General features: G+C 72.9%; 53 protein-coding genes and 1 pseudogene (1 of these 54 cut by a window edge). 16 read left to right on the forward strand and 38 right to left on the reverse strand.

Annotated features, from left to right (window positions below; genetic code table 11):
- From nuoI to mqnC, 12 genes are all read right to left on the reverse strand, one after another.
- Positions 1-351 carry the 5' portion of an NADH-quinone oxidoreductase subunit NuoI gene (nuoI, locus tag ACLQ2V_RS07195; protein WP_425717561.1) on the reverse strand. Its footprint begins 291 nt before the window's first position, so only the first 351 of its 642 coding nucleotides appear in the window; the start codon lies at positions 349-351; its stop codon lies off the left edge, out of view.
- A 1-nt stretch (position 352) separates the two neighbouring features.
- Entirely contained in the window at positions 353-1,705 is a 1,353-nt protein-coding gene (nuoH, locus tag ACLQ2V_RS07200) for an NADH-quinone oxidoreductase subunit NuoH (RefSeq protein ID WP_425717562.1), read from the reverse strand.
- Positions 1,702-4,218 (reverse strand): NADH-quinone oxidoreductase subunit G, encoded by a 2,517-nt coding sequence (locus tag ACLQ2V_RS07205; RefSeq protein ID WP_425717563.1) that lies wholly within the window; start codon positions 4,216-4,218, stop codon positions 1,702-1,704. The genes nuoH and ACLQ2V_RS07205 overlap by 4 nt, the downstream gene beginning before the upstream one ends.
- A gap of 58 nt (positions 4,219-4,276) precedes the next feature.
- A complete protein-coding gene (nuoF, locus tag ACLQ2V_RS07210) occupies positions 4,277-5,593 on the reverse strand; it encodes an NADH-quinone oxidoreductase subunit NuoF (protein WP_425717564.1) in 1,317 nt (438 codons plus the stop codon).
- A complete protein-coding gene (gene nuoE / locus ACLQ2V_RS07215) occupies positions 5,590-6,675 on the reverse strand; it encodes an NADH-quinone oxidoreductase subunit NuoE (RefSeq protein ID WP_425717565.1) in 1,086 nt (361 codons plus the stop codon). The genes nuoF and nuoE overlap by 4 nt, the downstream gene beginning before the upstream one ends.
- Entirely contained in the window at positions 6,672-7,997 is a 1,326-nt protein-coding gene (locus ACLQ2V_RS07220) for an NADH-quinone oxidoreductase subunit D (RefSeq protein ID WP_425717566.1), read from the reverse strand. The genes nuoE and ACLQ2V_RS07220 overlap by 4 nt, the downstream gene beginning before the upstream one ends.
- Positions 7,998-8,049: 52 nt before the next feature.
- Positions 8,050-8,787 carry an NADH-quinone oxidoreductase subunit C gene (locus ACLQ2V_RS07225; RefSeq protein ID WP_425717567.1) on the reverse strand — a complete coding sequence of 246 codons (738 nt, stop codon included), beginning with the start codon at positions 8,785-8,787 and terminating at the stop codon, positions 8,050-8,052.
- 115 nt (positions 8,788-8,902) lie between these two features.
- Positions 8,903-9,580 (reverse strand): NuoB/complex I 20 kDa subunit family protein, encoded by a 678-nt coding sequence (locus ACLQ2V_RS07230; protein ID WP_425717568.1) that lies wholly within the window; start codon positions 9,578-9,580, stop codon positions 8,903-8,905.
- A 14-nt stretch (positions 9,581-9,594) separates the two neighbouring features.
- Positions 9,595-9,960 (reverse strand): NADH-quinone oxidoreductase subunit A, encoded by a 366-nt coding sequence (locus tag ACLQ2V_RS07235; RefSeq protein ID WP_425717569.1) that lies wholly within the window; start codon positions 9,958-9,960, stop codon positions 9,595-9,597.
- Positions 9,961-10,098: 138 nt separating this feature from the next.
- Positions 10,099-11,376 (reverse strand): geranylgeranyl reductase family protein, encoded by a 1,278-nt coding sequence (locus ACLQ2V_RS07240; RefSeq protein ID WP_425717570.1) that lies wholly within the window; start codon positions 11,374-11,376, stop codon positions 10,099-10,101.
- A gap of 210 nt (positions 11,377-11,586) precedes the next feature.
- Positions 11,587-12,297, reverse strand: coding sequence for a demethylmenaquinone methyltransferase (locus ACLQ2V_RS07245; RefSeq protein ID WP_425717571.1), 711 nt, complete (start codon positions 12,295-12,297; stop codon positions 11,587-11,589).
- Positions 12,298-12,651: 354 nt separating this feature from the next.
- Complete coding sequence (gene mqnC / locus ACLQ2V_RS07250; protein WP_425717572.1) at positions 12,652-13,842, reverse strand: cyclic dehypoxanthinyl futalosine synthase; 1,191 nt, start codon at positions 13,840-13,842, stop codon at positions 12,652-12,654.
- Positions 13,843-13,971: 129 nt separating this feature from the next.
- Between mqnC and ACLQ2V_RS07255 the strand changes: the two genes are divergently transcribed.
- The 4 genes from ACLQ2V_RS07255 to ACLQ2V_RS07270 all read left to right on the forward strand — a co-directional run bounded on the left by ACLQ2V_RS07255 (position 13,972) and on the right by ACLQ2V_RS07270 (position 16,663).
- Positions 13,972-14,145: a hypothetical protein gene (locus ACLQ2V_RS07255; RefSeq protein ID WP_425717573.1), complete on the forward strand. Its 174-nt coding sequence runs from the start codon at positions 13,972-13,974 to the stop codon at positions 14,143-14,145.
- Positions 14,145-14,912 (forward strand): peptidoglycan recognition protein family protein, encoded by a 768-nt coding sequence (locus ACLQ2V_RS07260; RefSeq protein ID WP_425717574.1) that lies wholly within the window; start codon positions 14,145-14,147, stop codon positions 14,910-14,912. The genes ACLQ2V_RS07255 and ACLQ2V_RS07260 overlap by 1 nt, the downstream gene beginning before the upstream one ends.
- Entirely contained in the window at positions 14,909-15,640 is a 732-nt protein-coding gene (locus tag ACLQ2V_RS07265) for a hypothetical protein (protein WP_425717575.1), read from the forward strand. The genes ACLQ2V_RS07260 and ACLQ2V_RS07265 overlap by 4 nt, the downstream gene beginning before the upstream one ends.
- Positions 15,641-15,796: 156 nt before the next feature.
- Complete coding sequence (locus ACLQ2V_RS07270; protein WP_425717576.1) at positions 15,797-16,663, forward strand: ATP-grasp domain-containing protein; 867 nt, start codon at positions 15,797-15,799, stop codon at positions 16,661-16,663.
- Between the two features lie 63 nt (positions 16,664-16,726).
- Here the strand turns inward: ACLQ2V_RS07270 and ACLQ2V_RS07275 are convergent, their stop codons facing one another.
- Together ACLQ2V_RS07275 and ACLQ2V_RS07280 are read right to left on the reverse strand one after the other, a co-directional pair.
- Positions 16,727-16,927: a DUF397 domain-containing protein gene (locus ACLQ2V_RS07275; RefSeq protein WP_425717577.1), complete on the reverse strand. Its 201-nt coding sequence runs from the start codon at positions 16,925-16,927 to the stop codon at positions 16,727-16,729.
- A gap of 7 nt (positions 16,928-16,934) precedes the next feature.
- Positions 16,935-17,783 carry a helix-turn-helix domain-containing protein gene (locus ACLQ2V_RS07280; RefSeq protein ID WP_425717578.1) on the reverse strand — a complete coding sequence of 283 codons (849 nt, stop codon included), beginning with the start codon at positions 17,781-17,783 and terminating at the stop codon, positions 16,935-16,937.
- A 139-nt stretch (positions 17,784-17,922) separates the two neighbouring features.
- On the opposite strand from ACLQ2V_RS07280, the gene ACLQ2V_RS07285 reads away from it, so the two are divergent.
- Complete coding sequence (locus tag ACLQ2V_RS07285) at positions 17,923-18,291, forward strand: hypothetical protein (protein WP_425717579.1); 369 nt, start codon at positions 17,923-17,925, stop codon at positions 18,289-18,291.
- A 60-nt stretch (positions 18,292-18,351) separates the two neighbouring features.
- Positions 18,352-19,485: a Fic family protein gene (locus tag ACLQ2V_RS07290; RefSeq protein WP_425717580.1), complete on the forward strand. Its 1,134-nt coding sequence runs from the start codon at positions 18,352-18,354 to the stop codon at positions 19,483-19,485.
- Between the two features lie 27 nt (positions 19,486-19,512).
- On the opposite strand, the gene paaE is transcribed toward ACLQ2V_RS07290, so the two are convergent.
- Genes paaE through paaA form a run of 5 tightly spaced genes read right to left on the reverse strand, consistent with a single transcriptional unit; the run spans position 19,513 to position 23,222 of the window.
- Positions 19,513-20,655, reverse strand: coding sequence for a 1,2-phenylacetyl-CoA epoxidase subunit PaaE (gene paaE / locus ACLQ2V_RS07295; RefSeq protein ID WP_425717581.1), 1,143 nt, complete (start codon positions 20,653-20,655; stop codon positions 19,513-19,515).
- Entirely contained in the window at positions 20,652-21,143 is a 492-nt protein-coding gene (paaD, locus tag ACLQ2V_RS07300) for a 1,2-phenylacetyl-CoA epoxidase subunit PaaD (protein WP_425717582.1), read from the reverse strand. The genes paaE and paaD overlap by 4 nt, the downstream gene beginning before the upstream one ends.
- A complete protein-coding gene (gene paaC, locus ACLQ2V_RS07305) occupies positions 21,137-21,862 on the reverse strand; it encodes a 1,2-phenylacetyl-CoA epoxidase subunit PaaC (protein ID WP_425717583.1) in 726 nt (241 codons plus the stop codon). Before paaC ends, paaD begins: the two co-directional genes overlap by 7 nt.
- Positions 21,859-22,146: a 1,2-phenylacetyl-CoA epoxidase subunit PaaB gene (gene paaB / locus ACLQ2V_RS07310; RefSeq protein ID WP_425717584.1), complete on the reverse strand. Its 288-nt coding sequence runs from the start codon at positions 22,144-22,146 to the stop codon at positions 21,859-21,861. The genes paaC and paaB overlap by 4 nt, the downstream gene beginning before the upstream one ends.
- Positions 22,143-23,222 carry a 1,2-phenylacetyl-CoA epoxidase subunit PaaA gene (gene paaA, locus ACLQ2V_RS07315; protein ID WP_425717585.1) on the reverse strand — a complete coding sequence of 360 codons (1,080 nt, stop codon included), beginning with the start codon at positions 23,220-23,222 and terminating at the stop codon, positions 22,143-22,145. Before paaA ends, paaB begins: the two co-directional genes overlap by 4 nt.
- A 394-nt stretch (positions 23,223-23,616) precedes the next feature.
- On the opposite strand from paaA, the gene ACLQ2V_RS07320 reads away from it, so the two are divergent.
- The 3 genes from ACLQ2V_RS07320 (at position 23,617) to ACLQ2V_RS07330 (ending at position 25,980) form a co-directional block, all read left to right on the forward strand.
- Positions 23,617-24,597, forward strand: coding sequence for a hypothetical protein (locus tag ACLQ2V_RS07320; RefSeq protein WP_425717586.1), 981 nt, complete (start codon positions 23,617-23,619; stop codon positions 24,595-24,597).
- The gene (locus ACLQ2V_RS07325) at positions 24,597-25,541 is read left to right on the forward strand and encodes a hypothetical protein (protein ID WP_425717587.1); all 945 of its coding nucleotides are present in this window, start codon (positions 24,597-24,599) and stop codon (positions 25,539-25,541) included. Before ACLQ2V_RS07320 ends, ACLQ2V_RS07325 begins: the two co-directional genes overlap by 1 nt.
- Positions 25,542-25,638: 97 nt before the next feature.
- On the forward strand, positions 25,639-25,980 hold the full coding sequence (locus ACLQ2V_RS07330; RefSeq protein WP_425717588.1) for a hypothetical protein: 342 nt from the start codon (positions 25,639-25,641) through the stop codon (positions 25,978-25,980).
- Between the two features lie 63 nt (positions 25,981-26,043).
- Here ACLQ2V_RS07330 and ACLQ2V_RS07335 read toward each other — a convergent pair whose 3' ends face one another.
- From ACLQ2V_RS07335 to ACLQ2V_RS07355, 5 genes are all read right to left on the reverse strand, one after another.
- The gene (locus ACLQ2V_RS07335; protein ID WP_425717589.1) at positions 26,044-26,895 is read right to left on the reverse strand and encodes a menaquinone biosynthetic enzyme MqnA/MqnD family protein; all 852 of its coding nucleotides are present in this window, start codon (positions 26,893-26,895) and stop codon (positions 26,044-26,046) included.
- A 186-nt stretch (positions 26,896-27,081) separates the two neighbouring features.
- Entirely contained in the window at positions 27,082-27,402 is a 321-nt protein-coding gene (locus ACLQ2V_RS07340; protein WP_425717590.1) for a helix-turn-helix domain-containing protein, read from the reverse strand.
- The gene (locus ACLQ2V_RS07345) at positions 27,399-27,755 is read right to left on the reverse strand and encodes a type II toxin-antitoxin system RelE/ParE family toxin (RefSeq protein WP_425717757.1); all 357 of its coding nucleotides are present in this window, start codon (positions 27,753-27,755) and stop codon (positions 27,399-27,401) included. Before ACLQ2V_RS07345 ends, ACLQ2V_RS07340 begins: the two co-directional genes overlap by 4 nt.
- A 193-nt stretch (positions 27,756-27,948) precedes the next feature.
- On the reverse strand, positions 27,949-29,250 hold the full coding sequence (locus ACLQ2V_RS07350) for an MFS transporter (RefSeq protein ID WP_425717591.1): 1,302 nt from the start codon (positions 29,248-29,250) through the stop codon (positions 27,949-27,951).
- 77 nt (positions 29,251-29,327) lie between these two features.
- The gene (locus ACLQ2V_RS07355; protein WP_425717592.1) at positions 29,328-29,909 is read right to left on the reverse strand and encodes an ArsR/SmtB family transcription factor; all 582 of its coding nucleotides are present in this window, start codon (positions 29,907-29,909) and stop codon (positions 29,328-29,330) included.
- A gap of 863 nt (positions 29,910-30,772) precedes the next feature.
- Between ACLQ2V_RS07355 and ACLQ2V_RS07360 the strand changes: the two genes are divergently transcribed.
- Complete coding sequence (locus ACLQ2V_RS07360) at positions 30,773-32,785, forward strand: HelD family protein (protein ID WP_425717593.1); 2,013 nt, start codon at positions 30,773-30,775, stop codon at positions 32,783-32,785.
- Between the two features lie 21 nt (positions 32,786-32,806).
- On the opposite strand, the gene ACLQ2V_RS07365 is transcribed toward ACLQ2V_RS07360, so the two are convergent.
- Together ACLQ2V_RS07365 and ACLQ2V_RS07370 are read right to left on the reverse strand one after the other, a co-directional pair.
- A complete protein-coding gene (locus ACLQ2V_RS07365) occupies positions 32,807-34,339 on the reverse strand; it encodes a DUF6297 family protein (RefSeq protein WP_425717758.1) in 1,533 nt (510 codons plus the stop codon).
- Complete coding sequence (locus ACLQ2V_RS07370; RefSeq protein WP_425717594.1) at positions 34,336-34,992, reverse strand: ABC transporter ATP-binding protein; 657 nt, start codon at positions 34,990-34,992, stop codon at positions 34,336-34,338. The genes ACLQ2V_RS07365 and ACLQ2V_RS07370 overlap by 4 nt, the downstream gene beginning before the upstream one ends.
- Before the next feature lie 365 nt (positions 34,993-35,357).
- Here ACLQ2V_RS07370 and ACLQ2V_RS07375 point away from each other — a divergent pair, with 365 nt between their 5' ends.
- Complete coding sequence (locus tag ACLQ2V_RS07375; protein WP_425717759.1) at positions 35,358-36,440, forward strand: serine hydrolase domain-containing protein; 1,083 nt, start codon at positions 35,358-35,360, stop codon at positions 36,438-36,440.
- Between the two features lie 172 nt (positions 36,441-36,612).
- Here ACLQ2V_RS07375 and ACLQ2V_RS07380 read toward each other — a convergent pair whose 3' ends face one another.
- The 4 genes from ACLQ2V_RS07380 to ACLQ2V_RS07395 are packed head-to-tail and all read right to left on the reverse strand — an operon-like array spanning position 36,613 to position 38,921.
- Positions 36,613-37,209, reverse strand: coding sequence for a hypothetical protein (locus tag ACLQ2V_RS07380; protein ID WP_425717595.1), 597 nt, complete (start codon positions 37,207-37,209; stop codon positions 36,613-36,615).
- Between the two features lie 2 nt (positions 37,210-37,211).
- On the reverse strand, positions 37,212-37,595 hold the full coding sequence (locus tag ACLQ2V_RS07385; RefSeq protein ID WP_425717596.1) for a YbaB/EbfC family nucleoid-associated protein: 384 nt from the start codon (positions 37,593-37,595) through the stop codon (positions 37,212-37,214).
- A 13-nt stretch (positions 37,596-37,608) separates the two neighbouring features.
- Positions 37,609-38,532 carry a WXG100 family type VII secretion target gene (locus ACLQ2V_RS07390; RefSeq protein WP_425717597.1) on the reverse strand — a complete coding sequence of 308 codons (924 nt, stop codon included), beginning with the start codon at positions 38,530-38,532 and terminating at the stop codon, positions 37,609-37,611.
- An 8-nt stretch (positions 38,533-38,540) separates the two neighbouring features.
- Positions 38,541-38,921 (reverse strand): WXG100 family type VII secretion target, encoded by a 381-nt coding sequence (locus tag ACLQ2V_RS07395; RefSeq protein WP_425717598.1) that lies wholly within the window; start codon positions 38,919-38,921, stop codon positions 38,541-38,543.
- A gap of 260 nt (positions 38,922-39,181) precedes the next feature.
- On the opposite strand from ACLQ2V_RS07395, the gene ACLQ2V_RS07400 reads away from it, so the two are divergent.
- The gene (locus ACLQ2V_RS07400) at positions 39,182-39,946 is read left to right on the forward strand and encodes a VOC family protein (protein WP_425717599.1); all 765 of its coding nucleotides are present in this window, start codon (positions 39,182-39,184) and stop codon (positions 39,944-39,946) included.
- 156 nt (positions 39,947-40,102) lie between these two features.
- On the opposite strand, the gene ACLQ2V_RS07405 is transcribed toward ACLQ2V_RS07400, so the two are convergent.
- From ACLQ2V_RS07405 to ACLQ2V_RS07420, 4 genes and pseudogenes are all read right to left on the reverse strand, one after another.
- The gene (locus tag ACLQ2V_RS07405) at positions 40,103-41,041 is read right to left on the reverse strand and encodes an ABC transporter ATP-binding protein (protein ID WP_425717600.1); all 939 of its coding nucleotides are present in this window, start codon (positions 41,039-41,041) and stop codon (positions 40,103-40,105) included.
- Complete coding sequence (locus tag ACLQ2V_RS07410; protein WP_425717601.1) at positions 41,038-42,129, reverse strand: FecCD family ABC transporter permease; 1,092 nt, start codon at positions 42,127-42,129, stop codon at positions 41,038-41,040. Before ACLQ2V_RS07410 ends, ACLQ2V_RS07405 begins: the two co-directional genes overlap by 4 nt.
- 37 nt (positions 42,130-42,166) lie before the next feature.
- Positions 42,167-43,102, reverse strand: a complete 936-nt coding sequence (locus tag ACLQ2V_RS07415) for an ABC transporter substrate-binding protein (protein WP_425717602.1) — start codon at positions 43,100-43,102, stop codon at positions 42,167-42,169.
- A 435-nt stretch (positions 43,103-43,537) separates the two neighbouring features.
- Positions 43,538-44,848, reverse strand: a pseudogene (locus ACLQ2V_RS07420) (M14 family metallopeptidase); the annotation flags it as partial.
- A gap of 217 nt (positions 44,849-45,065) precedes the next feature.
- Between ACLQ2V_RS07420 and ACLQ2V_RS07425 the strand changes: the two are divergent.
- Positions 45,066-46,409: a C39 family peptidase gene (locus ACLQ2V_RS07425; RefSeq protein WP_425717603.1), complete on the forward strand. Its 1,344-nt coding sequence runs from the start codon at positions 45,066-45,068 to the stop codon at positions 46,407-46,409.
- Positions 46,410-46,525: 116 nt separating this feature from the next.
- Here ACLQ2V_RS07425 and ACLQ2V_RS07430 read toward each other — a convergent pair whose 3' ends face one another.
- From ACLQ2V_RS07430 to mqnE, 3 genes are read right to left on the reverse strand one after another with little or no spacing between them, the layout of a single operon-like run.
- A complete protein-coding gene (locus tag ACLQ2V_RS07430; protein ID WP_425717604.1) occupies positions 46,526-46,789 on the reverse strand; it encodes a DUF4229 domain-containing protein in 264 nt (87 codons plus the stop codon).
- Positions 46,790-46,812: 23 nt separating this feature from the next.
- Entirely contained in the window at positions 46,813-47,247 is a 435-nt protein-coding gene (locus ACLQ2V_RS07435) for a hypothetical protein (RefSeq protein WP_425717605.1), read from the reverse strand.
- Between the two features lie 22 nt (positions 47,248-47,269).
- Positions 47,270-48,439, reverse strand: coding sequence for an aminofutalosine synthase MqnE (gene mqnE, locus ACLQ2V_RS07440; protein WP_425717606.1), 1,170 nt, complete (start codon positions 48,437-48,439; stop codon positions 47,270-47,272).
- Between the two features lie 248 nt (positions 48,440-48,687).
- Here mqnE and ACLQ2V_RS07445 point away from each other — a divergent pair, with 248 nt between their 5' ends.
- Positions 48,688-50,280: an NlpC/P60 family protein gene (locus ACLQ2V_RS07445; RefSeq protein WP_425717607.1), complete on the forward strand. Its 1,593-nt coding sequence runs from the start codon at positions 48,688-48,690 to the stop codon at positions 50,278-50,280.
- Positions 50,281-51,856: 1,576 nt separating this feature from the next.
- Here the strand turns inward: ACLQ2V_RS07445 and ACLQ2V_RS07450 are convergent.
- Positions 51,857-52,090, reverse strand: coding sequence for a hypothetical protein (locus ACLQ2V_RS07450; protein ID WP_425717608.1), 234 nt, complete (start codon positions 52,088-52,090; stop codon positions 51,857-51,859).
- 362 nt (positions 52,091-52,452) lie between these two features.
- Here ACLQ2V_RS07450 and ACLQ2V_RS07455 point away from each other — a divergent pair, with 362 nt between their 5' ends.
- Positions 52,453-54,573, forward strand: coding sequence for a DEAD/DEAH box helicase (locus tag ACLQ2V_RS07455; RefSeq protein WP_425717609.1), 2,121 nt, complete (start codon positions 52,453-52,455; stop codon positions 54,571-54,573).
- A 99-nt stretch (positions 54,574-54,672) separates the two neighbouring features.
- Positions 54,673-55,302 carry a putative glycolipid-binding domain-containing protein gene (locus ACLQ2V_RS07460; protein WP_425717610.1) on the forward strand — a complete coding sequence of 210 codons (630 nt, stop codon included), beginning with the start codon at positions 54,673-54,675 and terminating at the stop codon, positions 55,300-55,302.
- Positions 55,303-55,341 lie beyond the last annotated feature (39 nt).

Genomic DNA, 55,341 nt, shown 5'->3' on the forward strand with positions numbered 1-55,341 from the left:
GCTCATGGTGAGCGACCGGGTCGGGCATGCCTCGATGCAGAGCCCGCAGAAGATGCAGCGGGCGTAGTTGATCTGGTAGACGGAGGCGTGCCGCTCACCCGGGGAGAGTCGGTTCTCCTCCGTGTTGTCGCCGCCCTCGACGTAGATCGCGTCGGCGGGGCAGGCCCAGGCGCACAGCTCGCAGCCGATGCACTTCTCCAGGCCGTCCGGGTGCCGGTTCAGGATGTGCCGCCCGTGGTATCGCGGCGCCGGGGTCGGCGGCTTGAACGGGTAGTCGGTCGTGACGACCTTCCTGAACAAGTGCGAGAAGGTGACCCCGAACCCCTTGAACGTTCCGGTGATCGCGCTCACGTCACACCTCCCTGGATTCCGGGCCGGCGGTGACGTTGGCCGGTTCCCGCTCGGCGACCACGCGCTTGGTGCGCGGGCTCGGTGGCACTTGCAGGTCCATCGGTGGCAGCGGGAAGCTGCCGTGCGGTCGGCTGTTGGCCTCTTCCTGCAACGACGGCTTCACCTTCGGCTTGCGGCTCGGCCAGAGCAGCGTCGCCAGCAGCAGGACGCCCGCCCCGACGCCGGTGGCCAGCAGCCGGTCCTGGGTCTGCCAGTCCTCGATCGACCGCAGGCCGGCCAGGACCAGGATCCAGACCAGGTTGATCGGCAGGAGCACCTTCCAGCCGAAGCGCATGAACTGGTCGTAGCGGAGCCGGGGCAGGGTGCCGCGCAGCCAGATGAAGACGAAGACCAGGGCGATGACCTTGCCGAAGAACCAGAGCATCGGCCACCAACCGGAGTTGGCACCCTCCCAGAGGGTGATCGGCCACGGTGCCCGCCAACCGCCGAGGAAGAGCGTGGTGGTGACTGCGGACATCGTCACCATCGCGACGTACTCGCTGAGCATGTAGAGCGCGAACTTCAGCGAGCTGTATTCCGTCATGTAGCCGGCGACCAGCTCCGACTCGGCCTCGGGCAGGTCGAACGGCGCCCGGTTGGTCTCCGCGACCATGGAGATGAAGAAGATGATGAAGCTCGGCAGCAGCAGGATCGCGTACCAGCCGGGGGCCGGGACCTCCAAGCCTGCGATCGTCAGCCGGGTGGCGTCGCCCTGTGCGGCGACGATGCCGCTGGTGGACATCGTGCCGGCGGTCATGAAGACCGCCACGATGCTCAGCCCCATCGCGACCTCGTACGAGATCATCTGGGCGGTGGAGCGCAGGCCGCCCAGCAGCGGGTACGTCGAGCCGGAGGCCCACCCGCCGAGCACGATGCCGTAGATGCCCATCGACGAGCAGGCCAGCAGCACCAGCACCGCCACCGGCACGTCGGTGACCTGCAACGGCGTCTGGTGACCGAAGATGCTCACCATCGGGCCGAACGGCACCACCGACAGGGCGGTGACCGCGCAGATCACCGAGATCGTCGGCGCGAAGAAGAAGACGACCTTGTCCGCCGCCTTCGGCAGGATGTCCTCCTTGAAGGCCATCTTCAGGCCGTCGGCGAGGGTCTGCAGCAGGCCGAACGGGCCGGCCTGGTTGGGGCCGGGCCGCACGGCCATCCGGGCGACGACCCGCCGCTCGAACCAGACGCCGAGCAGCGTGGCCAGCACGGCGACGACGAAGGCGAAGAGGACCTTGATCAGGACCAGCCACCACGGGTCCTTGCCGAAGTCGGCCAGCGTCGGGTCCTGGGCCAGGTAGACGACGTTCACTGGGTGGCACCCCCGGAGTTGAGGAGCGGACCCGGACGGCCGGCCGCGTCCGCGGCGACCGGGCCGGTCGCGCCGGCCTCCGTCGCCCGGGAGGCGGAGATCCGTACCACCGTGCCGGACGTCGCGCCGAGGCCACGCCGCACGGTGGAGCCGGGTGAGTTGGTCGGCAGCCAGACGACGCCGTCCGGCATCTCGGTGATCGCCGCCGGCAGGGTGATCGCCCCCCGGTCGGTGCCCACCGTCACCGGGTCACCGTCGGCGACGCCGAGCGCCTCCGCGGTGCCCTTGCCCAGCCGGGCCACCGGCGGACGGGCGGTCCCGCCCAGGTGCTCGTCACCGTCGGTGAGGCTGCCCAGGTCGAGCAGCTGGTGCCAGGTGGACAGGACGGCCTCGCCGGCGCCGGGCTCGGGCACCGTGGCCGGCTCCACCGAGGGCGGGGACGGCCGGTCGGCCCGGGTCGGCGTCAGGCTGCCCAGCTCGCGGCGGATGCTGAGCACGTCGCCGGTGCCGAGCCGCACGTCGAGCAGCGCGGCGATCGCGTCCAGCACCCGGGCGTCGCTCATCGCGGCGGTGTGCAGCACGGCCTCGAAGGGGCGCAGCCGCCCCTCCCAGTCCAGGAAGCTGCCGGCCTTCTCGACCACCGGGGCCACCGGGAGGACCACGTCCGCCCGGCGGGTCACCGCGCTGTTGCGCAGCTCCAGGCTGACCAGGAACGGCACCGCGTCGAGGGCCCGCTCGGCCAGCCGGGGGTCGCCCAGGTCGGCCGGGTCGACCCCGGCCACCACCAGCGCGCCGACCTGGCCGTTCGCGGTCGCGGCGAGGATGCCGTCGGTGTCCCGACCGGCCTGGCTCGGGATCACCCCGGCCGCGATGTCCCACGCCTCGCCCAGCTCGGCCCGCGCGGCCGGCTCGGTGACCGGACGACCGCCGGGGAGCAGGTTCGGCAGGCAGCCCGCGTCGACCGCGCCCCGATCGCCCGCGCGCCGCGGCACCCAGGCCAGCTTCGCGCCGGTACGCCGGGCGATGTCCGCCGCCGCCGACAGGCCGCCGGGCACCTCGCCCAACCGCTCGCCGACGATCAGGATGGCACCGGGCGCGCTGAGCGCCTCGGCCACCGTGGCGTGCTCGGCGAGGACGCTCGCCTCCTCGCCCGGCACCACCCGGGCCAGCTTGGCCCCGAGCTTCTCCAGGCCCCGGGTGGCGAACGGCGCGAGGGCGTACACCGTGAGCTTCTTCTTCAGGTACGCCTTGCGCAGCCGCAGGAAGAGGATCGGGCACTCCTCCTCCGGCTCCAGGCCGACCAGCACCACGGCGGGCGCGTTCTCCACGTCCGCGTAGGTGACGTCGGTGCGCCCGGCGACCGTGCTGGCCAGGAAGTCGGACTCCTCGCGGGAGACCGGCCGGGCCCGGAAGTCGATGTCGTTGGTGTTCAGGGCGACCCGCGCGAACTTCGCGTACGCGTAGGCGTCCTCGACGGTCAGCCGGCCGCCGGTGAGCACCGCCGTGCCCTGGCCGGCGTCGCGGGCCGCGCGCAGCCCGTCGGCGGCGGCGGTCAGCGCCTCGCTCCACGACGCCTCGCGCAGCTCGCCGCTCTCGGCGTCGCGCACCAGCGGGGTGGTGAGCCGGTCGAAGGCGCGGGCGTACTGGAAGCCCCAGCGCCCCTTGTCGCAGTTCCACTCCTCGTTGACCTGCGGGTCGTCGCCGGCCAGCCGGCGGGTGACCTTGCCGCGCCGCCAGTCGGTGCGCTGCGCGCAGCCGGCCGAGCAGTGCTCGCAGACGCTCGGGCTGGAGACCAGGTCGAACGGGCGGGCCCGGAACCGGTACTGGGCGCCCGTCAGCGCCCCCACCGGGCAGATCTGCACGGTGTTGCCCGAGAAGTACGAGTTGAACGGCACGTCGCCGCTGTCGTCGCCGGGCTCCGCGCCGTACGCGTCGTCCCGGTAGATGTTGATCTCCTCGGCGGACGACCGGCCCATCAGGTCGATGAACTTGTCGCCGGCGATCTCCTCGGAGAACCGGGTGCAGCGCTGGCAGAGCACGCACCGCTCCCGGTCGAGCAGCACCTGGGTGCTGATCGCCATCGGCTTCTCGTACTCCCGCTTGTGCTCGTGGAAGCGCGAGTCGGTGCGGCCGGTGGACATCGCCTGGTTCTGCAGCGGGCACTCGCCGCCCTTGTCGCACATCGGGCAGTCGAGCGGGTGGTTGAGCAGCAGCAGCTCCATGACCCCCTCCTGCGCCTTCTTGGCGACCGGGGAGGAGAGCTGGGTGCGGACCACCATGCCCTCGGCGACGGTCTGGGTGCAGGAGGCCACCGGCTTGCGCTGGCCCTCCACCTCGACCAGGCACTGCCGGCACGCGCCGGCCGGGGCCAGCAGCGGGTGGTCGCAGAACCGGGGGATCTCCGTGCCCATCTGCTCGGCGACCCGGATCAGCAGCGCGCCCTTGGGTGCGGTGACCTCGACGCCGTCGATGGTGAGCGTGACGGTCTCGGTCTTCTTGGCTACGTCGGTCACAGTGCTCGCCTTTCGCTCGCGACTGCGGGGCTCGCTTCGCTCACTCCTCGCGCTCGCATCAGTGCGCTCCCACCAGCTGCTTGTCCGACAGCTTCGGCGCGGTACGTCCCTCGATGTAGTCGAGGTAGTCCTGCTTGAAGTACTTCAGAGAGGAGGTCACCGAGCTGGTCGCACCGTCGCCCAGGCCGCAGAACGAGCGGCCGAGGATGTTGTCGCAGGTGTCGAGCAGGGTGTCCAGGTCCTCGTGGGTGCCCTGGCCGGCGAGGATCCGCCGGTAGACCCGGACCATCCAGTAGTTGCCCTCCCGGCACGGGGTGCACTTGCCGCACGACTCGTGGTGGTAGAACTCCAGCCACCGGTAGGTCGCGTAGACCGGGCAGTCCTGGTCGGAGAAGATCTGCGTGGCCGTGGTGCCCAGGATCGAGCCGGCCGCCGCCACCCCCTCGAAGTCCAGCGGCACGTCCAGGTGCTCGGCCGTCAGCAGCGGGGTGGAGGAGCCACCGGGCGTCCAGAACCGCAGCTCGTGCCCCGGCTGCATCCCCCCGGCCAGCTCCAGCAGCTCGCGCAGGGTGACGCCCATCGTGCACTCGTACTGGCCGGGGTTGGCGACCCGGCCGGAGAGCGAGTAGATCATCGGCCCGGAGGACTTCTCCGTGCCCATGGTCTTCCACCAGTCGGCCCCGCCCAGCACGATGTAGGGCACGCTGGCGATGGTGCCGACGTTGTTGACCACCGTGGGGCTGGCGTACAGGCCGTGGGTCGCCGGGAACGGCGGGCGCAGCCGGGGCTGACCCCGGAAGCCCTCCAGCGAGTCCAGCAGCGCCGTCTCCTCACCGCAGATGTACGCCCCGGCGCCCGAGTGCACCACCAGCTCCAGGTCGTACCCGGAGCCGAGGATGTTGCGGCCCAGATAACCCTTGGCGTACGCCTCGCGAACCGCGCTGCGCAGCCGGCGGGCGGCGTGCACGGCCTCGCCCCGGATGTAGATGTACGCCCGGCTGGCCCGGATCGCGTACGACCCGATGATCACGCCCTCGACCAGCGAGTGTGGGTCGTGGGTCATCAGCGGCAGGTCCTTGCAGGTGCCCGGCTCGCCCTCGTCGGCGTTGACCACCAGGTAGTGCGGCTTGCCGTCGCCCTGCGGGATGAACCCCCACTTCAGGCCGGTCGGGAAGCCCGCGCCGCCACGGCCCCGCAGCCCGGCGTCCTTGATCAACTGGATCAGGTCGTCCGGGTGGGCCTTGAGCGCCTTGCGCAGGGCGGCGTAGCCGTCCAGCCGCTCGTACGTGCCGATCCGCCAGGCGTCCGGCGACAGCCAGCGCTTGGTCAGCACCGGGGTGAGCTTGGCCAGGGTCTCCGGCCGGGGAGTGGTCACTTCTGGGCCTCCTTGAGGGAGCGCTCCTGGGCGTCGGCGGAGTCGCCGGCGGGCTTGCCGTCACCGGCCGGGGCGTTCGCCGCGGCACCGGCGGCCTGCGCCGCCCGGGCGTCGCGCGGGGCCGGGGCCGCCGCGTCGACGGGTGCCTTCGTGCCCGGCGCGTCCGGGGCGGCGGTCGCCGCGTCCGGCTGCCGGGTCTCGGCGGCCCGCACCTCGGGCGACTTGTCGTCCGGCGCCTTCACGTCGCGGGTGGTGCTGCCGGTCGCCTCGGCGGCCGGTGCCGACTCGACGGCCGGGGTGCCCTTCGCGGGTGCCGGCTTCGCGGGCTCCGCCTGCGGAGCCGGGGCGGCCTTCGCGGCCTCGGCCTTCGCCTTCGCCTCGGCGGCGGCCCGGTCGGCCTCCGCCTTGCTCCGGATCGGCGTGCTCGGGTCGAAGCCCGGCACCGAGATGCCGTTCTGCTCGGCCAACCGCAGGCCGCGCAGGGTGGGCTCACCCGGGCCGCCGTCGGCGACCGCGCCCTCGCGCTCGTCGGCGAAGCCGGCGAGCTGCACCGCCATCTCCTTGAGCGTGCAGAGCCGGGCCCCCCGGGTCGGCATCGGCCGACCGCCGGAGCGCAGCTCCTCGACCACCCCGAGGGCGGACTGCGGGTTCACCCCGTCGAAGAAGTCGTAGTTGACGGTCATCACCGGGCCGTAGTCGCAGGCCGCCAGGCACTCGGCGTGCTCCAGGGTGACCTTGCCGTCGGCGGTGGTCTCGTCGTGCCCGACGCCCAGGTGCTCGGCCAGGGTGTCGTAGACCTCCTGGCCACCGAGCACGTTGCACATGGTGTTGGTGCAGACGCTGACCAGGTAGTCGCCGGTCGGCTTGCGCTTGTACATCGTGTAGAAGGTGGCGACCGCGCCGACCTGCGCCTTGTTCAGACCGAGGACCTCGGCGCAGAACTCGACGCCGGCCGGGGAGACGTACCCCTCCTCGGACTGCACGAGGTGCAGCAGCGGCAGCAGCGCGGACCGGGCCCGGTCGGCCGGGTACCGGGAGATGATCTCCCGCGCCCGCTCACGCGTCGTTTCGGTGAAGCTCATCGGTCACAACCACCCATCACGGGGTCCAGCGAGGCGCCGCCGGCGATCACGTCGGCGATCAGGCCGCCCTCGGCCATCGCCGGGAGGGCCTGGAGGTTGACGAAGCTCGGCTCCCGATAGTGCACCCGGTAGGGCCGGGTGCCGCCGTCGGAGACCGCGTGCACGCCCAACTCGCCCCGGGGCGACTCGACGCCGACGTACACCTGGCCCGGCGGGACCCGGAAGCCCTCGGTGACCAGCTTGAAGTGGTGGATCAGGGACTCCATCGACTGGCCCATGATCTTCGCCACGTGCTCCAGCGAGTTGCCCATGCCGTCGACGCCGATGGCGAGCTGCGCCGGCCAGGCGATCTTCCGGTCGGCCACCATCACCGGGCCCGGCTTGAGCCGGTCGAGCGCCTGCTCCACCAGCTTCATCGACTCCCGGATCTCGGCGAGCCGGACCTGGTAGCGGCCCCAGACGTCGCCGTCGGTGTGCGTCGGCACGTCGAACTCGTACGTCTCGTAGCCGCAGTACGGCATGGTCTTGCGCAGGTCCCAGGCCAGGCCGGCGGAGCGCAGCACCGGGCCGGTGACGCCCAGCGCCAGGCAGCCGGTCGCGTCGAGCACCGCGACGTTGGTCGTGCGCTCGATCCAGATCGGCTGGCCGGAGAGGAGGTCCTCGTACTCCTTGAGCCGCTTCGGCAGCAGCTTGAGGAGCCGGTGGATCTTCGGGAACGCCTCGTCCGGAATGTCCTGCGCCACGCCGCCCGGCCGGACGTACGCGTGGTTCATCCGCAGGCCGGTGATGCTCTCGAAGATGTCGAGGATGTACTCCCGCTCGCGGAAGCCGTACAGCATCATGTTGATCGCGCCGAGCTCCATGGCCGTGGTGGCGACCCAGACCAGGTGCGACGAGATCCGGTTCAGCTCCATCATCAGGACCCGGATCGTGGTGGCCCGCTCGGTGATGTCGTCGGTGATGCCGAGCAGCTTCTCCACCGCCAGGCTGTACGCCGTCTCGTTGAACAGCGGGGCCAGGTAGTCCATCCGGGTCACGAAGGTGGAGCCCTGCACCCAGTTGCGGTATTCGAGGTTCTTCTCGATGCCGGTGTGCAGGTAGCCGACGACCGACCGGGCCTCCCGGACGGTCTCGCCCTCCAGCTCCAGGATGAGCCGGAGCACACCATGGGTGGACGGGTGCTGCGGGCCCATGTTGACGACGATCCGCTCGTCGTTGATCGGGTCCGTGCTGGAGACGATCTGGTCCCAGTCCCCACCGGTGACGGTGAAGACCCTGCCCTCGGTGGTCTCACGCTCGGTGGCGTAGTTGGGCGTGGTCACCGTGCCGACCCTCCGTTCACGACTGCGGGGCTCGCAAGCTCACTCCTCGCGCTCACTGGTAGGACCTCCTCCGGTCCGGCGGCGGGATCTCGGCGCCCTTGTACTCCACCGGCACGCCACCCAGCGGGTAGTCCTTGCGCTGGGGGTGGCCCTCCCAGTCGTCGGGCATGAGGATCCGGGTCAGGTTGGGGTGGCCGTCGAAGACGATGCCGAACATGTCGTACGCCTCCCGCTCCTGCCAGTCGGCGGTCGGGTAGACGGCGGTGACGCTCGGCAGGTGCGGGGCCTCGGCGGAGACCGCGGCCTCCAGCCGCACCCGGCGACGGTACGTCATCGAGGTGAGCTGGTAGACCACGTGCAGCCGGCGGGCGTCCGCGCCCAGGTAGTCCACCCCGGAGACCGACGAGCAGAGCTCGAAGCGGAGCGCGAGGTCGTCGCGCATCACCTGGCAGACCTCGGCGATCCGCTCGGGGCGCACGTGCAGGGTCAGCTCGCCCCGGTCCACCACGACCTTCTCGATCGCGTCGGCGAAGTCCGGGTACGCCTCCTCCAGCGCGTCGCGGACCTCGTCGAAGTAGCCCCCGTACGGGCGGGCGGCCTCCTCGATCGGCTGGCGCTGGCGGACCAGGCCGCCGAAGCCGGAGACGTCGCCGGTGCCCTGGTTGCCGAACATGCCGCGCCCGGCGGGGCTGGACGGCGGGTACTCGGCCGGCGCGCCGCTGCTGGCCCCGGCCGGCGTCGCCGGCACCGGCAGCCCGCCGGTGTTCGGCTTGTCGGAAGGTGCGCTCACTGTGCCAGCCCTCCGTTCGCGACTGCGGGGCTCCGCTTCGCTGCACTCCTCGCGCTCACCGGTGCCAGCCCTCCGTTCGCGACTGCGGGGCTCCGCTTCGCTGCACTCCTCGCGCTCACTTGATACCCCCGTGCGGGTGGAGGTGGTGCTCTGCCTTCATCCAGTTCTCGATCCGCAGCTGCTCCTCGCGCCCCTCGCGGACGGCCTTCGTCCACTCGGCGCGCCGGGCCTTGTCGTTGCGGTACGACGACGGCATCGAGCCGTACGGGACGGCCGGCAGGTCGCCGCGCTCGAGGCGGGCCTGGTGCATCTTGCGGCCGTTCGGGCCCAGCGGCTCGTGCATGACCTTCTCGCGGAGCTTGAGGATCGCGTCGATGAGCATCTCCGGGCGGGGCGGGCAGCCCGGAAGGTACATGTCGACGGGGACGATGTGGTCCACGCCCTGCACGATCGCGTAGTTGTTGAACATGCCGCCGCTGCTGGCGCAGACGCCCATGGACAGCACCCAGCGGGGCTCGGCCATCTGGTCGTAGATCTGGCGCAGCACCGGGGCCATCTTCTGGCTGACCCGGCCGGCGACGATCATCAGGTCGGCCTGCCGGGGCGAGGCCCGGAAGACCTCCATGCCCCAACGGCCCAGGTCGTAGTGGGGGCCACCGGCGGCCATCATCTCGATGGCGCAACAGGCCAGCCCGAAGGTGGCGCCCCAGAAGGACGTCTTCCTCGTCCAGTTGACCAGCGACTCGACCGACGTGAGCAGGACGCCGGCGGGAAGCTTCTCCTCGATACCCATCTGACGTTCCTTCCTCAGTCCCAGTCCAGGCCGCCGCGCCGCCACACATAGGCGTACGCAACGAAGACCGCGACGATGAACAGGACCATCTCCACGAAGCCGAAGATCGGCAGGGCGTCGAACGAAACCGCCCAGGGGTAGAGGAAGATGATCTCGATGTCGAAGACGATGAAGAGCATCGCCGTCAGGTAGAACTTGATCGGGAACCGGCCGCCCCCGACGGGCTGCGGGCTGGGCTCGATACCGCACTCGTACGCCTCGAGCTTGGCCTTGTTGAGCCGGCGTGGGCCGACGAAGCGGGCGGCGGCCACGGAGAACAGCGCGAAGGCCGCGGCGATGGCCAACAGCCCGATGATGGGTGCGTAAGGAGAGAGCGTCATCGTGGTCTCCTGCTCGTCCTTTCCTGGCCTCGGCGGTCCTCGGCGAAAATCACACTATTCACGTCCCTCACGACCGCTGTCGGCGGGGTCGATCCCGGTCCTGGTCGGCGGTCATCCTCGACCGTCGGCCCGACAGACTCACACGGCGGGTGCCGCCTTCGTCATCGCGTTGATGACCCGGTCCATCGCGTCCCCGCCGCGCGGGTCGGTCAGGTTGGCCAGCAGCTTGAGCACGAAGCGCATGAGCAGGGGGTGCGGCATCCCGTGCCGGGTGGCCATCCGCATGATCTCCGGGCGGCCGATCAGCTTCACGAAGATCCCGCCGAGCCGGTAGTAGCCGCCGAAGCGGGTCTTCAGCTCCTGCGGGTACGCCATCAGCGCCCGCTCCCGCTCGGCGCCGGCCGGCCGGGCGAGGGCCTGGACCGCGACCTCGGCGGCCAGCTCGCCGGACTCCATCGCGTACGCGATGCCCTCGCCGTTGAAGGGGTTGACCATGCCGCCGGAGTCGCCGACCAGCATGACGCCGCGCGCGTAGTGCGGCACCCGGTTGAAGCCCATCGGCAGCGCCGCGCCGAGGATCGGCCCGTCGGCGTTGGTCTCGTCGGTCATCCCCCACTCCTCGGGGGTGTTGGCCAGCCAGTCGGTGAGCAGCCGCCGGTAGTTGGTCTTGCCGAAGGCGTTGGACGAGTTGAGCACGCCCAGGCCGACGTTGACCCGCCCGTCGCCGAGGCCGAAGATCCAGCCGTACCCGGGGAGCAGGTTGTCGCCGCTGGCCTTGCTGCGCAGCTCCAGCCAGGACTCCAGGTAGTCGTCGTCGTGCTTGGCCGGCGAGCGGTAGTACCGCCGCACGGCGACCCCGAGCGGACGGTCCTCGCGCTTGGCCATCCCGAGGCTGAGCGGGAACCGGCCGGAGACGCCGTCGGCGGCGACCACCAGCGGGGCGCGGAAGCTGGCCGGCTCCTTGCCGGGGCCGACCTCCGCCTCGACGCCCACGACCCGGTTGTCGGCGTCGAGCACCGGGCCGAGCACGTTGACGCCGGTGCGCAGCTCCGCCCCCGCGTCGACGGCTTGCCGGGCGAGCAGGTCGTCGAAGTCCAGCCGGGTGCGGACCAGGCCGTAGTTGGGGAAGCTGGCCAGGTCGGGCCAGTCCAGCTCCAGCCGGACGCCGCCGCCGATCACCCGCAGGCCCCGGTTGTGCAGCCAGCCCGCCTCGGGCGAGGTGTCCACGCCCATCCGGATGAGCTGCCGGACCGCGCGCGGGGTCAGCCCGTCGCCGCAGACCTTCTCCCGGGGGAACTCGGTCTTCTCCAGCAGCAGCACCCGCACACCGTGCCGGGCCAGGTGGTACGCCGTGGCCGAGCCACCGGGGCCGGCGCCCACGACGATGACGTCGGCGTCGTTCTCGACGGTGGTCATCTGCGCCTCCTCCGGCACGCTCGTGAAATCCTTCACAAGCTGGTCGGATGAAGTCTATGACCGGCGCTGCGCACCCGCCCGGTTAGGTGAGCCTAACTCGCCGAGGTCGGAGGCCCGAGTCCACATCGGGCGGCGCGGCGCGGGGCCACTTGGGCGGCGCCGCGCGGGGCCACTTGGGCGGCGCGGCGCGGGGCCACCGATCAGAACCGGTCAGGCGCGGGTCGCGCGGTGCAGGGCGACCACGCCGCCCGTGAGGTTGCGCCAGGCCACCCGGCCCCAGCCGGCGGCCCCGATGCGCGCCGCCAGGGTCGGCTGGTCCGGCCATGCCCGGATCGACTCGGCGAGGTAGACGTACGCGTCCGGGTTGCTGGAGACGGTGCGGGCCACGGCCGGCAGGGAGCGCATCAGGTACGACAGGTAGACCGTCCGGAACGCCGGGTTGACGGGGGTGCTGAACTCGCAGATCACCAGCCGGCCGCCGGGGCGGGTGACCCGGGCCAGCTCGCGCAGCGCCGCGTCGGTGTCCGAGACGTTACGCAGCGCGAAGGAGATGGTCACCGCGTCGAAGCTGGCGTCGGCGAAGGGCAGCCGCAGTGCGTCCCCGGCCAGCAGCGGCACCGCCGGGCGGGTGCGCTTGCCCGCGCCCAGCATGCCCAGGGAGAGGTCCGCGCCGACCGCGTACGCCCCGGACTGGGCCAGCTCCTCGGTCGAGACGCCGGTGCCCGCGCCGACGTCCAGCACCCGGTCACCGGGGCCGAGCCCCAGCGCCGCCCGGGTGGCCCGTCGCCAGGACCGGTCCTGCCCGAACGACAGGACGGTGTTGGTCAGGTCGTAGCGGGCCGCCACGCCGTCGAACATCGCGGCGACCTCGTGCGGCTGCTTGTCCAGGCTGGCGCGCTGGCCCTGCGGGGTACGGCTCACCCCTCCACTCTGCCAGCCACCGCCCCGCCGTCCCGAGCCGGGGCGCGGCGGCCGTCGCCTGGGCATCGGCACAAACGGTCAGCCGGCCGGTACGACAGTGCGGGCGGGATGGTCGCCCATCCCGCCCTCGCTGCAACGCGTTATGTGAACGGCCCCCACGGGCCGATGGAGGACGAGCCTCGTACCTCGTTGCGAGGGAGGCTAGCGACCGGTGGCCTGCGGGCGCGACCCTTCCGGGCGGCGGAACGCACAGCAGGTCCGACAGGCCGGGGAGTTCTGTCCGTACCGCCGAGCGACCCACCGGCCGACCGGCCGGTAGGCGCTCGCCCAGCGTGCTCGTCGGTGCGCGGTCGGTCAGTTGACCTCGACCAACGGCAGCGACTTGCCGGCCCCGCCGCCGGGCATGGCGATGGACGAGAAGTGCGAGACCACGCGGTCGTCGGTCGGGTCGTCGGCCGGGGTGTGGTGCACCGCGAGCCGGCGGTAGAGGGTGTCCCGCTGGGCCGGGATGCGGTCCGCCGAGCGGATCATGCCGATCAGCTCGTGCAGGTTGGAGCGGTGCCGGGCACCGGCGGAGGAGATCACGTTCTCCTCGAGCATGATCGAGCCGAGGTCGTCCACGCCGAGGTGCAGGGCGAGCTGACCGACGTCCTTGCCGGTGGTCAGCCAGGACGCCTGCAGGTGCGGCACGGTCTCGAAGAAGAGCCGGGCCACCGCGACGAGCCGCAGGTATTCCAGGGTGGTGGCCTGGGTGCGCCCCTTGAGGTGGTTGTTCTCCGGCTGGTACGTCCACGGGATGAACGCCCGGAAGCCGCGGGTGCGGTCCTGCACGTCGCGGATCATCCGCAGGTGCTCGATGCGCTCGGCGTTGGTCTCGCCGGTGCCCATCATCATCGTGGCCGTCGACTCCAGCCCCTGCCGGTGGGCCAGCTCCATGACCTCCAGCCAACGCGCGCCGGACTCCTTGAGCGGGGCGATGGCCTTGCGGGGCCGCTCGGGCAGCATCTCGGCGCCGGCCCCGGCGATCGAGTCCAGCCCGGCGGTCTTGATCCGGGCGATCGCCTCGTCGAGGCTGACGCCGGAGACCTTGGCCATGTGCAGGATCTCGCTCGGGCCGATGGAGTGGATGGCGAGCTGCGGGTAGGCCTTCTTGACCGAGGAGAAGAGCTCCTCGTAGTACTCCACGCCGTAGTCCGGGTGGTGGCCGCCCTGGAGCATGACCTGGGTGGCGCCCAGCTCGACCGCCTCGCCGCAGCGGCGCAGGATCTCCTCGGTCGGGTGGGTCCACCCTTCCTTGTGCTTGGGCGCGCGGTAGAACGCGCAGAACTTGCACGCCGTCACGCAGACGTTCGTGTAGTTGATGTTGCGGTCGATCAGGTACGTCACGATGTTGTCCGGGTAGCGCCGCCGACGCACGGCGTCGGCCGCCTCACCGAGGGCGTGAAAGGGCGCCTCGGTGTAGAGCAGCAGGGCCTCCTCGGGCGTGATCCGCCCGCCGTCCGCACCGCGTTGCAGGATGTCGTCGATCTCCCGGCTCACCGTCACGTCCCCGAGGGTACGCCGACCAGCCGCGCCGACCCTCGGGGTGCGCCGTCGGCGTGACGCGCTGCACCCCGCGATCCGGGCGGAAAAGCTGGGGTTACCGTATCGACATTGACGTCTTACGATGTGCTGATGATCAATGAATCCCCGCCGTCCCCGAAACACCCGGTCCCCCGGCGTACCCTCCTCGGGCTGGTCCCGCTGGTGGCCGGCGGCCTGATCCTGGCCCCGGCGGCCGCGCAGGCCGCGCCCGCCGGCACGGCCGCCCCCGCCCCGGAGTGCCTCGCCGACCTGCTGGAACGCTGATGGCGACGATCCCCTGGCTCGCCGACGTGCTGCGCGGCGCCGGGGTCACGGTGGTCGAGCACGGCAACTGGCTCGGCCGGGTGGCCGGCAGCTCGTTCGCCCCGATCGGCGTGCTCTGGCACCACACCGCGGCCACCTCCAGCGCCGCCAACCCGCACCCGGCCCTGAACATCTGCATCAACGGCCGCTCCGACCTGCCCGGCCCGCTCTGCCAGGCGCTGGTCGACTACCACGGCGTGTTCCACGTCATCTCGGGCGGACGGGCCAACCACGCCGGCACCAGCCGGGGCAGCGGCCCCATCCCGGCCGGCGACGGCAACACCCTCATGGTCGGCTGGGAGATCGACTACAACGGCGTCAACCAGGAGATGACCAGCGCCCAGTACAGCGCGTCGGTGCTCGCCACCGCCGCCGTGCTGCGGCGGCTCGGCCGCGACGCCAGCCACGCCCGGGGCCACCGGGAGACCAGCACCAGCGGCAAGATCGACCCCTCCTTCATCAATCTCGACTCGATGCGCGCCGACGTGGCCCGGCAGCTCGCCGGCAGCCCGCCCCCCGACCTCTCGGAGAACGACATGAAGCTGATCCAGTCCACCAACCGGGGCATCGCCCTCGTCGGCCCCGGCTACTTCCGGCCGCTCAGCAACAACGAGGAGGTGTACGCCGCCGTCGCACTGGTCGGCAACCCGATCGTCGGCAACGACCGCCAGTTCGACCTCTGGCGCAGCATCGCCTTCGACGGCCAGGTCAAGCCCCCGTCGGCATGACCACGTACTCCCGTCGCCAGGCCCTCGCCCTGGCCTCCACCGGCGCGGCCCTGGCCGCCACGGGCGTCGCGCTGACCCAGGCCGCCTCCGCCGAGCCCGCCCAGGCGGCCTGCTCGTCGGTTCCGGCCACCGCCGACGACGCCGTCCTGACCACCGTCCTCCAGGTCGCCACCGGGCTGTCGGCCACCGAGCGGGTGCTGCTCGCCGGCTTCGAGGCCGGCTGGGTCGAGTCGCGGATGAACAACCTGCCCTGCGGCGACCGCGACTCCCTCGGGGTGTTCCAGCAGCGCCCCTCCCAGGGCTGGGGCACCCCCGCACAGATCATGAACGTGTCGTACGCGGCGAACTCGTTCTTCGTCCGGGCCATCCCGCTGGCCGCCGCCAACCCGAGCTGGTCCGCCGGGCGGGTGGCGCAGGGCGTGCAGCGCTCCGCGTTCCCGGACCGCTACGACGCCGTGCAGGCCACCGCGCAGGCGCTCATCGCCCGCGCCCGCAGCCTGACCCAGACACCCCCGCTCGACCTCTGGAAGGACGACATGAAGCTGATCCAGTCACCCGGCCGGGGCATCGCCCTGATCGGCGCCGGCTACTTCCGCCCGCTCAGCAACAACGAGGAGGTGTACGCCGCCGTCGCGCTGGTCGGCAACCCGATCGTCGGCAACGACCGCCAGTTCGACCTCTGGCGCAGCATCGCCTTCGACGGCCAGGTCAAGCCCCCGTCCTCCTGACCCCCCCGTCCTGCCCCTCCCCCGCCCGGGGCCCCTCCGGGCCCCCCGGGCGCCCCTCCGGGGCCTCAAGATCCGAGCATCTTCAGGGAAAATGCTGCCTCGACGCGCGCTGAGCCAGCATCTTCAGGGAAAATGCTCGGATCTTGAGGGGTGGGGATGGGCGCGGATCGCGGAGTGCTGTTGGTGGTGCCCGGCGATCCGTCGCGGCCGCGCCGCCCCGACGCGCACTTCGCCCCGGAGGCGGCGAGCGCCCGGGATGCCGGGGTGCCGGTCTGGGTGGTGGACCACGACGCGCTCGTCCGGGGCGACGTCGACGCCGCCCTGCCCCGCCCGCCCGCGCAGGGCGAGCCCACCGAGGCGCTCTACCGGGGCTGGATGCTCCGCGCCGAGCGGTACGCCGCCTTCGCCGACGCGCTCGCCGCGCGCGGTGTCACCCTGCGCACCGACGCCGAGCAGTACCGCCGGGCGCACGAACTACCCGGCTGGTACGCGGCGCTGAAGCCGGTGACGCCGACCACGACCTGGACCGTCGGCGACGGGCGGGACGCGTTCGACCGGGCCCGCACCGCGCTGGGGGACGGCCCGGCCGTGCTCCGCGACTACTGCAAGTCGATGAAGCACCACTGGGACGAGGCGGCCTTCATCCCCGACCTGGCCGACGCCGAGGCCGCCTGGTCGGTGGCCCACCGGTTCCGCCAACTCCGCGAGGACGACTTCGTCGGCGGCTTCGTGCTGCGCCGCTTCGAGCGCTTCACCTCGGCGGAGGTGCGCACCTGGTGGCGGGACGGCCGGTGCGTGCTGGTCGGCCCGCACCCGGACACCCCGGACCGGCACCCGGCCGTCGACCCCGCCCTGACCGCCGTCGCGCCACTGGTGGCCGGGCTGGGACTGCACTTCGTCACGGTCGACCTGGGGCTGCGCGACGACGGGCGGTGGCGGGTGATCGAGCTGGGCGACGGCCAGGTCAGCGACCGGCCCACCACCGTCGACCCGGCGCGCCTGCTCACCCCGATGCTGACCTGAACGCGATCTCTGCGAAGGGCGCGCGAGCCTGGCTCACCCACGGCTCGGAGGGCTACCCGGCGCTCATCCCTGCAGACGCGCCGGCAGGGCGGCGACGAAGGTGGTCCAGGCCCGCCGGTCGAAGGCCAGCACCGGCCCGGCCGGGTCCTTCGAGTCCCGTACGCCGATCACCCGGGCCGACTCGGCCACCTCCACGCAGTTGGCGTTCGAGCCGCTGCGGGTCGACTTGCGCCAGCTCGCGCCGGTCAGCTCAGGGGTGTTCATGCTCGGCTCACTCCCGCTCGTACTCCGTCGCGCACCGCGCGACCAGCTCCAACGAATCGACGGGGCTCAACGCCGCCTCGCTGAGCCTATCCGCCTCCCGCCGAAAGTGCGCCACCTGCGGGGCCTCCTCCAGGAACAGCCCGGTCAGCTTGTGGTCGAGATAGACCACCGACCGGTTGCGCGGGAAGTCGAATAGCGCGAACGAGCCGTCCAGGCCGGTGTGCCCGCCGACCGCGAGCGGCACCACCCGCAGCGTCACGTTGGGACGCTCGGCCACCTCAGCCAGGTGGCGGAGCTGGCGGGCCATCACCCGGGGGCCGCCGAGCGCGCGGCGCAGCACCGCCTCATCGAGCAGTGCGTGCAGCGTGGGCGGGGTGGGACGGCTCAGGATCGCCTGCCGGCCCAGCCGGGCCGCGACCCGCCCGTGCGCCTCGTCGGCCGGCACCCCGCAGCCGACCATCACCGCCTGGGCGTAGTCCGGGGTCTGCAACAGGCCCGGCACCAGCAGCGGCTCCCAGTTCACGATCTCGGCGGCCTCCGCCTCCAGCCGGATCAGCGTGCGCGACTCCTCGGAGAGCCCACCGATCGCCTCCCACCAGCCGGTCTCGGCCGACCGCTCGGCCATCCCGAGCAGCCGCTTGCGTTCCTCGCCGGTGATCCCGTAGATCACCAGCAGGGAGGCGACGTCGGCGGCGGGAATGCCCTGGATGCCGTTCTCCATCCGGGACAGCTTGGACGGCTGCCAGCCCAGCCGGGTCGACACCCGGCGCAGGGCAAGCCCGCGCTCCTTGCGCAACTCGCGCAGTTCGCCGCCGAGGCCGCGCCCGACGACGGTGGGGAGATTGGGCTTCGCCATGCCGTTCCTCCGGTCGACTCCCGCTAGTCGTCACTCTGACGACACGCGTCGTGGCGTTGAGTATTGGCTCCGGGCCGTCCGAACGCAACCATGGCAGGCAACGTTGCTATCCGTTGTCACCGAACCCCGGGAGTTGGCGATGCAGACGTACCCACAGCCCACCTGGCTGCGACCGCACGACCCGGCGGAGTCGCCCGGCCCGATCCCCTCGGTGATCGCCCGTTTCGGTCGGGACGGGCGCGCGGGTCGACCGTCACTGACCGAGGCCGAGCGGGAGGCGTCCCGCTACACCGTCGTGCTGGTGCCGCCCGAGGCGGCCGAGGCGCTCGGCGACGGCCGGAGCGGGGCCGGCCTGCAGCTCTTCCTCGACGACGACTGGGACCATCAGCCGGCGTACCTGGACGAGGCGGTCAAGCTGATCGAGGAAGCCTGCGGCGAGCCGGTCGTCCTCATCGAGCACCGCTCCGACCTGACCTACTGGACCGCCCAGGTCCGCCCCGGCGACTGACCGCCACCATCCCCGCGCTGCCTAACTGATCACGGCGTCGGCTGAGTCCATGATTTCGACATGCTGTACTCGACGCCCCGGCTGACCGGCGAGGACGAGCGCGTGCTCGCCGAGTTGGACGCCATGCGGGAGGCCCTTCGATACCAGGTCGCCCAGCCACACGGATGGATCAGAAACCTCCGCAGGTCCCTGATCGCCCACGCGATCCAGGGGTCCAACTCGATCGAGGGGTACCAGGTCGGGCTGGACGACGCCGTCGCCGCGGTGGCCGGGGACGATCCGATGGAAACCAGTCCGGGCACCTGGGACGTCATCACCGGCTACCGCGACGCCCTCACCTACGTGCAGCAACTGGGTCGCTCCCGTGAGTTCGACTGGCAGCACATGCTCCTCAACGCCCTGCACTTCATGATGATGCGGCACGAGCTGACCAAGTGGCCGGGGAGATACCGCCCTGGGGACATCTACGTCGACGAAGCCCAGACCGGCCGACGCGTCTACACGGGGCCGGATGCCGACGAGGTGCCGACCCTGGTCGCCGAGTTGATCGACTGGCTTGCCGACGGGAACGCCGACAGCCCGCTCCTCGTGCGCGCGTCGATGGCCCACCTGAACCTGGTCAAGATCCATCCGTGGCGCGACGGGAACGGACGGATGTCGCGGTGCCTGCACACCCTGGTCCTCGCCCGCGACGGCGTCCTCGCACCCGAGTTCTCCTCCATCGAGGAGTGGTTGGGCGCAGGCCGGAACACCTACGCCTACTACGACGTGTTGGCCGAAGTCGGCGGCCAGAGTTGGCAGCCGACGAACGACGCCGGCCCGTGGATCCGATTCTGCCTGAGCGCGCACCACCAACAGGCGCAGTTGGTCCGGCAGCGCCTCGACCAGGCCGCCCGCCTGTGGGAACTGCTCGACGAGCGGGTGCGCCAGCGCGGGCTTCCCGAGCGCGTGGTCGGCGCGCTCCACCTCGCGGCGACCGGCGGCCGGGTGCGCCGCACCGTCTACCAGCGCGACGAGGCCCTCACCGACGACCAGGCCACCCGTGACCTTCGCGCCCTGACCAAGGCGGGATTCCTCGAACAGCACGGGCAGACCCGAGGCAGGTACTACGTCGCCTCGGCCACGCTGCGCGAGCTCGCCGCGCCCGCACGCCGCCCCAGGGAGATCAGCGACCCGTACGCCGCCGACCGCTGAAGAACCCGGGGCGCGACCGGCGTGCCGTCAGGCGTCGTAGTCGATCGTGAGGATGTCGGTGGTGGGGCTGGACTGGCAGGTCAGCACGTAACCGGCGGCCAGCTCGTCGGGCTCCAGCGCGTAGTTGCGGGCCATCGTCACCGCGCCGTCGACGACCTTCGCCCGGCAGGTCGAGCAGACCCCGCCCTTGCACGCGTACGGCAGCTCGGCGCGCACCCGCAGCGCCGCGTCGAGGACCCGCTCCTCGCGGCCCATCGTGAACGCCGACGACCGGCCGTCCAGCACGATCGTCACCTCCGTGCCGGTGCCGGCGTGCTCCGTGGGGCGCAGTGGCGGCGCGGGGGCCTCGGCGACGTGGAACAGCTCCGTGTGCACCGCCGAGTCCGGCACGCCGCGCCCGGCCAGCACCGCCTGCGCGTCGACCACCATCCCGTACGGGCCGCAGACGAACCACTCCTCGATGGCGTCGCCCGGAACGATCGTCTCCAGCAGTCGGCCCAGCCGCTCGGTGTCGATGCGCCCCGACAGCAGCGGCGACTCGCCCTGCTCCCGGGAGAGCACGTGCACCAGGTGCAGCCGGGTCGGGTAGCGGTCCTTCAGGTCCGCCAGCTCCTCGGCGAACATCACCGAGTTCGCGGTGCGGTTGCCGTACACCAGGGTGAAGGTGCTGGCCGGCTCGACGGCCAGGGCGGTGGCGACCAGCGCGAGCACCGGGGTGATCCCGGAACCGGCGACGACCGCGCCGTAGCGGCGCGCCCGCGCCGGGTCGAACGCCGTGGTGAAGTGCCCCAGCGGCGGCAGCACCTCGACGGTGTCGCCGTGCCGCAGGGCCCCGCAGGCGTACGCGGAGAAGGCCCCGCCGGGGATCTCCCGCACCCCGATCCGCAGCCGGCCGTGCCGGGCCAGATCCTCGGGGGTGGAGCAGATCGAGTACGACCGCCGCACGTCCTCGCCGCCCGCCCCGGCGGAGCCGGTGGGCCCTGCTCCGGCTCCGGCGGGCAGGCGCACCGTCAGGTGCTGGCCGGCGCGGAACGCGTAGGTCTCCCGCAGCTGCGGCGGCACGCCGAAGGTGATCGCCACGGCGTCGGCGGTGAGCCGGTCGACGGCGATCACGGGCAGCGGGTGGAAGACCGGCCGGCGGCGGACCGGGCGGGTGATCGTGACAGTCACAGCGCCTTCAGGTGGTCGAAGGGTTCGGCGCAGGAACGGCAGCGCCACAGGGCCTTGCACGCGGTGGAGCCGAAGCGGCTGACCTGCTCGGTCTCCGGGGAGCCGCACTGCGGGCAGCGGACCGCGAGGGTCAGCGGCACGACACCCCCGGAGCCCGTGCCCCCGGTGCCGACCGGGGCCGGCGGGGCGATCCCGGCGGCGGCGAGCTTGGCCCGGCCGGCGGCGGAGATCCAGTCGGTGCTCCACGCCGGGCTGTAGACGGTGCGGACCTCGGCGTCCGGGTGCCCGGCGGCGGCGAGCGCGCGGCGGATGTCGGCGCGGATCACGTCCATCGCCGGACAGCCGGTGTAGGTGGGGGTGATGGTCACGGTGACCCGGCCGGTGGCCCGATCGGTCTCGACCGCCCGCAGGATGCCCAGCTCGTCGATGGTGATCACCCGGATCTCCGGGTCCACCACCGCCGCCGCGGCCTGCCTGGCGTCTACCACTTCGCCCCCGGGTGGGCGCGGTGCACCACCTGGAGCTCCGCCAGCAGGAACGACAGGTGCTCGGTGTGCAGGCCCTCCCGCCCGCCGGCCGGGGCCCAGCCGCCCGCCGGCACGGTCAGAGTGGCCTCGGCGAGAACCGGCTCGACGGCGGCGTCGAACTCGGCGCGCAGCGCGGTCGGGTCGATCGGCGCGCCGGGGAACGGCGCGAAGAGCTCGCCGGCGTACGGCCAGACCTCGTCGAGCGCGGCCTGCATCCGGCGGTGCGACTCGGCGGTGCCGTCGCCGAGCCGGCGCACCCAGAGCGCGGCGTGGTCGAGGTGGTACGCCGACTCCTTGCGCGCCTTCGCCCCGATCGCGGCGAGCCGCTCGTCGGGGCAGCCGGCCAGCGCGGTATAGAGCGGGAGCTGGTACGCCGAGAGCAGCAGCAGCTTCGCCATGGTGACCGCGAAGTCGCCGTTGGGCAGCTCGACCAGCAGGCAGTTGCGGAACTCCCGGTCGTCGCGCAGGTATGCCAGCGCGTCCTCGTCGCGGCCCGCGCCCTCCAGCTCGCCCGCGTACGTCAGCAGCAGCCGGGCCGCGCCGAGCTGGTCGAGGGCGATGTTCGCCAGCGCGACGTCCTCCTCCATCTCGGGGGCGCGGCTGGTCCACTCCCCGAGCCGCTGGGCGGCGATCAGGGCGTCGTCGCCGAGGGCGAGGGCAAAGTCGAAGGGGCCGTTCACAGGTGGGCCACCCCGTCCGGCACCTCGTAGAAGGTGGGGTGGCGGTAGACCTTGTCGGCCGCCGGGTCGAAGAAGGCGTCCTTCTCGTCGGGGCTGGACGCGGTGATCGCGCCGGCCGGCACCACCCAGATCGAGACGCCCTCCTGGCGGCGGGTGTAGAGGTCCCGCGCGTTGCGCAGGGCCAGCTCGGCGTCCGGGGCGTGCAGGCTGCCGACGTGGCTGTGCGCCAGCCCGCGCCGGGCCCGGACGAACACCTCCCAGAGCGGGTTCTGCTCGGCGCTCATGCCGCCACCTTCTCCTTCTGCTCCACGCGCTGCCGCTGCTTGGCCGCGTACGCCGTCGCGGCCTCGCGCACCCAGGCCCCGTCGGCGTGGGCGCGGCGGCGGTGCTCCATCCGCTGCCGGTTGCACGGCCCGTTGCCCTTGATCACCCGCATCAGCTCGTCGTAGTCGGGCTGGGTGTAGTCGTGTGCCTGGCGCTCGTCGTTCCAGCGCAGCGCCGCATCGGGCAGGGTGAGGCCGAGGATCTCGGCCTGCTGCACGCACATGTCGACGAAGCGCTGGCGCAGCTCGTCGTTGGAGAACCGCTTGATCTTCCACGCCATCGACTGCTCCGAGTGGGTGGAGTCGCCGTCCGGCGGGCCGAACATGGCCAGCGACGGGTACCACCAGCGGTTGACCGCGTCCTGCGCCATCGCCTTCTGCGCCTCGGTGCCGTGGGCCAGGGTGTGCAGGATCTCGAACCCCTGCCGCTGGTGGAACGACTCCTCCTTGCAGACCCGGATCATGGCCCGCGCGTACGGCCCGTAGGAGCAGCGGCAGAGCGGCACCTGGTTGACGATCGCCGCGCCGTCGACCAGCCAGCCGATCACCCCGACGTCGGCCCAGGTCAGGGTCGGGTAGTTGAAGATCGAGCTGTATTTCTGCCGCCCCTCGAGCAGCAGCCGCACCAGCTCGTCCCGGTCGATGCCGAGGGTCTCCGCCGCGGCGTAGAGGTAGAGGCCGTGCCCGGCCTCGTCCTGCACCTTGGCCAGCAGGATGGCCTTGCGCTTGAGCGACGGGGCCCGACTGATCCAGTTCCCCTCGGGCTGCATCCCGATGATCTCGGAGTGCGCGTGCTGGGCGATCTGCCGGATCAACGTCTTGCGGTACGCCTCGGGCATCCAGTCGCGCGGCTCGATCTTCTGGTCGGCGTCGATCACGTCGGTGAAGTAGGCCTCGAGGTCGGCGTCCGCCCCGGTGGGGGCGCCGCCGCGCTGCCGGGACGCCGCCTCCCGCAGCGCCGCCTCCGCCGCCTCCACCTCGCCGAGCAGGCCACCGCCGGGCGCGTCCTCGGGGGCGGAGAAGTCGTTGCCATACATGGCCCCAAGTGTTACAGCTCGCCCCCATCGACACTAGGGGGTGTCACAGGTTTTCCCGCTCCCGCCCGCCCGGCCGTCATTCCGGCGCTCCGGCCTCCCCCGTCAGCGGGGTTCGGGCCCGGCAGCCGGGCACAGCTATGACATGGGTCACTTTTGATAGGTGAATGCTACCAATCGGGGCGTATCCGTGCATTGCCCCGCCGCGACGGCGCGTCGGCGGGTGGCGGAATCTGGCGCGGCGGCTTTCCGGACGTAGACTCTGCCGGTCACCCCGATCGGCTGACGACGATCGCCACGCCCCACGCGGCCGCTTCCCCCGGGCCCCGGCGATCAGGCCGACACTTCCGGAAAACGACCGGTCCCCCCGGCCCTGACATCTGGAGCTCATCCACTCATGCGACCTCGCGTGGCCATGGTGCTCGCTGTCGTGGCGGTCCTCCTCGGCGGCGCCATGCTGGTTCCCGCCGCGTACGCCCGGCTCTCCGACGACGGCTCCGGCGGTGCCGGCGGGGGCGCGGGGAGCGTGGCGGCCCCCGAGCCGACCGCCCCGCCGCCGCCCACCCTGGCGGCCGGCCCGGTCTCGGTGAACTTCTCCGGCGAGTTCTTCTCCTGGGCCCTGCTGGACCGGACCACCGGCACCATCTCCGGCTCGAAGAACAAGGCCTCGACCAGCTCGACCGAGTCGATGATCAAGGTCTGGATCGTCTCCGACTACCTGCGCCAACTCGGCGACAAAGAGCCCTCCGCCACGCTGAAGAAGCAGGCCAGCGCGGCCATCCGGCACAGCAACGACGACGCGACGAACGCCGTCTATAGCGCGGCGGGCGGCTCGTACGCGAAGCTGCCGAACGGCCAGCCGGGCCCGGTGATCAAGCGGGCGATCAGCATCTGTGGCCTCACCGACACCAAGCGCGGCAACGTCGCCGGGTACGAGGGCTACTGGAGCTTCACCCGGATGTCCCCCCGGGACGCCGTCCGGCTCGGTGACTGCATCGCCAGCGGCAAGGCGGCCGGGAAGAAGTGGACCAAGTGGGTGCTCACCGAGATGAGCAAGGTCCAGGGCAGCGTCAAGGATCAGCAGCTGAAGTCCGGCGGCGGCAAGTGGGGCATCGTCGACGGCCTGCCGGCCTCGATCAAGGCGCAGGGGCCGGTCAGCATCAAGAACGGCTGGACGCCGCTGAACTACGATGGGAACTGGCACGTCAACTGCCTCGCGGTCACCGAGAAGTGGAGCCTCGCCGTCATGCTGCGCTACCCGCAGAAGAACGGCCTGAGCTACGGCGCGAAGGTCTGCGCCTCCGTGGCCACCCAGCTCGTCACCCCGCAGCCGGGCGCCGCGCTGAAGGTGCCGCAGCAGCCGGTCGGGAAGCTCTGATGGCGGGCAGCCGCCGGGCCGGCGGCGGCGACACCTCGCCGCTGCGCCTGATCGCCGTCGCCGCCGTACTGATCGGGTTGGTGCTGGTGTCGCTGCGGCTGCTGCCGGGCTCCCCGCTGGCCTCGCCGGCCGTCGCCCAGTGGGGTGACCCCTCCGCGCCGGTCGACCGCGCGGGCGACAGCGCGCCGGGGCGCAGCTCGCGCTCGGCCCCCACCGCCAGCCCGTCGCCGTCGCCGGAGCCGCTGCCGTTCGCCGACGAGCAGATCGACCTGGACCTCAAGGGCTGGTACGCGTGGAGCGTGCTGGACACCCGCACCGGGAAGATCATCGGCTCGAAGAACATGGACGAGACCAACACCACCGCGTCGCTGATCAAGGCGTGGATCGTCGCCGACTACCTGCGCCGCGCCGACGACGCCGGGCAGACCCCGAGCGACGCCAAGCTCGCCGACGCCACCCGGATCATCCGCGACAGCGACAACACCCGCGCCGAGCAGTTCTACAACTCCGTCGGCCGGGCCGCGTCGATCAAGCGGCTGATCTCCCTCTGCAAGACCACCGACAGCAGCGTGGCGGCCGACGGGGGCTGGAGCCGTACGGCCCTCTCCCCCCGCGACACCGCGCGCCTCGGCGCGTGCATCGCCGACGGCCGGGCGGCCGGCCCGAAGTGGACGAAGTGGCTGATCAAGGAGATGCGGCTGGTCCGGGGCGCCGGTGACTTCGGCATCCGCAAGGCGTTCCCGGAGGCGGAGCGGAAGAAGATCGCCATCAAGAACGGGTGGATCGACCGGACCAGGGAGCAGGAGATGCACATCAACTGCCTGGCCATCGGCGACAACTGGACGATGGGCGTGATGGTCCGCTACCCGATCAACATGGGCTACGAGTACGGCATGAAGAACTGCCAGAAGATCACCGAAGCGGTCCTCGGCGACACACCATAGCGGCTGGCCCACGGGAGGCCTCGAAGATTCCAGGTCCCCGGTGAGCGACCCGCGTGCTACGGCGACCTGCGCTCCGGCAACCCGACGAGGTGACCGCATGGAATTTTCCGTCCTGATCCTCAGCATCGGAATGATCGCTTTCGTCGGCGTCTCGGCCGTCGGAGCGATCGTCGCTTGGCGCCGCAGCGAACCTTCAGCGCTAGGAAGAACGGCGTTTGCAGGCTGTCTCATGTTCCTTTTTGGCAGCCTCACCATCAGCCTGTGGATAGGCTTCGACCAGTGGGATCGACGAACTCACATTCATCGTGAATATTCAACGACAATGATACGTTATTGTGCTCTAGGATTAACTATGTGCCTCTGGTCGGGTGGCGTCGTGGCTCTGGTTTCGGCTGCATTGTCGCGGACGCGCACACAGAACCAGAACCACCAGAGCTGAAATAGCAGCGATTCGGCGCATCCGCGTCCGTAGTCAGGCGACGGGCCACCGTCCCCATCAGGGTCAGTTCGAGAACATCATCGGTCCGTCAGCCGGCAGCGGCGGTGCTTCACCGATCGCCGCGGCCCGGCGGGCGAACTCCCGCAGCCCGGCCACCTGTCGCCCGCCGAGCGAGAAGTCCAGCGCCCGGAAGTACGTCGCCAGGGTCTCCGCGTCGAACGGCTCCCAGCGGGCCGCCGCGTCGGCGACCTGGTCCAGCTCGGCCAGGCAGAGGTCGCGCGAGCGCAGGAACGCCTCGTGCACCTCCTTCACCCGGCCCGGGTGGGCGGCGGCGAAGTCGCGGCGCACCGCCCAGACGGCGAAGACCATCGGCAGCCCGGTCCACTCCCGCCAGGCCTGCCCGAGGTCGGTGACCTCCAGCCCCTTGGCGGGTGCCTCGTAGAGCGCCCGCAGCGCCACGTCGCCGATGAGCACCCCGGCGTCGGCCTCCAGCAGCATCTGGGTCAGGTCGGGCGGGCAGCGGAAGTACTCGGGGCGCACCCCGTACCGCTCGCCGAGCAGCAGCCGGGCCAGCAGCACCCCGGTGCGCGACGTCGAGCCCAGCGCCACCCGGCCGTAGTCCAGTTCGGCCAGCGGCCGGGTCGACACCACGTTGACCGAGAGCACCGGGCCGTCGCTGCCCACCGCGAGGTCGGGCAGCAGGAGCAGCTCGTCGGCGTGGCGCAGGTATTCCACCAGCGAGATCGGCCCGATGTCGAGGTCACCGGCGACCAGCGCGGCGCTCAGCGCGTCCGGCGTGTCCTTGCGCAGGTCGACGTCGATGAGGGCGCCGGAGCGCATCAGACCCCAGTAGATCGGCAGGCAGTTCAGGAACTGGATGTGTCCGACCCGGGGGCGGGCGATGCGGTCAGCCATGCTCCGACCGTATCCCCGCCCGTCGCCGAGGGCTCAACGGGCGACCTCCGGAGTGGCCAATCCCGCACCCGGGGCCGCTTGCTCCCGCCGGGCGGCGGCGCGCTCCGCGCGGCCCGCTCGGGCGACCGGGGCGGCGAACGCGGCGACCGTCAGCGTGCCGGCCAGGCCGCACGCGAGCAGCGCCCGTCACGCAACCTTGAGCTGCTCGTCGCCGAAGTCCGCGATCAACTTCAGCGTCCCACCGAGTGCATCGACGTAGCGGGCAAGCACCTCCTGCGTCGAGACGTCACCGGCTTCGATCTGGGAGACCCGCGCCACCGAGACACCCATTCGAGCAGCCACCTGCTCCTGGGTCATATCGCGCCTTCTCCGCAGCTCCGCAAGGCGCCAGCCGCGCGCCTGGTCGAGCATCTGACCGACGGCAGCGCCCAAGGCTTCCTTCCCACCTGCGGTATCGATCGCTCGATCCAGATGGTCGGTATCGCGCCAGCGCTTGGTTCCACTCATGCCCCTGCCTCCTCCTGCCGTTCCTTCAAGTATGTGGCGTAGCGCTGTTCCGCCTCAGGTATCGCCTCGCGGTACCAGCGATCCCAGCGGCCCGACTTGTCGCCGGCGACCAGCAGCACTGCAGACCGCCAGGGATCAAAGACAAACAAAACCCTGACCTCGGCTCGCCCCGCTGACGGCGGTCGCAACTCCTTCAAATTGCTAAGCCGGGAGGCGGTGATGGTGTCGACCAGGGGTCGGCCTTCCGCTGGCCCGTTGTGCTCCAGGACCAGGATGGCCTGATTGACGAGCCGGTGTGACTCTCGATCGGCTTCGTAGAGAGCGTCCAGGAACTCCTCGACCTCGCTGGTCATCAAAATCTCCCAGATCACTAACCCGCCTCCTGGTTAAGAGTATTCTTAACTTCGACCGCTCGTGCAACGACTCGCTCTGCCCGCAAGACACGGGAGACAGGGCGTGAAGGGCTCGCCGGTGGCCGAGCGGTGGCGCGAAAAGCCATGCTGTGGCCGTATCCCCGGGGCCGTATCCCCGGGGCCTGCCCGGGCCTCAGCGGGCGGCCGCAGGAGTGGCCAATCCCGCACCCACCCCCGGGGCCTCCGCGTCCCGGCGGGCTGCGGCAGCGCGCTCCGCGCGGGCCGCCCGGGCGACCGGGACGGCGAACGCGGCGACCGTCAGCGTGCCGGCCAGGCCGCAGAGCGCCACCAGCGGTCGGGGCTCGGCCAGCTCCAGCAGGATGCCGCCCATGGCGAGCCCGGCCATCGAGGCCCCCTGCCCGGACGAGCCGAAGACGGCGTACGCCCGACCGCGCGCCGCCTCCGGCACCCGGCGGGCCAGCAGCACGTTGTTGAGGACGTTGTCCCCGCCGTTGGTCACGCCGCCGAGCAGCCAGATCGGCATCAGCACCCAGGCCGACGGCACGGCGGCGGAGACCAGCACCGCGACGCAGCAGCCGCCCAGCAGGAACAGGCCGGCGCCGAGCAGCCGGCCGTCGTCGGTGATCCGGCGGGCCAGCGGGGCGAACACCCACGCGCCCAGCACGCTACCGAGCATCCAGGCACCGGTGACCAGCCCGTAGACGGTGGTGGTGCTGCCCAGCGTCTCCCGGATGAAGAAGACCTCGATCACGTTGATCGCCCCCACCGCGCCGAACACCCCGGCCAGGGAGGCCACCATCGCGAACAGCAGCGGATCGCGGCGCAGCCGCCAACCCGTCGCCGTCGCCGCCTCGGGCCGCGTCGGTTCGCCCGCGTACGTCGTCGGGGCGGTCTTGCGGGCACCGCCCCGGCGGGTCCGGATCAGCAGGCCGGCGGCGACCAGGACCAGGTAGCTGGCCGCGTCCAGGAGCAGCGGCAGGCGGGTGCCGAACCCGCCGACCAGCACGCCGGCCAGCGCGGGGCCGGCCAGCGCGCCGAGGGTGCCGGCGGTCTGGTTGAGGGCGCTGGCCCGGGGCAGGTCCGCCGGCCGCACCATCGCCGGCACCAGCGCGGAGAGCACCGGTTGGGTCACCGCGAGGCCGGCCGCGAGCAGCGCCACCAGGCCGATGACCAGGGTCGGGTGCCGCGTGTACGCGAGAAGCAGGCAGATCGCGGCCTGGGCCAGGCCGGCCCCGATCAGCAGGGTTCGGGAGCTCACCCGGTCGGCGAGCCGCCCGGTCAGCGGGGCGAGGACGACCAGCGGCAGGGTCGCCGCGATCAGCAGCCCGGAGACGGCCAGCCCGCCCGCCCCGGCGGACTGCAGGGCCAGGGTGAGGGCGCTCGCCGCGAGGAAGTCGCCGCAGCTCGATACGCCCCGGGCCGCGGTGGCGAGCCCGACGTCGGACCAGCGCGACCGCCCAGGCGTGAAGGACATACTTCGAAAATAATCCTTCACACTTGTCGCTGGCAATGCCCTGCCGTCAGCGATCGCTTACCGTCGGCGCGGTCCGCTCAGTCGATCGGTGCCGCCCGCCACTGCACCGCGACGGTGCGCGCCTCGGCCGGCGGGTTCGACCGCAGCCGGCGGCGGTACGGCGTCAGCAGGTCCTGGACCGCGTCGTTGAGCGCGCCCAACTCCTCGGCGGTGAGCAGCAGCACGCTGTCGCTGAACGAGCCGACGGCGTACCACTCCGGGGCCTCCTCCGGCGCCCGGCGCAGCCAGTCCCGGGTCCGCTGCGCGTCCCGCGCGATGTGCGCCTCCACCAGCACCCGCTCGGCGGCCCGCGCCTCGGGGTCGGCCGCCTGACCGGCCGTCACGGAGTAGATCGGACTGAACGCCCGCCACACCCGCTCCCGGGCGTCCCCCCGGCTCGGTGCCTGCTCGATCAGCCCGAACTTCGCCAGCGCGCGCAGGTGGTAGCTGGTCGCGCTGGGCGAGAGCCCGACCAGTTCTGCGCACTCGGTGGCGGTGGCACCACTCGGGAGCGAGGCGAGATGTTCCATGATCGCGAGCCGGGCCGGATGGGCCAACGCCCGCATCACCTGCGGATCGCTGATCGTCACCTGCCGCCGCTCAGGCCGTGCCTCGGTCATGGCCCCATGATCCCGCCGCCGGCCCACCGGTGCCATCGCCCTCGCCAGCCAACCCCGCCCGATCCGGCGTACCGGGGCGATTGCAACGGTGTGACGGTCGTCCGCTGACGGTCGGCGGAGCCGGACTGCCAGTGCTTCGCCGACGGCCTACGCGAGCAGATCCCAGTACGAGGCCGACGCCGGACGACAAGGGGCCTGGCAAGCGCGAGCCACGCGAGCTCGGACTGTGGGCCAACTCCTCGGACCGAGATCACCGGACCGCTCGGCCTCGGCAACTTCCCGCCTCACCGCTCGACACAAAGATCACCTGCGATCACCTTCCCACATGATGAGATTCATGTTCTGCTGTTCAGGAACACAAAGAGATCTTGGTAAATCCAGGCCCCCATAGGGGCCATTTGGCACCAAGATCTCTTAAGGTGTGGCGCGCCGCATGGCCGCGAGGTGGGCCGCGCCGCCCTAGGCGAGGAGTGCGCGGGGGCACGCGGCGAGGACCGCGCGAAGGGCGGCGAGGACCGCGCGAGGGGCGGGACTTTGCCCCGGGTTTGGGCCGTCGGGCTCTTGATCGACACCATGTCAGGGATGTCGCGCTCTCCCAGCGCAGCGAAGGCGCCATGTAACGCATTCGGTGCTGATCATGACCATCAGCCGCAGGGACACGAGCGCCATGTCCGCCTCGCCTCCGTGGACACGCGTCGACGGGGCTGGATAATGCCGCGACCGGCACCCACGCCGGGCGTAGACTGTCTGCCCCCGCCGACGGCCGCGGTGTCGAGCACCGCAGCGGACGTCCCCGCGCCAGCCCTTTCCCGGGCCGGAAACGCGAGCGGCAGCGTTTGTCCCCGCGCCGAGGAGTACGTCGGATGAGCCCGCACGCCCCCGTGACCCTGGAAACCGAGCTCGCCGCCGAGCGGGCCCACCTGGACGCGTCCCGCGCCGCCCTGACCCGGATGCGCGAGCGGACCGAGGCCCTCTTCTCCACCGGCCACAACGTCGCCGGCGACGCGTTCACGGCGGAGTCGCTGGGGCGCACCCTGTCCCGCCGGGTCGCCGAGCTGGCCGACCGCCCCGACACCGCCCTCTTCTTCGGCCGGCTCACCTTCGGTGCCGAGGTGCACCACGTCGGCCGCCGGCACGTCACCGACGACCTGGGCGAACCCATGGTGCTGGACTGGCGGGCCCCGGTGTCCCGCGCGTTCTACCGGGCCAGCGCCCGCGACCCGCAGGGCGTCACCGTGCGCCGCCGCTTCGGCTTCGACCGGGGCCTGCTGACCAGCTTCGAGGACGAGCGGTTGGACCGGGGCGAGGAGTTGGGCACGGCCAGCCGCATCCTCACCGCCGAGATCGAGCGCCCCCGCGTCGGCCCGATGCGCGACATCGTCGCCACCATCCAGCCCGAGCAGGACGAGCTGGTCCGCGCCGACCTGGCCGACTCGATCTGCGTGCAGGGCGCGCCGGGCACCGGGAAGACGGCGGTCGGGCTGCACCGGGCGGCGTACCTGCTCTACCTGCACCGGGAGCGGCTGCGCCGGTCCGGGGTGCTGATCGTGGGGCCGAACCGGGCGTTCCTGTCGTACATCGCGGCGGTGCTGCCGGCCCTCGGCGAGGTCGAGGTCGAGCAGGCGACCGTGGAGGACCTGATCGCCCGGGTGCCGGTGCGGGCCGTCGAGCCTGCCGAGGTGGCGGCGTTGAAGCACGACGCGCGGATGGCCGAGGTGCTGCGCCGGGCGGTCGAGGCGAGCATCGCCGCGCCGACCGAGCCGATCATGGTCTCGGACGGCTCGTTCCGCTGGCGGATCGGCCTGGACCCGCTGCACCGGGTGGTCGAGGAGATCCGCCGGGAGGGGCTGCCGCACGCCACCGGCCGGGAGCGGGTCCGGGCCCGGGTGGTCGGGCTGCTGCAACGCCAGGCCGAGGCCCGCCGGGCCGAGTCGCCGAGCGACGCCTGGCTGCGCCGGATGGGCCGGTGCCGCCAGGTCACCGACCTGCTGGACACGGTCTGGCCGGCGCTCACCCCCGAGGGGCTGGTGCACACCCTGCTGGCCGACCCGGCGGCGCTCGCGGGGGCGGCCGACGGGATCCTCACCGAGGCCGAGCAGGCGCTGCTGACCTGGGCGAAGCCGGCGCGCACCCCGAAGGCGACGAAGTGGACGGCCGCCGACGCGGTGCTCGTCGACGAGGCCGCCGGGCTGCTGGACCGCCCCGTCGGCTTCGGGCACGTGGTGATCGACGAGGCGCAGGATCTCTCCCCCATGCAGTGCCGGGCCATCGCCCGGCGCAGCGAGCACGGGTCGCTCACCCTCCTCGGCGACCTGGCGCAGGGCACCGCGCCGTGGGCCGCCCGCGACTGGCGGGACTCCCTGGCCCACCTGGGCAAGCCGGACGCGCAGGTGGTGCCGCTGAGCGTCGGCTTCCGGGTGCCCGCCGCCGTGGTGGCGTTCGCCAACCGGCTGCTGCCGGCGCTCGACGTGGACGTACCCCCGGCCGAGTCGCTGCGCCGCGACGGCGCGCTGGAGGTGCGTACCGTGGACGATCTGGCGGCGGCGACGGTGGCCGAGGTGCGGGCGGCGCTGGCCCACGACGGCTCGGTCGGGGTGATCGCCGCCGACGACGCGGTGGACGGGCTCCGCGCGGCGCTGGCCGCCGCCGGCATCGACACCGCGACCGCCGCCGACGTCGAGACCGAGGCGCGGGTCACCGTGGTCCCGGCGACGCTGGTCAAGGGCCTGGAGTACGACCATGTGGTGACCGTCGAGCCGGCCGCGATCGTGGCCGCCGAGCCGCGCGGCCTGCACCGGCTCTACGTGGTGCTCACCCGCGCGGTGTCCCGGCTGACGGTGCTGCACACCGCCCCGCTCCCCGCCCCGCTGGGGTGAGCCGGGGCCGGCCCCGGCGCGTCACAGCTTGCTGGTGGTGGTGGCGGAGCGCTTGATCAGGATCAGGCAGCCCAGCAGCGACGACGCCGCCTGCGCCAGCACCCAGGGCCAACCGAGCACCTCGGGAGCCCGCGCGGTGAGCAGGCCGATGGAGACCGGCAGGGTCAACACCGCCAGCACGTCGATCCCGTTGACGAGCCAGAGCAGCACCCCGGCGGGGAACGCGCCGAGCGGGGTGTCGATGAGGATCGTGCCGATGCTCGCGGCGCTCGCCCTGGCCCGCTGGAACGCGCCGGCGGCGACGGCCGGCCCGGCGGCGAGCCCCAGGGCCCACCACGGGCCGTCCAGCTCGCCGGCGACCTGGAGGCCGCCCAGGGCGAGCGCACCCCAGCAGGCCCCGATGACGGCGGGGACGGCGAGCCGCTGCACGGTCACCCAGCGGCCCGTGACCCCGAGCAACCGGAGCAGCGCCGGGTTCGCCGCGTCGCTGTGGGTGGACTCGCCGGTGAGGCCGGCGGCGGCCAGGGCCCCGACGAGGAGCACGCCCATCGCCAGCCAGCCCGGCCCGTCGGCGAGGAGGGTGGGCAACGCGGCACCGCCCGCGAGCCACCACAGCCGCCCCGCCTTGCGGCGCACCATGAGCAGGTCCTGCGCGACCAGCGGCGGCAGGCGTCGGTGCGCGACCAGCCTGGTCGTGCGGATGCCCGTACGCCGTCGCCAGAACCGTCGCGCGCTCAGCTCGGCCAGGAACGAGGGCTCGACGGCGTAGACGACGTCGGCGTAGGCGCCCGCGTTGACCGCCGCCTCCGCGATCGGGGCCGTCGGCCAGCGGTCGAGCCGCCGACGGGCGGCGAGCACCGCGCCGAGCGCGGCGGCGAGGGCGAGGCAGCCGAGGGCGAGCTGCGCCGCCGCCGGCGGGGCCCACCCGCGCGGCAACCGGTAGGTGCCGAACATCTGGAATCCCGCCGCCACCAGCAGGCAACCGACGCCGACGGCGACGCCCGCCCCGTCGGCGACGCGGGCGGTGGTGGGCCGTTGCTGGCAGTACAGCGCCACGAGCGCCACGATGATCGCGGCCGCGCCGCCGGTGGTGACGGCGCCCGCGAGGACGCCCGGTCCCGCCGGACGGGCGGCGAGGTGGCCGGCCACGGCGAGGCCGGTCGCGCCGCCCAGTACGAGCGCCGCGCCGGTGGTCAGCGCCAGCGCCGGGGTCAGCAGGAGCCGGCGCGACACCGGCGCGGGCAACAGCCAGGTCGCGTCGCTGCGACTGATCGCCAGGGGACCGAGTTGGCGCAGTACGACGAAGAACGCCGCGAGCGCCGCCACGGCACCGACGACGACCGTCGCGGACGGCCCGGTGCTCGGCGGCTGCCGCGGCCAGACGACGGCGGCGACGGACTCACCGACCAGCGCGACCGCCATCAGCACCGCCAGGAACACCAGGTAGACGGTGCCGACGTCGACCCGCCCCTCGGCGGCGATGCGCCGCCGACGAATCCAGCGCCGGACGTCGACGTCGGCGGCCGGGCGGCCGGGTGCCGGCGCTCGGGTCAGGGCCACAGCCGGCCCTCCGGCCGGCGCAGGGCGACCGAGGTCGCGCCGACGCTGCGCCAGAAGGTCTCGTCGTGGCTGGCCATGACGAGGGTGCCGCCGCCGGTCACGTAGTCCCGCAGGTGCGCCACGACGGCGGCCTTGATCGCGGTGTCGAGGCGTTGCTCCGGCTCGTCGAGGATCAGCAGGCGGCTCGGGCGGACGAAGGTCGCCGTCAGCAGGAAACGCTGGCGCTGGCCGGACGACAGCGTGCTGGGGAGGCTGTCGGCGAGGCCGGTCAGCCCCAGCCGGTCGGCCACGACGTCGATGTGCCCGTCGTCGGGGTCGCCGCCGTTGGCGACCCGCACGAGGTCGAGATGCTCGCGGACGGTGAGCCCCTGGTACCAGCTCGGGGACTCCACGGTGGTCGCTACCTGCCGCCAGAACTCCACGCTGCGACCGGGCGTCGTGGCGAAGACCGTGACCGTGCCGCCGGACGGCTCCTGCACGCCCGCGACGCAGCGCAGCAGGGTGGACTTGCCGGCCCCGTTCTCACCCACCAGCGCGACGGCGGCGCCCTCGGCGACCTGCAGATCGACGGCGTCGAGGACGACCGTGGAGCCGTAGGCGACCGTGAGGCCGTCGACGTCGACGACGGGAGCTGGCCGGGCGGTCATCGCGACACGCTCAAGGTGAGGGCCTCCGCTTTCGCACTATCGATTTCGGCCGCGTGGCCGAAAGGGATGCGCGCCGCCTGGGCCGGCGATTGCGTGCAGGCTATCGCATTCGCCATTGTCGTCGGGGCAGCAGGAATCGAGGATATGCGACCGTTTGCACCCGTGGGCGAGGATCGACGGAGGAATCGAACTGCCAGGGAGGCAACATGCACCTGTCACGCCGCGCTTTTCTCCTGGCCGGGGCCGGCACCGCGCTGGCGGCCGCCCCGCTGGCGGCCGGCGCCCCGGCGCACGCCGGCCCGGTCGCCCGGCGGCTGCCGGTGGACGCCCTCGCCGCCGGCCTGAAGGCGATCACCGACGCCGGCATGGTGGGGGTCTTCGCCGAGGTGCGCGACGGTCGGGACCGTTGGCGGGGCGCCAGCGGGGTGGCCGACATCGACACCGGGCGGCCGATGCTGCCGGGGGTGCGGCACCGGGTCGGCAGCATCACCAAGACGTTCGTCGCCGCCACGCTGCTGCAACTCGTCGGCGAGCGGCGGGTGTCGCTCGACGCCCCGATCGGCCGCTACCTGCCGGAGTTCGCGGTGGCCGGGGTCACCGTCGAGATGCTGCTCAACCACACGAGCGGGATCGGCGACTACGTGAGCGTCATCTTCCCCACCGCCGAGGACATCCTGGAGAAGCGGTACACCACGTTCCCGCCCCGGCAGCTCGTGCGGGGTGGGCTGGACGCGCCCCGCACCGGCACGCCCGGGGAGAAGCACTCCTACTCGAACACCAACTACATCCTGGCCGGGCTGATCATCGAGCGGGTCACCCGCCGGTCCGCGACCGACGAGGTCCACCGGCGGATCATCCGGCCGTTGGGGCTGCGCGACACGTACTTCCCCGGCCGGCGGCCCCGCATCGCCGGGCCGCACAGCGCGGCCTACGTGCCCTGGTACGACGGGGAGCTGCTCGACCTCAGCGTGAGCAACATGTCCTGGGGTTGGACGGCCGGTGCACTAATCTCCACGGCCGCCGACCTGAACCGGTTCTACCGCGCGCTGCTCGGCGGACGGCTGCTGCGCCCCGCCGAACTTGCCCGGATGCGGACCACCGTGCCGATGCTCCCGGAGGACCCCGACGCCGCCGGCTACGGCCTCGGCCTCTACTGGTTGGCCCTGCCGCAGGGCCGGGCATGGGGGCACGACGGGTTGGTCTTCGGGCACTCCACCATCTCGCTGCACAGCGCCGACGGCTCCCGGCAGGTGACGCTGGGCACGAACGTGACCCACTACGCGCTGCCCGGCCAGCCCGACCCGATCGCGCAGGCCGTGGCCGCGTTCGTGGTCACGGCGCTCACCGGGACCGGCAGCGCCTCGGCGCGCACGGCGACGGCGTTCCGGCTGCCCACCGCCGTTCCGCCGCCCGGCGGCCCGGCGCTGGTCCGCCCCCTGCCGCGCTGACCCGGTCGGGCCCGGCCCCGAGCCGGGCCCGCGCCCGACGGGCCCCGTCACCGCCGCCGGTGACGGGGCCTCGGCGGGTCGCGCTCAGGGCCGGACCCGCCTCGGCGGGTCGCGCTCAGGGCGGGGCGGCGGGGCCGCCGGCAGGCTGGCACGAGACCCGATGGCGCCGCGCTCAGGTGAGGGCGGCGGCGATGGCGCGCAGCGGGTCGCCCGATTGGGCGATCGGCACGGTGCAGGCGACCCACGAGCCGTCGGCGAACTCGATCCGCAGCCGCTTCGGGTTCAGCCGGTGCCAGCCGACCCGGGCCGCCGCGACGTCCGCGCGGGGCACCGACCAGATCGCCTCCAGCTCGGCGGCGGAGCGGTCGCCGGTGCCGGACCAGAGCGACGTGGGGCCGGTGACGCAGAGCAGCAGCCGCCGGTCGGTCACCGCCAGCACCCGTTCCCGCAGGCCGGGCCGCATGGTGGTCCGCCGGTCGGCCAGGGCCAGCCGGGACGCCGCCGAGCCGGGCTCGCCGCGCCCGGCCACCCCGTAGACCACGCGGTCGACCAGCCGGTCACCGGCGGGAAAGGACACCAGCGGGGAGACCACGTTGAGCAGGGCCCCGAGGAAACCCGGGCCACCGCCCGCGCCGCCGGCCTCGACCGGCGCGGCGGGCGGCTCCGGCGCGGTGACCCCGGCCGCCACGTCGGCCCGCGCGACGGCCAGCAGCCGCTCGTCGGGGGCCAGCAGCCGGGACACCCCCCCGGCGTACGGGTCGTCGGTCATCGTCAGTACCGGTCGGGCCGGTCGGCGTACCCGTCGGGGTCGCTCCGGCGGTCGGGCCCGGCGGTGGAGCCCCGGCCTGCGGTGGGGTTGCCGATGACCTCGCCGACCAGGTCGCGGACCCGGGCCGCCGCGGCCTCCTGGGCGCGGTTCGCGGCGGCCGTGAACTCCTCCGCCAGGGTGTACGAGTCGAGCCGCATCGCCCGCGCGTCCAACTGGGACGCGACGATCTTGCCGTCCGCGCCGGCGGTGACCCGGACCAGCCCCGAGTCGCTCATTCCCTCGGCGGTGCTCTGCTCCAGCTCGATCATCCGGGAGGCCAGCTCCCGCTGCCAGTCGTCGAGGTTGCGGGCCAACGCCTCGATGCGGTCCAGGCCGGGGAAGGTCATGTCGTCCTCTCAGTTAGGAGCCGGCGTCGAAAATATCCTGCAAGGCACTGCTGTACGGGCCGATGTCCTCGCTGTACGTGCCGTCGGGCAGGTAGTTGCGGTCCTTGTGCCCGTCGGAGACGTCGTGCATCCCGAACCCGGCGTCGGTCACCGCCCCGCCGAGGCCGTTGACGTTGACCGGGGAGACGGCGTTGACGGCGAACTTGCCGGGGAAGAGCGTCTTGAACCGTTCGATCTGGAACGCCCGCGCCTCGGCGGTCCACCCCGACTTGTTCCACGCCTTGTACGCCTTCTTCGCCTTGCGCAGCTCCAGGACCGCCCGGCGGTAGCGGGTCAGCAGCTCGGCCACCTTCTCCAGCTTGACCACCAGCTTGGTGAGGATCTCCGCGAACCGGGCGACGATCTTGCACATCCGGCCGACGGTGGTGGCGAGCCGGGCCAGGACGCGGGCCACGGTCGCGGCCAGCGAGATCCCGGCGCTGAGCGCCGCCGCCACCGCCGCGATGATCACCTCGGTCAGGAACCAGATCAGGAACTCCAGGATCAGCTCGACCAGCAGGTTGAACGCGTCCACCGCCGCGTTGGCCGCGTCGACCAGCACCTCCTTGGTGCCGTCCAGGCCCCGGGCCAGCTCCTCGATCGCCTCCTCCACCGACTCCATCGAGGCGTGGAAGCTCTCCGCCGCGTCCCCGGACCAGGAGCCGCGCAGCCGGGCCCGGTCGGCGACCTGGTCGCCGGCGATCTGCCGGACCGCCTCGCCGGTGCTCAGGCAGAGCTGCGCGGCGCGCATGCACTCCTCCGGCTCGCCAGCGACCATCTCCAGGAGCTGCTCGAACGGCCAGAGCACCGCGTCGGAGAGCGGCTTGAACGGGTCGGGGGTGCCCGACACGATCTGCTCGAAGTAGGTCTTGTTGCGCTGGAGCGCCTCGGTGCTCATCGATCCCCTCAGCCTGGGGTCGGGGCGGGACGGGGCGACGGCGACGGGGTCGGCCCGGGTGCGGACGCGCCGCCGCCGGGCACGAAGAGGGCCCGGTTGGCCACGTCCGACCCCGTGTACGCGCCGGCCGTGTCGTCGAGCCCCTCGGCGATGTCGGCCATCAACTCGGCCCCGTCGGCGAGCCCGGCGAGGCACGCCTCGAACTGCTCGGCGTACGCGGCGGCCAGGCTGAACGACGCCGGCATCACGCCGAACGAGTGCCGGGGCACGTGCCCGTCGGAGAACGACTGCCGAAGCTGCCGGAACTGCTCGGCCCGACCCCGGGACGCCCCGGCGAATGCGCTCAGCGCCTCCGGTTCGACGTCGAGATTCGCGTTCGGGCTCGTCACCGACCCTCCCCTGTGTCCTGTGTGACGGATCAACCGTACGGCGATCCCACCCTAGGCGATCGGTGCACGGGTCGAACATCTCCCGCGCTCCGGCTTTGGGGAAGTTGTCCGATTCCGGCCTCCGGCCGGCGCGACGGTGCCACGATGCCGACAGGGCGTCCCGACGGGGGCGGCCACCAGCTGCCGGCCGGGCGTCCGCCGGGGCGGCCGACGCCGACAGGGCGCCCCCACTCGGGCGTCACCGGCCGAGAGGGGTAAGCGTGAGCAGCGTCCCGCCGGGCACGCCGTGCTGGACCGACCTGGCCACCCCGGACCTGGCGGGCGCGCGACGGTTCTATCCGGAGCTGTTCGGCTGGACCGGCCGGGTCGCGCCGCAGCCGGAGGCCGCCGGGTACACCACCTTCCTCAAGGACGGCCGGGCGGTGGCGGGCGCCGGGCCGCCGAGCACCCCGGACCAGGTGCCGATCTGGTCGACGTACGTGGCGACCGACGACGCCGACCTGGTGACCACGCGGGTGGAGGCGGCCGGCGGGCAGGTGCTGGTCGCCCCGTTCGACGTGTTCGACCAGGGCCGGATGGCGGTCTTCGCGGATCCGGCCGGGGCGGCGTTCAGCGTCTGGCAGCCGATGGCCCACCCCGGCGCGGAGCTCTTCGACGTGCCCGGGTCGATGAGCTGGAACGAGCTGGTGACCCCGGACCCGCAGGGCGCGGAGGTCTTCTACGAGCTGGTCTTCGGCTGGCATCCGGAGGAGCGCCCGATGGGCCCGGTCGCGTACGTCGGGTGGCGGCTCGGGGACCGGATCGTCGCCGGCATGATGCCCCCGCTGGCCGACGACTTCCCGGCCGACCTGCCGGCGTACTGGACGGTGTACTTCGCGGTGGCCGACGCCGACGCCACCGCCGCCCGCGCCGCCGAACTGGGCGGGTCGATCCTGGTCCCGCCCCGCGACATCTCCCGGGGCCGCCTAGCAGCCCTCCGCGACCCCCAGGGCGCCCTCTTCTCCGTCATCGCCTTCCCCAACTAACCCCACCCCCCCACCCCACCCCCACCCCACCCCACCCCCACCCCACCCCACCCCCACCCCACCCCGCCGGGTTGATCAAGAGGTTTGCGTCATGTTGGAGATCAAAATTGACGCAAACCTCTTGATCAACGGGGTCTTAGCGGGCGGGCCGAGGGCTCAGCGGGGGCGGGTTGGGACCACCAGGGGGCCGTGGTCGCCGGGGAGGACGCGGACCGAGGCGCGGTAGTGGCGGGCCAGCAGGTCCTCGGTGAGCACCGTTTCGGGTGGGCCGGTGGCGGCGACGCGGCCGGCGGCCAGCAGGACCATCCGGTCGGCGTACTCGCCCGCGAGGGAGAGGTCGTGCATGGTGGCCAGGACGGTCAGGCCGTGCTCGCGGCGGAGCTGGTCGACCAGCTCCAGCACCTCCTGCTGGTGGCCGATGTCCAGGGCGCTGGTCGGCTCGTCGAGCAGCAGCAGGGTGGCACCCTGGGCGAGCGCCCGGGCCAGGAAGGCCCGCTGTCGCTCCCCGCCGGAGAGGGTGGCCAGTTCCCGGCGGCGCAGGGCGGTGAGGTCGAGCCGGTCCAGCACGTCCCGCACGGCGGCCAGGTCGGCGGCGGACTCCCGGCCCAGGGTCGGCACGTACGGGGTCCGGCCGAGCAGCACGTACTCGAAGACCGACATGCCGGCCGGGACGACCGGGGACTGGGCGACGGTGGCCACCAGCCGGGCCCGGTCGCGGCGGCGCAGCGCCTCGCTGGGCGTACCGAAGAGGGAGATGGCGCCCGGCGCGGGCAGCAGGCCCCCGACGGCGCGCAGCAGGGTCGACTTGCCGGCGCCGTTCGGGCCGATCACGGTGACCCAGCCGCCCGGCGCGACGGTCAGGTCGACGCCGCGCAGGATCGGCGCGCCGTCCAGCGTGACGTGCAGGCCCCGCACCTCGACGGCGGGGGCCGCACCGCCGGCGGGCCCGGAGCCGGCGGAAGGCCCGGAGCCGGCGGAAGGCCCGGAGCCGACGGGCGCGGAGCCGGCGGCTGGCCCGTGGCCGACGGGCGCGGAGCCGGCGGCTGGCCCGTGGCCGTCGGCGGGCGCGGGGCGTGGGGTGGGCGGGGCGCTCATGTGGGCATCCGGCGGATCGTGCGCAGGACCAGGACGAAGAACGGGCCGCCGAGCAGCGCGGTGACCACGCCGATCGGGACCTCCGAGGGGGCGGCGGCGGTGCGGGCGACCACGTCGGTCAGCGCCAGGAACGCCGCGCCGAAGAGCAGCGAGAGCGGCAGGATCACCCGGTAGCTCGACCCGGCGAGCAGCCGCACGGTGTGCGGGACGATGATCCCGACGAAGCCGATCAGCCCGGACGCGGAGACGGCCGCGGCGGTGCCGAGCGAGGCGGCGGCGATCAGCAGGTACCGGGAGCGCTGCGGGTGCAGGCCCAGGCTGATCGCCTCGTCGTCGCCGACGGAGAGGACGTCCAGCTCGCGGCGGTGCAGCAGCACGACGACGGTGGTGAGCAGGAAGTACGGCAGCACCAGCCGCACGTCCGCCCAGCCGGCGGTGGCGAGCCGCCCGAGCAGCCAGGAGTAGACCTGCTGGATGGTGTCGGAGTTGCGTTGCAGCAGGTACGTCTGGCCGGCGGAGAGGAACGCCGACACGGCCACCCCCGCCAGGATCAGCGTCGCCGTCGAGCCGCCCCGCCCGCCGGCCGCCCCGAGCACGTACGTCAGGGCGACCGCGCCGAGCGAGCCGACGAACGCGGCCAGCGGGACGGTCACCGGCAGCCCGGCCAGCAGGTCGCCCGCGCCGAGGGCGATCGCGGCGGTGACGCCCAGCCCGGCTCCGGCCGCCACCCCCAGCAGGTACGGGTCGGCCAGCGGGTTGCGGAACACCCCCTGGTAGCAGCCGCCGGCCAGGGCGAGCAGCCCGCCGACGAGCAGCCCGAGCACCACCCGGGGCAGCCGCAGCTCGGTGACGATGGCGATCTCGCGCTCGGTGAGGCCGCTGTTCAGGCGTACCCCGGGCAGCAGGTTGAGCAGTTCGGCGGCGACGCTGCCGGGGGGCAGGACGACCGGCCCGAGGCAGACCCCGGCGACGAGCGCGACGGCCACGGCGAGCACCCCGGCGACCAGCCAGCCGGGCCGCAGCCCGGCCGGCCGGTCGACGGCGGTGGTGGTGGCCTTGGCGGGGCGCCCGGTCAGCGTCGTACGCACGACCGGAGGCCCTTCCGCGCCGCGCCGCGCGGCACGGTCACGCCGGGACCTTGGCGACGGCGTCGACGACGGTGCGGAGCAGGTCGACGACGCGTGGGCCCCAGCGCGAGGCGATGTCGTCGTCGAGCGCGACGACCTGGTTGTTCCGGACCGCGGTGACGCCGGCCCAGCCGCTGCGCGCCTGCACCGTCTCGGGGGTCTGCTTGCAGCACTTGGTGTCGGCCAGGAAGACGAAGTCGGGGTCCGCCTTGACGATGATCTCCTGGGAGAGCTGCGGGTACCCGCCGCTCTTGCCGTCGGCGTCCGCCGGGTCGGCGATGTTCTCCAGCCCGGCGAGGGCGTAGATCGAGCCGATGAAGGTCTTGCTGGTCACGCTGTACAGCTCGGTGTCCAGCTCGTGGTAGTAGGTCAGCTTCGTCGCCCGCTGCGGCAGGTCCTTGGTCAGCTTGGCGATGTCGTCCTTCATCCGCCGGACGACGTCGGCCGCCTCGTCGGCGTGGCCGGTCAGCGTGCCGAGGTCGGTCAGCTCCCGGTAGGTGTCCTCCAGCGTGGTCGCCGCCGGGGTGCGCAGCACCGGGATCTTCAGCGCGGTGAGCTGCGAGACGATCTTGTTCATGTCGTCGGAGACGACCACCAGGTCGGGGTTGCGGCCGGCGATGGCCTCGGCGTTCGGCTGGAAGCTCGACAGGTCGCTCTTCGGGGCCTCGGGCGGGTAGTTCGACTGGTCGTCGACGGCGGTGACCTGCTGGCCGGCGCCGATGGCGAAGAGCATCTCGGTCGCGGTCGGCGCCAGCGAGACGATCTTCTCGGGGCGCTTGTCGAGGGTGAGCCCGCCGGCGGTGGCCGGGAAGACCCCGGCGGCCGGGGCACCGGTGACGGGGGGCTCGTCGGGGCCGGTCTCGGCGCAGGCGCCGAGCGCGAGCGCGGCGACCGCGAGGGTGGCGGCGAAGATCCGGGGGGTACGTCGGAACACTGGTCCTCCTGTCGGTCGAGGCTGTGGTGCTTCGCCGACAGGAGCCGTGGTGCCGAGGCCCGTCCGCGAGGCGCCCTTCCTCGAAGGCGCGTGTCGCGACCGCTCCGCAGGCGACCTGGCTCAGCCACACCCGTCGGCACCGGCCGGTCGGCCGACGCCTGGTCGACGCCGACCCCGAAAGGGGGCCGGACGCCACGGTGGGGCATCACAGTTGCGGGACAGCGCCGGGTTCTCACCGGCTTCGCTGCGGATCGGTCGGGTGCCACGGTAGCGCACCCGGCGGACGGCCGAGGCCGTGGTGGCGCACCCGGCGAACGTTCCTGCCCGGTCGTCCCGTGGCGGCCCGTTGCCCCGTACCCGCAGGCAGGAACCCGCCGGACCGACGACGCCGGCGGGGCCCGGGGTGGGCCCCGCCGGCGCGGCCGCCGGTCAGGCGCAGTACTGCGTCTGCTTGTTGATCACCCGGTACGGGCAGTCGGCGTACTCGGAGAGCAGCAGGACCGCCTCCTTGTTGCGCGCGGTCTGCGCCGGGATGATGTCGTCGGGCGGGTAGAAGCCGCCGCCGGAGCCGGACGACCCGGGATACATCTCGAAGGTGTACGCCCAGATCTTGTGCGTCGCCCAGAGCCAGTCGAGGCTGTCGCCGTCGGTGATGTAGAGGTCGCTGGACTGCTGCGGGGTGTAGCCGTTGCTGGCCGCCATCCGCTGGCCGAGCGTGGCGAAGGTGTTGTACTGGTCGGTGGTCATCCCGGTGGCGGTGTTCGCCGTGGTGTAGCCGAACGGCCAGAGCACGAGCTGCGAGTACGTGTGGAAGTCGATGTTGGCCTTGATCTGCTGCACGCCGCCGACGACCCGGCCGTTGACGAAGTCACGCAGCGCCTTGGTCTCCGGGGCGGAGAAGGCGGACGGGCCCCGGTAGGTCAGCGACGACGCGCTGCCCGACGAGCCGCCGCAGCAGCCCCACTTGTAGCCCCAGTTGCGGTTCAGGTCGGTGCCGATGGCCGTCGAGCCGCTGTTGGGCTGCCGGTTCTTGCGCCAGGAGCGGTACGAGCCGGTGGCGATGTCGTACTCGCTGCCGTCGGGGTTGACCGTGGGGACGATCCAGATCTCCCGGGAGTTGACGATGTTCTTGATCCGGGTGTCGCTGCCGTAGTTGTCGGTGAACAGGTTCAGCAGGTAGATCGCCATCTCGACGGTCAGGTGCTCGCGGGCGTGCTGCTGGGAGTTGAAGAGGATCTCCGGCTCGGCCTCGTCGGTGCCGACGTTGTCGGAGATCTTCACCGCCATCAGGTCGCGACCCTCGTAGGAGCGGCCGATGCTGGTCTTGCGGGCGATGGTCGGGTGGTCGGCGACCACCTTGTTGACCACGGCGGTCAGCTCGGCGTAGTCGTGGTAGTTGGAGTCGGCGGAGGGGAAGCCGTTGGCGCCGATCTCCCCGGCGGGCGGGGCGGGGACGGCCTCGGCCCGGAAGCCGAGCCGCCGGATCGCCGCCGCCTCCTCGGCGGTCGCCGTGACGTGCAGGACGCCGTGCTCGCTGGAGTCGACGGCGGCGCCGGTGCGGGCCACCAGGTTGCGCTCGGCCAGGGTGCGCGGGCCGTGGACGAGGTACTCGACGGCGGCCGGCTCGGCGGTGCCCTCCGGGGCCGGGCGGGCGGAGACCGGCCCGGTGACGACGGTGAGGCCCAGGCCTGCGGCGGCGGCGAGGACCACCGCGCGACGCAGGCGGACGGGGATGCGCAAGGCCATGGACAACCTCCTGAGGTACGGGGGAGATCCCGCTACGTGGTGCGAACTTCACCACGCGTCACATGGTCATATCAATATCTCTCACTATCTGATCCATCCCGACCTGATCCTCACACCGGCAATCGTTTTCCATCCGTCAACGTATGGCGAAACTTCCCTGCGCACGGGATAGTGACCGCAAAGCAGCACTTGACCCGCCTCACCTCGCGGAGATCCCATGGTCAGCAGAGCCCTGCGCGCGGTCGCCCTCGTCGGCGTCGCCGCGCTCGCCCTCGTCGGCACGACCGCCCCCGCCCACGCCCACGGCAAGAAGCACCACTCGGTCACGCACGACGAGCAGATCACCTTCCAGGAGTGGTCCAGCCTCCCCGGCTGGCTCTCCGGCACCCACCGGGGCACCCGGCCCGCGCTCACCCCGCGCCCCGCCCTGACCATCGGCCGGCCCGCGGGCACCACCCAGTTCACCGATGAGCACACCGGCACCACCGCCACCTGGGAATACTCCACCTGGACCTCGCCGAGCACCCGGGTCGGCTTCGACGCCACCGAGCTGGTCGCGTCGTGGAACGCCGACACCCCGGCGGGCACCTGGATCCAGGTCGAGATGCAGGGCACCTACAACACGGGCACCAGCACCCCCTGGTACGTGATGAGCCGCTGGGCCTCCGGCGACCAGGACATCAAGCGGGCCACCCTCGACGGTCAGGGCGACCCGTACTCCAGCATCTGGACCGACACGTTCTCGATCGACGACGCCGAGGCCGGCGTGCTGCTGCGGTCGTACCAGCTGCGGCTCAGCCTGTACCGCAAGCCCGGCCAGACGGCGTCGCCGAAGGTCCGGATGCTCGGCGCGATGAGCTCGAACATCCCCGACCGCTTCACCGTGACCCCCAGCAAGGGCGGCATCGCGTGGGGCACCGAGCTGCCCGTCCCGGCCCGCTCCCAGATGATCCACAAGGGCAACTACCCCGAGTGGGGCGGCGGCGGCCAGGTCTGGTGCAGCCCGACGTCGACCACGATGGTCCTGGAGTACTACGGCAGGAAGCCCTCGGCCCAGGACATGTCCTGGATCACCCCCGGCTACGTCGACCCGCAGGTCGCCCACGCCGCCCGGATGACCTGGGACTACGAGTACGAGGGCGCCGGCAACTGGCCCTACAACACCGCGTACGCGGGCAGCTTCGCCAACACCGACGCCCGGGTGACCCGGCTGCACTCCCTCGACGAGGTGGAACGCTTCGTCAAGGCCGGCATCCCGGTGATCACCTCGCAGTCGTTCCTCGGCACCGAGCTGGACGGGTCGAACTACGGCACCTCCGGCCACCTCTTCGTGGTCGTCGGCTTCACCGCCGACGGTGACGTCATCGTCAACGACCCGGCCTCCTCGTCCAACGCCGAGGTGCGCAACGTCTACAAGCGCGAGCAGTTCGAGCAGATCTGGCTGCGCACCAAGCGCTACCGGGCCGACGGCACCGTGGCCGGCGGGTCGGGCGGCATCGCCTACCTGATCAAGCCGGCGAACCGGGCGTGGCCGTACGTGCCGGGCTCGACCAACTGGTAGTCGGCGGAGCCGACCGGGGAGCCGCCGACGACGCCGGCTCCCCGGTCACCGCCCGACGGCTGTCTGGTCGGTCGGCGGGCCGCTTCGACTGTCCGCCGGTCGGCGGGCCGCTTCGGCTACTTGCCGTTCGGCTGCTGGTCGTCGCCGGCCAGCGCGGAGCGCAGCCGCTCCTTCTCGGCGCGGCGGCGCTGCGCCGCCCCGGCCATCTCCTCGGCCATCTCGTCGCGCCAGCCGCGCAGCAGCAGGAACGAGAGCGTGGCGGAGAACGCCAGCGCCAGCATCAGTTGCAGGAAGATGTTCATCCCGATCGGCAACAGCGCCACGAAGACCACCGCGAAGAGCCCGATCCGGCCCAGTGTGTACTTGACCGCCGCGCTCACGTCCGCACTCCGTTCTCCAAGGCTCAGCCCGTCCGCCGGGCCAGCCAGTGCACGCCAGGGAACCACACCACCGCGTAGAGCACGGTGAACGCCGCCGCCGCGAGCCCGCCGGAGAGCAGCGGCGGCAGCCCGTCGGCCAGGCCGGCCACCAGCAGCCCGCCGACCACGGAGAGCGCCACCGCCGCCAGCGCGGCCACCACCCGGGCCGCCCCGAACTCCCAGGACCGGAAGTCGTCCCAGTAGAACCAGGCGGGCAGGATGATCGCCAGCCAGCCGTTGGCCTGACCGAAGTCGCCCGCGCCGACCGTGGCGAAGCCCCAGTCGAAGAGCAGCAGCGCCAGCAGGCCGATCACCAGGCCGGCGAGGCCCACCCCGAGCAGGTCGCCCAGGGCGACCACCCGCCCCTGGGCGTCCCGCCGGGGAAACCCGCCCGCCTGCGGCTTGCTCGACTCGCTCATGACCTAGGAGGGTACGGGCCGGTCAGGCCCAGACCTGCTGCGGCTCGGAGCGGCGCTCGGCCATCGGCGTCGGGGCGTCGTACTCGCGGACGACCTCGTAGCGGGTGTTCCGCTCGACCGGCCGGAAGCCGGCGTCCCAGATCAGGTGCAGCAGGTCGTCGCGGTGCATCGTGTTCGGGGTGCCGTACGAGTCGGCGTCGTGGGTGATCTTGTATTCCACGACCGAGCCGTCCAGGTCGTCGACGCCGAAGTTGAGCGAGAGCTGGGCCACCGAGAGCCCGTGCATCACCCAGAAGTTCTTCACGTGCGGAATGTTGTCGAAGAGCAGCCGGGAGACCGCGAAGGTCTTCAGCGACTCCGCCGGCGAGGCCATCGTGGTGCGGGCCTGGATCCGGTTGCGGATCTTGCCGTCCGCCGAGTCGACGAAGTCGTGCTGGTAGCGCAGCGGGATGAAGACCGCGAAACCACCGGTCTCGTCCTGGAGCTCGCGCAGCCGCAGCACGTGGTCGACCCGGTGCCGGGGCTCCTCGATGTGGCCGTAGAGCATCGTCGCCGGGGTCTTCATGCCCTTCGAGTGGGCCAGCGCGTGGATGCGCGACCAGTCCTCCCAGTGGCAGTCGTGGTCGACGATGTGCTGGCGGACCTCCCAGTCGAAGATCTCCGCGCCGCCGCCGGTCAGCGACTCCAGCCCGGCGTCCATCAGCTCGTCGAGGATCGCGTCGGCACTGAGCCCGCTGATCTTCTCGAACCACTGCACCTCGGTCGCGGTGAAGCACTTGAGCTTGACGTTCGGCAGCGCCGCCTTCAGCTCGCGCAGCACCTTCGGGTAGTAGCGCCAGGGCAACGTGGGGTGCAGGCCGTTGACGATGTGCAGCTCGGTGAGCTGCTCGTCCTCCATCTCCTTGGCCTTGCGGACCGCCTCGTCGATCCGCATCGTGTACGCGTCCTTCTCGCCCGGCTTGCGCTGGAACGAGCAGTACGCGCACGACGCCGAGCAGACGTTGGTGAGGTTCAGGTGCCGGTTGACGTTGAACATCACCCGGTCGCCGTTGAGCTCGGTGCGCCGGTGGTGGGCCAGCCGGCCCAACCAGGTCAGGTCGTCGCTGTCGTAGAGCGCGATCCCGTCCTCGCGGGTCAGCCGCTCCCCCGCGTACACCTTCGCTTCGAGCTCGCGCTTGAGTCCGGCGTCCATCGAAAAGCCACGTCCCTTCCACCTGCGGTCCCGTCGAGCCTACGTCGGACCGCCGCGGAACCGTCGGGTCGGGCGACGTCAGCGACGTACCTCACCGAACTCACAGCCGGTTGTTACCCGTTCTCGCATCGACATCTTTGCCTCTTTGCGGTAAGACAGGATGGGTGGCGGCCGCACTAGGGTCCGCCCCCGTCCGCCGCGCCACCCGAGCGCGGCCCACTGACTCACGCCACATGAGGAGCGCAATGGTGCAGAGCCAGCAGACGCGACGACGACGGCGGAGGGCTCCCCTGTTCTCCCCGGTGCTCCGACCGATGCTCTGGTCCGCCCTGCTCAGCGCCGTGGCCACGGCCGCGCTCGTCACCCCCGCCTCCGCCGCTCCACTGCCCGACGCCGTCCCCGACACCGGTTCGCGCCCGGTCCCCTCCGCCGGCCTGCAACTGCCCGGCGTGAACGGCCCCGGCACCCCCGGGGCCCCCGGCGCGGGCACCCCCGGGGCCCCCGGCGCGGGCACCCCGGGTCTCCCCGGCGCGGGCACCCCCGGTCTCCCCGGCGCGGGCACCCCCGGCACGCCGACGACGCCCCTGGGCAACGGCCCACTCGCCCTGGCGATCAGCACCGCCGAGACCCAGGTGGGCCTGCTCGGCAACCAACTGCTCGGGCTGCGCCAGACCCGCGCCGAGGCGGAGGCCCAGCTCACCACCGCCAACCAGAACCTCAAGATCGCCCGCGACGCCCTGGCCCGCGCCCAGCAGGGTGCCGACACCGCCGCGGCGGGCGCGTTCAAGGCCGCCGCCGCGCTGCCGCCCGGCCAGTTCGCCCGGGATCTGCACGGCCTCAGCGTGCTCTCCCGGATCAACCGGGGCGAGGAGGCCGACGGGGCGACCACCGCCGCCGCCGGCGAGCTGGCCCGGTCCCGCGAGGCGGAGCAGGTCGCCTACCAGGCGTGGCAGGCCGCCGACACTCGGGTGCGCACCGTCCGTACGCAGTACACCGCCGCGGAGCGTGCGCTGCGCACGCAGGAGGCGAGCCTGCTCAAGCTGCGCAAGGACAACGCCGCGCAGATCATCCTGCTGGAGAGCCAGCAGGAGGCGATGGAGCAGCAGCTCGGCGCTTCCTACGTCCAGGGGCAGAACGCCAACGGCCTCACCGCCAGCCCGGTCGCGCTGGCCGCCGTGCGCTACGCCCTGGCCCAGCTCGGCGACCCGTACGTGTGGTCCGAGGAGGGCCCGAACGCCTTCGACTGCTCCGGCCTGATGTGGGCCGCCTACCGGTCGGCGGGCTACTACCAGCTGCCCCGGGTCTCCCGCGACCAGTACTACGCGACCCGCAACCGGGCGGTGAGCCAGAACGCGCTGCTCCCCGGTGACCTGCTCTTCTTCGCCTCCGGCCGCAGTTGGACGACGGTCCACCACGTCGGGATGTACATCGGCGGCGGCAAGATGGTCCAGGCGCCGACCACCGGCCAGACCGTGAAGATCTCCGTGGTCGGCTGGTCCCGGCTCTACGCCGCGACGCGGGTCGTCGGGGCGGTGCCGGGCCCGGCCGTGCCCGCTCCCAAGCCGCCCGCCCCGAAGCCCACGCCCAAGCCCACGCCCAAGCCCACGCCGAAGCCCACGCCGAAGCCGACGCCAAAGCCCACGCCGACGAAGCCCACTCCCGGGCCGACGCGGCCGTCGCTCCCGCCGAAGCCGCCCTCCCCGAGGCCGACGACCCCGTCGCCGACCCCGCCGCCGTCGACCCGACCGCCGTCCCCGTCACCGTCGCCGTCCGCGCAGTCGAGCAGCCCGGCATCGGGGGAGAGCGGCTCTCCGAAGCCCGCGACGAGCAACGCCGGCTGAGCTCAACCGTCCACTCCGACTGTGCTGCCTGGCTGGGATGTGGCACCGTGACACCAGACACCTCCGGCCCGATGCCACGGGCACTGAGGCGAGTGTGAGCACGGAGGACGACGATGGGCGAGCAAGAGGTTCCGGCGGAGACGGCCGACCCCGGTTCCACGCCCGACCCCACCGGCCGAACAGTCGGCTCGGCAGGCGCGTCGAGCGACGTCGGGTCGGATGAGCACCCTCCGGTGACAGCCGCCCCATCCGGCCCCGCCGTTTCCACCGCCTCGGCCGGCCCGACCGGCTCCCACGGTCCGGACGCGGAGTCCGGCTCGACCAGCCCCGCCGGGTCGACCAGCCCCGCCGGGTCGACCAGCCCCGCCGGGTCGACCAGCCCCGCCGGGTCGGCCGGACGGGTGGCGATGCCGGCCGTGGCCGCTCGAGCCCGGGTGAGCGTCGCCCACGCCGCCTCGCCGGAAGGGATGCCGCTGCCGGCCACCGGCAGCGGCGGAACCACGTACCGCGCGGGTTCGCCGACCGGAGAGCGCCACACGATCACACCCGGTGCCGCCGCCGGGAGCCCGGTCGCGCCCGGTGCGGACGGTGGCGGTTCCCCCGACTCCGGTGCGGGCACCCCGGCGGATGCCCGGCCGGCGCCCTTCGTGCCGAGGCAGCGCACGGGCGAGAACCACCCCGGCGACGACTCCGCGGTCTCCTCCGCCGGGTCCTCGACAGCTCGCGCCAGCGTCCAGGTCCCCGGCCTGAACCGGGTATCCGCAGGTGAGGCGGCCGACGAGGCACGCCGGGCGGCCGGGTCCCCGGGCTCCGCCGGGCGCTTCAGGGTGGGCGGGCCGACGCAGGGCACCCCCACGCTCTACCGGTCGGCCCCCGTCGGTCCCGGGCCCTCGGAGCCGGCCCAGCCCTCGGAGCCGGCCCAGCCCTCGGAGCCGGCCGAACCGCCGTCGCCGCCCGTTCCGGAACCTGAGCCCGTCCCCGCGCCCGTGCCGCCCCTCCCCGGGCCGAACCCGCCGACGCCGCCGGTCCCGGGCCCCACCCCGCCGTCGCCGAACCCGCCGGTCCCCGAGCCCACCCCGCCGGGTCCCGGGCCGATTCCGCCCGGCCCCCAGCCGCCCGTACCCGGCCCGAACCCGCCCGTTCCCGGGCCGATTCCGCCCGTTCCCGGGCCGCCGGCCCCGCCCCCCGGGCCACCGATTCCGCCGCCGCCCGGCCCGATCCCGGCACCGCCCTTTCCGCCGCCCCCGCTGACCTCGGCCTCGGCCTCCGTTTCGGCTCCGGGTGCCGGTGGCGGGCCCAACCGCCCGGCTTCACCGACCTCCGCACCGCCGGCCCCGGCCGCCTTCGCGGGCTGGCCGCCCTCGTCGACGGACACCTCCGGTCCCGGCCCGCAGCAACCGCCGTCCCCGGCCCCGCCCACCACGCCGCCGGTCGTTCCCGCTCCCGCGCTGCCCAGTTGGCCACCACCGACCGAGCCTGCCTCGCGCCGGGGGCACCCGGCGGAACAGGCCGGGAAGTCGACGTCGGGAGCGCCGGTCTCCGGCGTCCCCGGCTCGGGCACACCGGCCGGCGGCCTCTACGGCGCCGCCCCCACCACCGCCTGGCAGACCAAGCCCACGAGCGAGGCGTCCGGCGGCAGGTTTCCGACGGGGACGACCGGCCGGCCGGATCTGCGGACCACCGACCTGGCCAGCACCGCGTACGGCACCGACGGGCCGGGATTCGCCACGATCTCCCTGCCGGCGGGGAACCCGAGCGAGAACTCCGGTTCGCTGACCGGGCACATCCTCGCCCAGGGCTGGGCGGACACGCCGACTCCCCGGTCCAACACCGCCAAGGTGGTCGTCGTCCTGGCGGTCTCCCTCGGCCTGCTCGTGGTGATCGGCGTGCTGTTCGTCCTGTTCGCCGGCGACGCCATGGACGGGTTGGTAGGTGGCCTCCTCAACAACTGATCCGCGTCGGCGGTGGTGAATCCGCCCACTACGGTGTCGTGGTGCGGTGGCGGGTTTGCCGCGTCGCCGTACACTTGTCTCTGATCACTGACCTGGCGTGCCCGAAGGCACGCCCATGGGCGATCTTGCGGGCGATCCGGCGGCGTTGAGCTGCGGCAGGCCATCGCGAAGATGCGCCCCGCCCGAAAGGTATTTCTTGACCACCTCTGCTGATCCCGGCATGTCCCCGTCCGCTCTCGACTTCCCGGCCGAGGAGAACCTCCCGGTCACCCCGGACGGCGCCGCCGCATCCGAGCCCACCGCCGACGCGCCCGTCGAAACGATCGTCGACGCCGACGCGATCGTCGACGCCGACGCGATCCTCGACGCCGACGCCGACGACGACGCCGACGACGCGCCGGCCGACGATCTCGACACCGAGGTCGACTTCGCCTCGCTCGGGCTGCCCCAGGCGCTCGTGCAGGCGCTGCACCGGCAGGGCATCACCGCGCCGTTCGCCATCCAGAAGGCCACCGTCCCCGACGCCCTCGCCGGCCGGGACGTGCTCGGTCGGGGCCAGACCGGCTCCGGCAAGACCCTCGCCTTCGGCCTGCCGCTGATCGCCCGGCTCGCCACCCGCAACCGGGCCCGCCCGCTGCACCCCCGGGCCCTGGTCCTGGTGCCCACCCGGGAGCTGGCCATGCAGGTCAACGACGCGCTCGTGCCGCTCGGCAAGGCCGTCGGCGTCTTCCTCAAGACCGCCGTCGGCGGCGTGCCGTACGACCGGCAGGTCGACGCCCTGCGGCGCGGCGTGGAGATCGTCGTGGCCACCCCCGGGCGGCTGGGCGACCTGATCAACCGGGGCGTCTGCAACCTGACCGACGTCGAGGTGACCGTGCTCGACGAGGCCGACCAGATGGCCGACATGGGCTTCCTGCCGGAGGTCACCGAGCTGCTGTCGAAGACCCCGGCCGACGCCCAGCGGCTGCTCTTCTCGGCCACCCTCGACGGCGACGTCGACTCGCTGGTCCGGCGGTTCATGACCGATCCGGTCACCCACTCGACCGACCCGGCCACGGCTGCGGTCTCCACCATGGATCACCACCTGCTGCTGATCCCGCCGCACGAGAAGTTCGCCGTGGCGGCCTCGATCGCGGCCCGGCCCGGCCGGACCATGTTCTTCGCCCGCACCCAGCTCGGCGTGGACCGGCTGGTCGAGCAGCTCGCCGCCGTCGGCGTACGGGCCGGTGGCCTGCACGGCGGCAAGACCCAGCGGATGCGCACGAAGACCCTGGCGGAGTTCCGCGAGGGCCGGATGAACGTGCTGGTCGCCACGGACGTGGCCGCCCGGGGCATCCACGTCGACGGGGTGTCCCTGGTGCTGCACGTGGACCCGCCGAAGGACCCGAAGGACTACCTGCACCGCGCGGGGCGTACCGCCCGAGCCGGCGAGTCCGGCGCGGTGGCCACCCTCGTGCTGCCCAAGCAGCGTCGCACCACCCTGGCGATGATGGAGAAGGCCGGCGTCGCGCCGGCGGAGAACCGGATCCGGGTTGGTGACGCGCTGCTGACCGAGCTCACCGGCGCCCGCGAGCCCAGCGGCGTGCCGGTGCGCGTCGAGTCGGTGGAGCCGCGCCGCTACGGCGACCGGCCGTCCGGCCCGCGTCAGTTCGCCGACCGGGGCGAGCGCCGCTACGGTGACCGGCCGTCCGGCCCGCGTCGCTTCGACGACCGGGGTGAGCGCGGCTTCGGCGACCGGCCGGACCGCTCCGGCGGGGACCGCCGCTTCGGCGACCGACCGACCGGCGACCGCGGCTACGCTGCCCGCCCCACCGGCGACCGCGGCTACGCTGCCCGCCCCACCGGCGAGCGCGGCTACGGCGACCGCCCGACCGGCGAACGGCGCTTCGGCGACCGCGACGACCGGGGCGAGCGCCGGTTCGGCGACCGGCCCAGCGGCGAGCGCGGCTACGGCGACCGCCCCACCGGCGAACGGCGCTTCGGCGACCGCCCGACCGGCGACCGCGGCTACGCTGGCCGCCCGACCGGCGAGCGCGGCTACGGTGACCGGGACGCACGCCCCGAACGCCGCTACGACGACCGGCCCACCGGCGACCGTGGTGGCTACGGCGACCGCCCCACCGGCGAGCGCCGCTACGACGACCGGCCCACCGGCGAGCGCCGCTTCGGCGAGCGCGACGACCGGGGCGAGCGGCGCTTCCCCGAGCGCGGTGAGCGCGGCGCGGACCCGCGTGCCGGTGCCGCGCGCGGCGGATTCCGGGCCGAGGGGCGCGGGCGCGACGACCGGCCCCGCGAGGAGCGACGCGGGTACGGGGGACGGCCGCCGGCGCGTACCCACTGATCTGTCGCAGCACCGGAAACGCCGTCGCGGAGCCCACGCTCCGCGGCGGCGTTTTCGCATGCGCTGCCGCCACCAGTGCCGTGGCGTAACGTCCCGTTCATGCCGAGCTTGCCGAAGTCGCTCTTCTGGGCCCGCACGGACACCGCCGGGGCGGAGCACGCCGTGCTCGACGAGGGCAACGGGCTCACCGCCCGGGGCGTCGCGGTCGCCGTCGACCCGATCCCCTACACCTGCCGCTACCAGGTGGCCACCGGGCCGGACTGGGTGACCCGCCGGGTCGAGGTCGAGGTGGAGGGGGCGGGCTGGCAGCGGAGCGTACGGCTGGAACCGGCGGGCGGCCGGTGGCGGGTGCGGACCTCCGAGCAGGGCGACCTGGATGCGGCGCTGCGGGCGGCCGGGCGTCCATCGGCCGGGCTGCCGGGCACCGACGAGGAGGATCGGCTGGCCGACGCGCTCGACGTCGACCTCGGCGGCTCACCGCTGTTCAACACCCTCGCGGTACGCCGGCTCGGGCTGGCCGGCGCGACCCCGGCGACGACCCACCGGGTCACGGTGGCGTGGGTGCTGGTGCCCAGCCTGGCGGTAGTCGCCGCCGAGCAGGTCTACACGGCGCTCGGCCCGGGACGGGTCCGCTTCACCAGTGGCACCTTCGCCACCGAGTTGGAGATCGACCCCGCCGGCTGGGTGATCCGGTACCCGGGCCTGGCCGAGCGGGTCACCGCCCGCTGAGGCCCCCGGCCGGTGAGGCCGCCGCCCGCTGAGGCCCCG

The organism is Micromonospora sp. DT233, from assembly GCF_049841815.1.
Taxonomy (GTDB): Bacteria; Actinomycetota; Actinomycetes; order Mycobacteriales; family Micromonosporaceae; genus Micromonospora.

What these genes read in the sequence shown, in the direction of transcription:
- ACLQ2V_RS07330 (WP_425717588.1), top strand. Translation starts at nt 25,639, where the DNA reads ATGGAATTTTCCGTCCTGATCCTCAGCATCGGAATGATCGCTTTCGTC.
- paaB (WP_425717584.1), bottom strand. Translation starts at nt 22,146, where the DNA reads ATGAGCGCCGAGCAGAACCCGCTCTGGGAGGTGTTCGTCCGGGCCCGG.
- ACLQ2V_RS07240 (WP_425717570.1), bottom strand. Translation starts at nt 11,376, where the DNA reads ATGACCACCGTCGAGAACGACGCCGACGTCATCGTCGTGGGCGCCGGC.
- ACLQ2V_RS07375 (WP_425717759.1), top strand. Translation starts at nt 35,358, where the DNA reads ATGGTGGGGGTCTTCGCCGAGGTGCGCGACGGTCGGGACCGTTGGCGG.
- ACLQ2V_RS07455 (WP_425717609.1), top strand. Translation starts at nt 52,453, where the DNA reads ATGTCCCCGTCCGCTCTCGACTTCCCGGCCGAGGAGAACCTCCCGGTC.
- paaA (WP_425717585.1), bottom strand. Translation starts at nt 23,222, where the DNA reads ATGTATGGCAACGACTTCTCCGCCCCCGAGGACGCGCCCGGCGGTGGC.
- ACLQ2V_RS07385 (WP_425717596.1), bottom strand. Translation starts at nt 37,595, where the DNA reads ATGACCTTCCCCGGCCTGGACCGCATCGAGGCGTTGGCCCGCAACCTC.
- ACLQ2V_RS07435 (WP_425717605.1), bottom strand. Translation starts at nt 47,247, where the DNA reads ATGAGCGAGTCGAGCAAGCCGCAGGCGGGCGGGTTTCCCCGGCGGGAC.
- ACLQ2V_RS07235 (WP_425717569.1), bottom strand. Translation starts at nt 9,960, where the DNA reads ATGACGCTCTCTCCTTACGCACCCATCATCGGGCTGTTGGCCATCGCC.
- ACLQ2V_RS07460 (WP_425717610.1), top strand. Translation starts at nt 54,673, where the DNA reads ATGCCGAGCTTGCCGAAGTCGCTCTTCTGGGCCCGCACGGACACCGCC.
- ACLQ2V_RS07405 (WP_425717600.1), bottom strand. Translation starts at nt 41,041, where the DNA reads ATGAGCGCCCCGCCCACCCCACGCCCCGCGCCCGCCGACGGCCACGGG.
- mqnE (WP_425717606.1), bottom strand. Translation starts at nt 48,439, where the DNA reads ATGGACGCCGGACTCAAGCGCGAGCTCGAAGCGAAGGTGTACGCGGGG.
- nuoE (WP_425717565.1), bottom strand. Translation starts at nt 6,675, where the DNA reads ATGAGCTTCACCGAAACGACGCGTGAGCGGGCGCGGGAGATCATCTCC.
- ACLQ2V_RS07275 (WP_425717577.1), bottom strand. Translation starts at nt 16,927, where the DNA reads ATGAACACCCCTGAGCTGACCGGCGCGAGCTGGCGCAAGTCGACCCGC.
- ACLQ2V_RS07280 (WP_425717578.1), bottom strand. Translation starts at nt 17,783, where the DNA reads ATGGCGAAGCCCAATCTCCCCACCGTCGTCGGGCGCGGCCTCGGCGGC.
- ACLQ2V_RS07260 (WP_425717574.1), top strand. Translation starts at nt 14,145, where the DNA reads ATGGCGACGATCCCCTGGCTCGCCGACGTGCTGCGCGGCGCCGGGGTC.
- ACLQ2V_RS07265 (WP_425717575.1), top strand. Translation starts at nt 14,909, where the DNA reads ATGACCACGTACTCCCGTCGCCAGGCCCTCGCCCTGGCCTCCACCGGC.
- ACLQ2V_RS07345 (WP_425717757.1), bottom strand. Translation starts at nt 27,755, where the DNA reads ATGACCAGCGAGGTCGAGGAGTTCCTGGACGCTCTCTACGAAGCCGAT.
- ACLQ2V_RS07335 (WP_425717589.1), bottom strand. Translation starts at nt 26,895, where the DNA reads ATGGCTGACCGCATCGCCCGCCCCCGGGTCGGACACATCCAGTTCCTG.
- ACLQ2V_RS07270 (WP_425717576.1), top strand. Translation starts at nt 15,797, where the DNA reads ATGGGCGCGGATCGCGGAGTGCTGTTGGTGGTGCCCGGCGATCCGTCG.
- ACLQ2V_RS07340 (WP_425717590.1), bottom strand. Translation starts at nt 27,402, where the DNA reads ATGAGTGGAACCAAGCGCTGGCGCGATACCGACCATCTGGATCGAGCG.
- ACLQ2V_RS07360 (WP_425717593.1), top strand. Translation starts at nt 30,773, where the DNA reads ATGAGCCCGCACGCCCCCGTGACCCTGGAAACCGAGCTCGCCGCCGAG.
- ACLQ2V_RS07350 (WP_425717591.1), bottom strand. Translation starts at nt 29,250, where the DNA reads ATGTCCTTCACGCCTGGGCGGTCGCGCTGGTCCGACGTCGGGCTCGCC.
- ACLQ2V_RS07320 (WP_425717586.1), top strand. Translation starts at nt 23,617, where the DNA reads ATGCGACCTCGCGTGGCCATGGTGCTCGCTGTCGTGGCGGTCCTCCTC.
- ACLQ2V_RS07325 (WP_425717587.1), top strand. Translation starts at nt 24,597, where the DNA reads ATGGCGGGCAGCCGCCGGGCCGGCGGCGGCGACACCTCGCCGCTGCGC.
- ACLQ2V_RS07290 (WP_425717580.1), top strand. Translation starts at nt 18,352, where the DNA reads ATGCTGTACTCGACGCCCCGGCTGACCGGCGAGGACGAGCGCGTGCTC.
- ACLQ2V_RS07425 (WP_425717603.1), top strand. Translation starts at nt 45,066, where the DNA reads ATGGTCAGCAGAGCCCTGCGCGCGGTCGCCCTCGTCGGCGTCGCCGCG.
- ACLQ2V_RS07285 (WP_425717579.1), top strand. Translation starts at nt 17,923, where the DNA reads ATGCAGACGTACCCACAGCCCACCTGGCTGCGACCGCACGACCCGGCG.
- ACLQ2V_RS07370 (WP_425717594.1), bottom strand. Translation starts at nt 34,992, where the DNA reads ATGACCGCCCGGCCAGCTCCCGTCGTCGACGTCGACGGCCTCACGGTC.
- ACLQ2V_RS07355 (WP_425717592.1), bottom strand. Translation starts at nt 29,909, where the DNA reads ATGACCGAGGCACGGCCTGAGCGGCGGCAGGTGACGATCAGCGATCCG.
- ACLQ2V_RS07390 (WP_425717597.1), bottom strand. Translation starts at nt 38,532, where the DNA reads ATGAGCACCGAGGCGCTCCAGCGCAACAAGACCTACTTCGAGCAGATC.
- ACLQ2V_RS07230 (WP_425717568.1), bottom strand. Translation starts at nt 9,580, where the DNA reads ATGGGTATCGAGGAGAAGCTTCCCGCCGGCGTCCTGCTCACGTCGGTC.
- ACLQ2V_RS07255 (WP_425717573.1), top strand. Translation starts at nt 13,972, where the DNA reads ATGATCAATGAATCCCCGCCGTCCCCGAAACACCCGGTCCCCCGGCGT.
- ACLQ2V_RS07380 (WP_425717595.1), bottom strand. Translation starts at nt 37,209, where the DNA reads ATGACCGACGACCCGTACGCCGGGGGGGTGTCCCGGCTGCTGGCCCCC.